56 protein-coding genes and 1 tRNA gene (1 of these 57 cut by a window edge) are annotated in these 48,162 nt (G+C 67.7%); 32 read left to right on the forward strand and 25 right to left on the reverse strand.

Annotated features, from left to right (window positions below; all coding sequences use genetic code 11):
• The 3 genes in view from QMA07_RS13600 to QMA07_RS13610 are tightly spaced (each overlapping or abutting the next) and all read left to right on the forward strand, a layout consistent with a single transcriptional unit that may run on beyond the window.
• Window positions 1–399: the 3' portion of a biotin transporter BioY gene (locus tag QMA07_RS13600; protein ID WP_290162721.1), read on the forward strand. It extends 189 nt beyond the left edge of the window; the window shows 399 of its 588 coding nt (coding positions 190–588); the start codon falls outside the window, past its left edge; the stop codon is at window positions 397–399.
• On the forward strand, window positions 389–1,081 hold the full coding sequence (locus QMA07_RS13605) for an energy-coupling factor ABC transporter ATP-binding protein (RefSeq protein ID WP_290162723.1): 693 nt from the start codon (window positions 389–391) through the stop codon (window positions 1,079–1,081). Before QMA07_RS13600 ends, QMA07_RS13605 begins: the two co-directional genes overlap by 11 nt.
• On the forward strand, window positions 1,078–1,671 hold the full coding sequence (locus QMA07_RS13610) for an energy-coupling factor transporter transmembrane component T (RefSeq protein ID WP_290162725.1): 594 nt from the start codon (window positions 1,078–1,080) through the stop codon (window positions 1,669–1,671). The genes QMA07_RS13605 and QMA07_RS13610 overlap by 4 nt, the downstream gene beginning before the upstream one ends.
• On the opposite strand, the gene QMA07_RS13615 is transcribed toward QMA07_RS13610, so the two are convergent.
• The 4 genes from QMA07_RS13615 to QMA07_RS13630 form a co-directional block, all read right to left on the reverse strand.
• Entirely contained in the window at window positions 1,618–2,934 is a 1,317-nt protein-coding gene (locus QMA07_RS13615) for an acyltransferase (RefSeq protein ID WP_290162727.1), read from the reverse strand. The genes QMA07_RS13610 and QMA07_RS13615 overlap by 54 nt on opposite strands.
• A 109-nt stretch (window positions 2,935–3,043) precedes the next feature.
• The gene (locus QMA07_RS13620) at window positions 3,044–3,715 is read right to left on the reverse strand and encodes a response regulator transcription factor (RefSeq protein WP_290162729.1); all 672 of its coding nucleotides are present in this window, start codon (window positions 3,713–3,715) and stop codon (window positions 3,044–3,046) included.
• Window positions 3,712–4,968 carry a sensor histidine kinase gene (locus QMA07_RS13625; RefSeq protein ID WP_290162731.1) on the reverse strand — a complete coding sequence of 419 codons (1,257 nt, stop codon included), beginning with the start codon at window positions 4,966–4,968 and terminating at the stop codon, window positions 3,712–3,714. The genes QMA07_RS13620 and QMA07_RS13625 overlap by 4 nt, the downstream gene beginning before the upstream one ends.
• 5 nt (window positions 4,969–4,973) lie before the next feature.
• Entirely contained in the window at window positions 4,974–5,594 is a 621-nt protein-coding gene (locus QMA07_RS13630; protein ID WP_290162733.1) for a VTT domain-containing protein, read from the reverse strand.
• Between the two features lie 111 nt (window positions 5,595–5,705).
• On the opposite strand from QMA07_RS13630, the gene QMA07_RS13635 reads away from it, so the two are divergent.
• From QMA07_RS13635 to QMA07_RS13645, 3 genes are all read left to right on the forward strand, one after another.
• Window positions 5,706–6,008: a CHY zinc finger protein gene (locus QMA07_RS13635; RefSeq protein ID WP_290162735.1), complete on the forward strand. Its 303-nt coding sequence runs from the start codon at window positions 5,706–5,708 to the stop codon at window positions 6,006–6,008.
• Window positions 6,009–6,084: 76 nt separating this feature from the next.
• On the forward strand, window positions 6,085–7,683 hold the full coding sequence (locus QMA07_RS13640) for an ABC-F family ATP-binding cassette domain-containing protein (protein WP_042537558.1): 1,599 nt from the start codon (window positions 6,085–6,087) through the stop codon (window positions 7,681–7,683).
• A 30-nt stretch (window positions 7,684–7,713) separates the two neighbouring features.
• A complete protein-coding gene (locus QMA07_RS13645; protein ID WP_290162738.1) occupies window positions 7,714–8,331 on the forward strand; it encodes a pyridoxamine 5'-phosphate oxidase family protein in 618 nt (205 codons plus the stop codon).
• 47 nt (window positions 8,332–8,378) lie between these two features.
• Here the strand turns inward: QMA07_RS13645 and QMA07_RS13650 are convergent, their stop codons facing one another.
• From QMA07_RS13650 to QMA07_RS13670, 5 genes are all read right to left on the reverse strand, one after another.
• Window positions 8,379–9,179 (reverse strand): SURF1 family protein, encoded by an 801-nt coding sequence (locus QMA07_RS13650; RefSeq protein WP_290162740.1) that lies wholly within the window; start codon window positions 9,177–9,179, stop codon window positions 8,379–8,381.
• An 8-nt stretch (window positions 9,180–9,187) separates the two neighbouring features.
• A complete protein-coding gene (locus QMA07_RS13655; RefSeq protein WP_290162742.1) occupies window positions 9,188–9,382 on the reverse strand; it encodes a hypothetical protein in 195 nt (64 codons plus the stop codon).
• Window positions 9,379–9,735: a DUF3099 domain-containing protein gene (locus QMA07_RS13660; protein ID WP_290162744.1), complete on the reverse strand. Its 357-nt coding sequence runs from the start codon at window positions 9,733–9,735 to the stop codon at window positions 9,379–9,381. The genes QMA07_RS13655 and QMA07_RS13660 overlap by 4 nt, the downstream gene beginning before the upstream one ends.
• A 51-nt stretch (window positions 9,736–9,786) precedes the next feature.
• Window positions 9,787–10,053 carry a DUF4190 domain-containing protein gene (locus tag QMA07_RS13665; RefSeq protein ID WP_290162840.1) on the reverse strand — a complete coding sequence of 89 codons (267 nt, stop codon included), beginning with the start codon at window positions 10,051–10,053 and terminating at the stop codon, window positions 9,787–9,789.
• Window positions 10,054–10,143: 90 nt separating this feature from the next.
• Window positions 10,144–10,374: a hypothetical protein gene (locus tag QMA07_RS13670; protein ID WP_290162745.1), complete on the reverse strand. Its 231-nt coding sequence runs from the start codon at window positions 10,372–10,374 to the stop codon at window positions 10,144–10,146.
• A gap of 139 nt (window positions 10,375–10,513) precedes the next feature.
• Between QMA07_RS13670 and QMA07_RS13675 the strand changes: the two genes are divergently transcribed.
• Window positions 10,514–11,221 carry a beta-ketoacyl-ACP reductase gene (locus QMA07_RS13675; protein ID WP_042537549.1) on the forward strand — a complete coding sequence of 236 codons (708 nt, stop codon included), beginning with the start codon at window positions 10,514–10,516 and terminating at the stop codon, window positions 11,219–11,221.
• A gap of 24 nt (window positions 11,222–11,245) precedes the next feature.
• Here QMA07_RS13675 and QMA07_RS13680 read toward each other — a convergent pair whose 3' ends face one another.
• The 3 genes from QMA07_RS13680 to glgC form a co-directional block, all read right to left on the reverse strand.
• The gene (locus QMA07_RS13680; RefSeq protein ID WP_290162749.1) at window positions 11,246–11,941 is read right to left on the reverse strand and encodes an alpha/beta fold hydrolase; all 696 of its coding nucleotides are present in this window, start codon (window positions 11,939–11,941) and stop codon (window positions 11,246–11,248) included.
• Window positions 11,942–11,974: 33 nt separating this feature from the next.
• Complete coding sequence (serB, locus tag QMA07_RS13685) at window positions 11,975–12,610, reverse strand: phosphoserine phosphatase SerB (protein ID WP_290162750.1); 636 nt, start codon at window positions 12,608–12,610, stop codon at window positions 11,975–11,977.
• 61 nt (window positions 12,611–12,671) lie between these two features.
• Window positions 12,672–13,913: a glucose-1-phosphate adenylyltransferase gene (glgC, locus tag QMA07_RS13690; protein WP_140037274.1), complete on the reverse strand. Its 1,242-nt coding sequence runs from the start codon at window positions 13,911–13,913 to the stop codon at window positions 12,672–12,674.
• Between the two features lie 69 nt (window positions 13,914–13,982).
• Between glgC and glgA the strand changes: the two genes are divergently transcribed.
• The 3 genes from glgA to QMA07_RS13705 all read left to right on the forward strand — a co-directional run bounded on the left by glgA (window position 13,983) and on the right by QMA07_RS13705 (window position 16,319).
• The gene (gene glgA / locus QMA07_RS13695; RefSeq protein WP_290162753.1) at window positions 13,983–15,167 is read left to right on the forward strand and encodes a glycogen synthase; all 1,185 of its coding nucleotides are present in this window, start codon (window positions 13,983–13,985) and stop codon (window positions 15,165–15,167) included.
• Between the two features lie 17 nt (window positions 15,168–15,184).
• Window positions 15,185–15,970, forward strand: coding sequence for an ABC transporter ATP-binding protein (locus QMA07_RS13700; protein ID WP_290162755.1), 786 nt, complete (start codon window positions 15,185–15,187; stop codon window positions 15,968–15,970).
• Window positions 15,971–16,061: 91 nt separating this feature from the next.
• The gene (locus QMA07_RS13705) at window positions 16,062–16,319 is read left to right on the forward strand and encodes a type B 50S ribosomal protein L31 (protein ID WP_042537536.1); all 258 of its coding nucleotides are present in this window, start codon (window positions 16,062–16,064) and stop codon (window positions 16,317–16,319) included.
• 75 nt (window positions 16,320–16,394) lie between these two features.
• Here the strand turns inward: QMA07_RS13705 and QMA07_RS13710 are convergent, their stop codons facing one another.
• From QMA07_RS13710 to QMA07_RS13720, 3 genes are all read right to left on the reverse strand, one after another.
• Entirely contained in the window at window positions 16,395–16,676 is a 282-nt protein-coding gene (locus QMA07_RS13710; protein ID WP_290162758.1) for a hypothetical protein, read from the reverse strand.
• A 65-nt stretch (window positions 16,677–16,741) separates the two neighbouring features.
• Complete coding sequence (locus tag QMA07_RS13715; RefSeq protein ID WP_290162760.1) at window positions 16,742–17,989, reverse strand: alpha/beta fold hydrolase; 1,248 nt, start codon at window positions 17,987–17,989, stop codon at window positions 16,742–16,744.
• A gap of 1 nt (window position 17,990) precedes the next feature.
• Window positions 17,991–19,994 carry a DUF262 domain-containing protein gene (locus tag QMA07_RS13720; RefSeq protein WP_290162762.1) on the reverse strand — a complete coding sequence of 668 codons (2,004 nt, stop codon included), beginning with the start codon at window positions 19,992–19,994 and terminating at the stop codon, window positions 17,991–17,993.
• A gap of 176 nt (window positions 19,995–20,170) precedes the next feature.
• On the opposite strand from QMA07_RS13720, the gene QMA07_RS13725 reads away from it, so the two are divergent.
• Together QMA07_RS13725 and QMA07_RS13730 are read left to right on the forward strand one after the other, a co-directional pair.
• The gene (locus tag QMA07_RS13725) at window positions 20,171–20,944 is read left to right on the forward strand and encodes a hypothetical protein (RefSeq protein WP_290162764.1); all 774 of its coding nucleotides are present in this window, start codon (window positions 20,171–20,173) and stop codon (window positions 20,942–20,944) included.
• A 188-nt stretch (window positions 20,945–21,132) separates the two neighbouring features.
• Window positions 21,133–21,636 carry a DUF3145 domain-containing protein gene (locus QMA07_RS13730; RefSeq protein ID WP_053096393.1) on the forward strand — a complete coding sequence of 168 codons (504 nt, stop codon included), beginning with the start codon at window positions 21,133–21,135 and terminating at the stop codon, window positions 21,634–21,636.
• A 136-nt stretch (window positions 21,637–21,772) separates the two neighbouring features.
• Here QMA07_RS13730 and QMA07_RS13735 read toward each other — a convergent pair whose 3' ends face one another.
• On the reverse strand, window positions 21,773–23,176 hold the full coding sequence (locus QMA07_RS13735; RefSeq protein WP_290162768.1) for a PLP-dependent aminotransferase family protein: 1,404 nt from the start codon (window positions 23,174–23,176) through the stop codon (window positions 21,773–21,775).
• Between the two features lie 95 nt (window positions 23,177–23,271).
• On the opposite strand from QMA07_RS13735, the gene QMA07_RS13740 reads away from it, so the two are divergent.
• Window positions 23,272–23,937 (forward strand): hypothetical protein, encoded by a 666-nt coding sequence (locus tag QMA07_RS13740; RefSeq protein ID WP_290162769.1) that lies wholly within the window; start codon window positions 23,272–23,274, stop codon window positions 23,935–23,937.
• Window positions 23,938–24,007: 70 nt separating this feature from the next.
• Here QMA07_RS13740 and QMA07_RS13745 read toward each other — a convergent pair whose 3' ends face one another.
• From QMA07_RS13745 to aceE, 6 genes are all read right to left on the reverse strand, one after another.
• On the reverse strand, window positions 24,008–25,246 hold the full coding sequence (locus QMA07_RS13745; protein WP_290162771.1) for a beta-ketoacyl-[acyl-carrier-protein] synthase family protein: 1,239 nt from the start codon (window positions 25,244–25,246) through the stop codon (window positions 24,008–24,010).
• A 90-nt stretch (window positions 25,247–25,336) separates the two neighbouring features.
• Complete coding sequence (locus QMA07_RS13750; RefSeq protein ID WP_017202249.1) at window positions 25,337–25,585, reverse strand: acyl carrier protein; 249 nt, start codon at window positions 25,583–25,585, stop codon at window positions 25,337–25,339.
• A 68-nt stretch (window positions 25,586–25,653) separates the two neighbouring features.
• A complete protein-coding gene (locus QMA07_RS13755) occupies window positions 25,654–26,655 on the reverse strand; it encodes a beta-ketoacyl-ACP synthase III (protein WP_290162782.1) in 1,002 nt (333 codons plus the stop codon).
• On the reverse strand, window positions 26,652–27,572 hold the full coding sequence (locus QMA07_RS13760; protein WP_290162784.1) for an ACP S-malonyltransferase: 921 nt from the start codon (window positions 27,570–27,572) through the stop codon (window positions 26,652–26,654). Before QMA07_RS13760 ends, QMA07_RS13755 begins: the two co-directional genes overlap by 4 nt.
• Window positions 27,573–27,684: 112 nt before the next feature.
• The gene (locus tag QMA07_RS13765) at window positions 27,685–28,890 is read right to left on the reverse strand and encodes a PucR family transcriptional regulator (RefSeq protein WP_290162786.1); all 1,206 of its coding nucleotides are present in this window, start codon (window positions 28,888–28,890) and stop codon (window positions 27,685–27,687) included.
• A 31-nt stretch (window positions 28,891–28,921) separates the two neighbouring features.
• Window positions 28,922–31,648, reverse strand: a complete 2,727-nt coding sequence (gene aceE, locus QMA07_RS13770) for a pyruvate dehydrogenase (acetyl-transferring), homodimeric type (RefSeq protein ID WP_290162788.1) — start codon at window positions 31,646–31,648, stop codon at window positions 28,922–28,924.
• A 154-nt stretch (window positions 31,649–31,802) separates the two neighbouring features.
• Between aceE and QMA07_RS13775 the strand changes: the two genes are divergently transcribed.
• The 3 genes from QMA07_RS13775 (at window position 31,803) to QMA07_RS13785 (ending at window position 33,695) form a co-directional block, all read left to right on the forward strand.
• Window positions 31,803–31,875, forward strand: a tRNA-Val gene (locus QMA07_RS13775).
• A gap of 51 nt (window positions 31,876–31,926) precedes the next feature.
• Window positions 31,927–33,564, forward strand: coding sequence for a sodium-dependent transporter (locus QMA07_RS13780; RefSeq protein ID WP_290162790.1), 1,638 nt, complete (start codon window positions 31,927–31,929; stop codon window positions 33,562–33,564).
• A complete protein-coding gene (locus QMA07_RS13785) occupies window positions 33,561–33,695 on the forward strand; it encodes a methionine/alanine import family NSS transporter small subunit (protein WP_290162792.1) in 135 nt (44 codons plus the stop codon). The genes QMA07_RS13780 and QMA07_RS13785 overlap by 4 nt, the downstream gene beginning before the upstream one ends.
• 33 nt (window positions 33,696–33,728) lie before the next feature.
• Here QMA07_RS13785 and QMA07_RS13790 read toward each other — a convergent pair whose 3' ends face one another.
• From QMA07_RS13790 to QMA07_RS13800, 3 genes are read right to left on the reverse strand one after another with little or no spacing between them, the layout of a single operon-like run.
• A complete protein-coding gene (locus tag QMA07_RS13790) occupies window positions 33,729–34,019 on the reverse strand; it encodes a DUF6510 family protein (protein ID WP_290162794.1) in 291 nt (96 codons plus the stop codon).
• Complete coding sequence (locus QMA07_RS13795; protein ID WP_290162796.1) at window positions 34,016–34,741, reverse strand: ferredoxin reductase; 726 nt, start codon at window positions 34,739–34,741, stop codon at window positions 34,016–34,018. The genes QMA07_RS13790 and QMA07_RS13795 overlap by 4 nt, the downstream gene beginning before the upstream one ends.
• Complete coding sequence (locus QMA07_RS13800; RefSeq protein ID WP_290162798.1) at window positions 34,738–35,328, reverse strand: sulfite oxidase-like oxidoreductase; 591 nt, start codon at window positions 35,326–35,328, stop codon at window positions 34,738–34,740. The genes QMA07_RS13795 and QMA07_RS13800 overlap by 4 nt, the downstream gene beginning before the upstream one ends.
• A gap of 262 nt (window positions 35,329–35,590) precedes the next feature.
• On the opposite strand from QMA07_RS13800, the gene QMA07_RS13805 reads away from it, so the two are divergent.
• From QMA07_RS13805 to QMA07_RS13880, 16 genes are all read left to right on the forward strand, one after another.
• Window positions 35,591–36,364, forward strand: coding sequence for a sigma-70 family RNA polymerase sigma factor (locus QMA07_RS13805; RefSeq protein ID WP_290162800.1), 774 nt, complete (start codon window positions 35,591–35,593; stop codon window positions 36,362–36,364).
• Between the two features lie 117 nt (window positions 36,365–36,481).
• Window positions 36,482–37,309 carry a flagellin gene (locus QMA07_RS13810; RefSeq protein WP_290162802.1) on the forward strand — a complete coding sequence of 276 codons (828 nt, stop codon included), beginning with the start codon at window positions 36,482–36,484 and terminating at the stop codon, window positions 37,307–37,309.
• Between the two features lie 102 nt (window positions 37,310–37,411).
• Complete coding sequence (gene fliD, locus QMA07_RS13815) at window positions 37,412–38,776, forward strand: flagellar filament capping protein FliD (protein ID WP_290162805.1); 1,365 nt, start codon at window positions 37,412–37,414, stop codon at window positions 38,774–38,776.
• 40 nt (window positions 38,777–38,816) lie between these two features.
• Window positions 38,817–39,230: a flagellar export chaperone FliS gene (gene fliS, locus QMA07_RS13820; RefSeq protein ID WP_356763125.1), complete on the forward strand. Its 414-nt coding sequence runs from the start codon at window positions 38,817–38,819 to the stop codon at window positions 39,228–39,230.
• 6 nt (window positions 39,231–39,236) lie between these two features.
• Complete coding sequence (locus QMA07_RS13825; RefSeq protein ID WP_290162807.1) at window positions 39,237–39,515, forward strand: hypothetical protein; 279 nt, start codon at window positions 39,237–39,239, stop codon at window positions 39,513–39,515.
• 108 nt (window positions 39,516–39,623) lie between these two features.
• A complete protein-coding gene (flgB, locus tag QMA07_RS13830) occupies window positions 39,624–39,971 on the forward strand; it encodes a flagellar basal body rod protein FlgB (protein ID WP_290162809.1) in 348 nt (115 codons plus the stop codon).
• Complete coding sequence (flgC, locus tag QMA07_RS13835) at window positions 39,968–40,360, forward strand: flagellar basal body rod protein FlgC (RefSeq protein WP_290162812.1); 393 nt, start codon at window positions 39,968–39,970, stop codon at window positions 40,358–40,360. Before flgB ends, flgC begins: the two co-directional genes overlap by 4 nt.
• Window positions 40,360–40,677: a flagellar hook-basal body complex protein FliE gene (gene fliE, locus QMA07_RS13840; RefSeq protein ID WP_290162815.1), complete on the forward strand. Its 318-nt coding sequence runs from the start codon at window positions 40,360–40,362 to the stop codon at window positions 40,675–40,677. Before flgC ends, fliE begins: the two co-directional genes overlap by 1 nt.
• Window positions 40,678–40,679: 2 nt before the next feature.
• The gene (fliF, locus tag QMA07_RS13845) at window positions 40,680–42,320 is read left to right on the forward strand and encodes a flagellar basal-body MS-ring/collar protein FliF (protein ID WP_290162817.1); all 1,641 of its coding nucleotides are present in this window, start codon (window positions 40,680–40,682) and stop codon (window positions 42,318–42,320) included.
• Window positions 42,317–43,396: a flagellar motor switch protein FliG gene (fliG, locus tag QMA07_RS13850; protein WP_290162819.1), complete on the forward strand. Its 1,080-nt coding sequence runs from the start codon at window positions 42,317–42,319 to the stop codon at window positions 43,394–43,396. The genes fliF and fliG overlap by 4 nt, the downstream gene beginning before the upstream one ends.
• A gap of 134 nt (window positions 43,397–43,530) precedes the next feature.
• On the forward strand, window positions 43,531–44,169 hold the full coding sequence (locus tag QMA07_RS13855; protein ID WP_290162821.1) for a FliH/SctL family protein: 639 nt from the start codon (window positions 43,531–43,533) through the stop codon (window positions 44,167–44,169).
• The gene (locus QMA07_RS13860; RefSeq protein ID WP_290162823.1) at window positions 44,166–45,494 is read left to right on the forward strand and encodes a FliI/YscN family ATPase; all 1,329 of its coding nucleotides are present in this window, start codon (window positions 44,166–44,168) and stop codon (window positions 45,492–45,494) included. Before QMA07_RS13855 ends, QMA07_RS13860 begins: the two co-directional genes overlap by 4 nt.
• On the forward strand, window positions 45,491–45,916 hold the full coding sequence (locus tag QMA07_RS13865; RefSeq protein ID WP_290162825.1) for a hypothetical protein: 426 nt from the start codon (window positions 45,491–45,493) through the stop codon (window positions 45,914–45,916). Before QMA07_RS13860 ends, QMA07_RS13865 begins: the two co-directional genes overlap by 4 nt.
• On the forward strand, window positions 45,913–46,275 hold the full coding sequence (locus QMA07_RS13870; protein WP_290162826.1) for a hypothetical protein: 363 nt from the start codon (window positions 45,913–45,915) through the stop codon (window positions 46,273–46,275). The genes QMA07_RS13865 and QMA07_RS13870 overlap by 4 nt, the downstream gene beginning before the upstream one ends.
• A complete protein-coding gene (locus tag QMA07_RS13875) occupies window positions 46,272–47,729 on the forward strand; it encodes a hypothetical protein (protein ID WP_290162828.1) in 1,458 nt (485 codons plus the stop codon). The genes QMA07_RS13870 and QMA07_RS13875 overlap by 4 nt, the downstream gene beginning before the upstream one ends.
• A gap of 12 nt (window positions 47,730–47,741) precedes the next feature.
• Window positions 47,742–48,162 (forward strand): flagellar hook capping FlgD N-terminal domain-containing protein (locus QMA07_RS13880; protein WP_290162830.1); only part of this gene is annotated, 421 nt, incomplete at its 3' end.

Raw genomic sequence — 48,162 nt, forward strand, 5'->3', positions numbered from 1 at the left:
GTGCTCGTTCTCGCCGCGATCGGACTTCCCGTCCTCGCCGGCGGGCGGGGCGGCCTCGGCGTCTTCGTCGGTCCGACCGCCGGATACCTGCTCGGGTGGGTGGCGGGCGTCGTCGTGATCGGTCTGGTGGTGGGGAGCGGTCGGCGCAGCTGGTGGCGGATCGCCCTCGGTGTCGTCGTCGGCGGCATCCTGGTCGTGTATCTGTGCGGGATCCCTGTGACTGCACTGGTACTCGGGCTCGACCTCGGCCCGACGGCGCTCGCGAGTCTGGTGTTCCTGCCGGGCGATCTGCTGAAGGCGGCCGCAGCGACGGCGCTGGTTCTCGCGCTGCGGCGCGCGTACCCCCGGGCGTTCGGCGGCCGACACGCGGCAGCGCCCGCGTCCGTCCATGCGGCCTGAGACTGCGGTCGGATCGATCTCGCTCGACGGTGTCACCGTCGAGCGGGAGGGGCGGTCGATCCTGCGCGATGTGACTGTCGAGCTCACCGAGCCGAGGATCGCGGTGATCGGCGCGAACGGTTCGGGAAAGTCGACCTTCGCGCGCCTGCTGAACGGCCTCGTGCTGCCGGATGCGGGGCGCGTCACGGTTCATGGTCTCGACTCGCGGCGCGACACGAAGGCCCTTCGGCGCCGTGTCGGATTCGTCTTCTCCGACCCGCAGTCGCAGATCCTGATGCCGACGCCAGCGGAGGACCTCGCGCTCTCGCTGCGCGGCGCTCCTCGGACCGAGGTCGCCGGTCGGGTGGCCGCCGCACTCGCCGACCACGGCCTGACCGACAGGGCGGACATCCCCGCGTCTGAGCTGTCGGGCGGTCAGACGCAGCTGCTCGCTCTCGCCTCGGTTCTGATCACTGAACCGCGGCTCATCGTGGCCGACGAGCCGACGACGCTGCTGGACCTGCGCAACTCGCGAAAGATCTCCGAGCTGCTGCTGGCGCTGCCGTCGCAGGTCGTCATCGTCACCCATGACCTCGATCTTGCAGCGAGATGCGACCGTGCGGTGCTCTTCGAGGCAGGGTCGGTCATCGCAGCCGGCAACCCGCGCGACGTGGTCGCCGAGTATCGCGGGCTGTGCGGATGATCCAGTCATATCGGTCGGGAGCGAGCATCGTCCACAGGATGCCGGCCGGGCTCAAGCTCGCCCTCTTCGCAGCGCTCGCACTCGTGTCGTCGGCGTACCCGCATGACGGATGGAGCGTCACGGTCTCTCTCCTCGTCGTGTGCATGCTGTATCTCGTCGCCGGGCTGCCGGTGAAGGTCGTGTCCGTCGAGATGTGGCGGCTGCGCTGGCTCGTGCTGGTGCTCGGCTCGGCGCTGTGGATCTTCGTGTCACCGCTCACCGCATGGATCAGCACGGCCAGGGTGGTGTCGCTGCTTCTGCTCGCTGCGCTCCTCACGATCACCACCCGGATGGGTGATCTGCTCGCGGTGCTTCATCGGATGCTGCGTCCGCTGCGTCGGCTGGGTGTCGACGCCGATGCGATCGCGATGACGATCTCGCTGACGCTCACGATGGTTCCGGTGGTAGCCGGATTCGCGCAGGCGGTAGGCGACGCCCAACGGGCACGCGGCATCCGTCTCGGGCCCCGAACCGCCGTGCCGCTCATGGTCAGGACGTTACGCCACGCGGACGAGGTCGGCGACGCTCTCGCCGCGCGCGGTCTGGTGTGATCGGCGGGCCAGACGCAGTGCGGACAGCATTCCGCCGACGACGAGCGCGGCCGTCAAAACCGTCGTACCCGCGACGAGAAGCACGACGACCGAGGTGATGCCGAGTGCCGCTGCGGTCGCGACCCGGGGAGCCGAGTCAGCAGATTGCGGGGACGACTGCGTCTCGATGCGCGTGAGCGCGACCGCGATCAGCGCGGTGAGGGTCAGCGCGGTCGCGAGCCAGAGCGGTCGAGACACCCACCATGCGAAGGTGCTCCGCTCCGGCAGCGCGATCCCGCTGCTGAGCGAGGCCACCGCGCAGACCCCTGCCATGGTGAGCAGCGCCGGCATGTGCCACAGGTAGATCGTCATGGTGCGTCTGTTGATGAACGCCGCGAAGGCGGCCGGGAGCGGGCGGCGACTGAACGCGCTGATGCGATCGCGGAGCAGCGAGACGGCGCTCAGGTGCACGACCCCGACGAGAAGCAGGGCTGCGGTGGGTGGGTTGATGTTGGCGATGAGATCGGGGGAGTAGACGCCGCCCGTGAAAGCGACGATGAGTGTGGTCAAGGCCGCAGCTCCTGCGATCGCCCGTGCTCGTCGGCTCAGTCGGTCGATCGTGCCATCGGCGAGGAAGAAGCCGATCTGCTGTAGCGCGAGCCAGACGAACGCGAGATTCAGGAAGCCCACTCCCTCGAGCCCGGTGATCGCCCGGACCATATCGACGGAGATCGATGCCGCGACCAGCGCGGCCACTGTGATCAGCGGTCTCCGCGCGTGAGCCTTCGCGAGGGCAGGAAGAAGCGCCTGGCATCCCAGGAAGACCGCGAGGAACCAGAGCGGCTGGCTGTAGCGGAAGTCGGCGACGGCGATGATGTCCGCCGGGATGCCGACGGCGCTCAGCGTCGCTAGTGCCGCGCCGACGATCCCGATCGCGAACAGCGCCGGCCGCAGCAGCCGGTGCACCCGGGCCGCGATGAAGGCGGTCGGTGTGCCGCCGCGCGCGTGCGTGCGCCGGAAGGAGATGTAACCCGCGAAGCCGCCGATGACGAAGAAGAGCGGCATCACCTGGAGAACCCAGCTGATGGGCACTATCCACCACGTTCCTTCGCTGGCATTCGCGAACACCGGGCCACCGTCGACGACCGTGACCCCGACCATGATGGCGTGGAGCAGTACGACTCCCGCGACGCAGATCGCCCGCAGGAGGTCGATCGCGGTGTCGCGACCGGCCGACAGCGGATCTCGGAGAGCGGGGCGGCGTGTTGCCTCGACGGTGGCCATGGAGTCCTCCTCGGATGGGGTGTCCGAGGATCGTATGGACGCGGTGTCGTCCGAGGGATCACTCCCAGGAGCGGTTCGCACCCCTACCAGGGTGTGATCCTGGCGCGGCTCAGGACGCGGGTTCGACCAGGCCGGTGTCGTACGCGAGAATCACGGCGTGCACGCGGTCGCGGAGTCGGAGTTTTGCCAGGACCTTGCCGACGTGGGTCTTCACGGTCTGCTCTGCGATGAACAGATCGGCAGCGATCTCGCTGTTCGACCGGCCTCGCCCGATGAGCACCAGCACCTCTCGCTCTCGGTCGGTCAGCTCTGCCAGCGAGGTCGCGGCTCGCGGCGTGTGCGGTCGCCGACCGGCGAACTGCTCGATCATCCGCCTGGTCACGCTGGGAGCGAGCAGCGCGTCGCCGCCGGCGACCACGCGCACGGCGTGGACGAGCTCTTCAGGAAGAGCGTCTTTCAGCAGGAACCCGCTCGCGCCCGCCTCGAGCGCGTCATAGACGTAGTCATCGATGTCGAAGGTCGTGAGCATGAGGATCCTTGGCACATGGGCGGCAGGATAGCCGGGGCCGAGGATGCGACGGGTCGCCTCGATGCCGTCCACCTCAGGCATCCGCACGTCCATCAGGATCACGTCCGGATCGAGGCGGGTGGCGAGAGCGACCGCCTCGGCGCCGTTCGCGGCCTGACCGGCCACCCGGATCCCTTCGTGAGCATCGAGCAGGGCGGCGAATCCGGCGCGCACCATGGCCTGATCGTCGGCGATGAGGACGCTGATCGTCACGGGGTCTCCTGGGTGATCGGGGCGATGGGCGGGGTCGACGGACTCTCGTGCAGGGGGAGCGAAGCCGCGACCTCCCACCCGCCGTCCGCGGTCGGGCTCGCGGTGAACGATCCGCCGAGCAGCTCGATGCGTTCGCGCATTCCGCGCAGACCGTATCCGCCGCCGATGGACGTGGTCGGGGTCGTGGCGGGGCTGTTGCGGACGCGGATGCCGATGATGTCGGCATCCGCCTGGACACGTACGGTGACGGCGGCGCCTGACGCATGCCTCACTGCGTTGCTGAGCGCCTCCTGCGCGATACGGAAGGCGGCGATCTGCACGGCCTGCGGAGCGTCCGCGACTGCACCGGTGATCTCCAGGCCGACGGTCACACCCGCTCGACGGATGGTGTCGACAAGAGCGGGGATGTCGTCGATGCCCTGCTGGGGTGCGAGCTCGGCTGTCTGGTCTTCGGTGCGCAGCACTCCGAGCATTCGTCGCATCTCGGTCAGCGAGGTCCGCGCTGTGGCCGCGATGCTGTCGAACTCCACGGACGCGGCATCGCCGATCTCGGGGAGTCGGTAGCGTGCGGTCGACGCCTGCACCTGGATCACGGACATGCTGTGCGCGATCACGTCGTGCAGCTCGCGGGCGATGCGGGTGCGCTCCTCGACGAGGGCCCGTCGCGACTCCTCGAGTGCGGAGTGCGCGCGCTCCCGAGTGAGCTCGGCAGACACCCTCACCCGTCCGGCGACCAGGATGGAAACCAGGAACATCGCCGCAGCCAGCGACGTCGTGACGATGAGGTCGGCGGTGACGCTGCCGGCCGTCGCGGGAGTCGCGACGATCTCGGGGCGCAGCAGCGGCGCGGTGAGGGAGAGCAGTGCTCCGATGGCCAGGGGGAAGACGCCCGCTCTCGCCCCGTGGATGAAGGTCACGATGCCGACCAGGAGCACGAAGCTCAGCAGGGCGGGCACCGACCACGGCCAGGGCGCCTCGGTCGCGAGAGTCGGGACGACGAGCAGCGGAAGCGTGAACGCCGCAGCGCAGAACATCGCGACCGCCCACCGCGGGTGACGCAACGACAGCAGAGGCGCAGCGCAGAGCGCGCCACCGAGGATGAAGGAGAGCGGCAGCGATGTGCCGTACAGCACGGTGTGAATCGGCACGAGCACCGAGAACAGCGCGAGGCTCGCAGCGCCGAGCGCCGTGAGCGCGGCGGTGCGACGGCTGATGCGGGGAGCACGCTCGATGCGCGGCCGACGACGTGCCATGTCTGTCATCCTGCCAGTTGCACCACACGGGCGCGTCTCCGGCCGGATGCCGTGACGCGATCGATCACCACGCCGATGATGAGCGCCACGGCGATGCCGATGCCAGCGCTCACGAGCGGCTGCTCCTTGATCCACGACCCCGCGAGCAATCCGATGGCGAGGCTCAGAGCACTCCAGCTGATGCCGGCCACGATGCTCAGTGGGAAGAACCTCCGCCACGGAAAGCGCAGAGCACCGGCGGACATGTTGACCGCGACGCGGCCGACGGGGATATAGCGGGCGCCCAGGATGAGCGCCGCACTGCGGTGCCTGAGCGCTTTCTGTGCGTGGACGAATGCCGAGGTGACTCGCGGACGACGCATCCACGCCCACCGGGTCGTGCCCAGCCGGCGACCGAGGGTGAATGCGATGTTGTCGCCGGTCGTCGCGCCCACAGCGGCGATGAGACCGAGAGGCAGCAGCGCCCAGAACTCACCCGTCGACACGAGTACAGCCGCCGCTGCCACGAGCACGGTCTCGCTCGGAACCGGCGGGAAGAAGCCGTCGATGATCGTCACCGCAAGCAGCACGGCGTACAACCAGGGCGACGCGACGGTCTGCAGAATGAGCTCGTTGATAACATCCACCTCAGAAGGCTAGGAAGCAGGTGGCAGGTGGGGCATCACCCTGAGGTATCGACCGCATCCCCCCGGAGAGGTAGATCCGCCGACCGTCCGACCGAGGTCGGGGCGACCACCGTGCACGGCCTGCTGGTCGACGACCAGACCCGGTGCGAGCACTATCAGGGGCCGCTCGATGTGATCGCGCTCAAGTTCGCCTGCTGCGGCGAGTGGTACCCGTGCCATCTGTGTCACGCGGAGCGGGCTGATCACGAGACGCGGCAGTGGTCGACGAAAGACCGTGCGACGCAGGCGGTGCTCTGCGGCGTCTGCGGTTCGCTGCTGCGCATCGACGCATACCTCGAGAAATCCGAGTGTCCGACGTGTGCGGCAGGCTTCAATCCGGGCTGCCGGCTGCATCACGATCTGTACTTCGACTGAACACTCAGTAGGGCGATCTATACTGGGAGTTTGGCCCCTCGGCCTGAATCCCCTTGAAAGAACGGACATCCCGCCTGTGCTTGCCGTGCACGAACTCGAGATCCGCGTGGGCGCACGCCTCCTGATGGAGAACGTGTCGTTCCGTGTGAGCGACGGAGACAAGATCGGTCTCGTCGGCCGCAACGGTGCAGGCAAGACCACGCTCACCAAGGTGCTCGCCGGTGACGTCCTGCCGTCCGGCGGAAGCGTGACCCGTTCCGGTCAACTCGGCTATCTGCCGCAGGATCCGCGGTCGGGCAATCCCGAAGACCTCGCTCGCACGCGCATCCTCGACGCCCGGGGACTCGGCCAGCTCAACCTCGGCATGAGCGAAGCGGCACTCGCGATGGGGTCCGACGACCCCGCGGTCGCCGACAAGGCGATGAAGCGCTACGCGCGCCTCACCGAGGAGTTCGAGGGACAGGGCGGCTACGCGGCCGAGGCCGAGGCCGCCTCCATCGCGAACAACCTCTCGCTGCCCGACCGCATCCTCGACCAGCCGCTCTCGACGCTGTCGGGTGGTCAGCGCCGTCGTATCGAGTTGGCTCGCATCCTCTTCTCGGATGCTGAGACGATGATCCTCGACGAGCCGACCAACCACCTCGACGCCGACAGTGTCGTGTGGCTGCGCGAGTTCCTCAAGAACTACAAGGGCGGGCTGATCGTGATCAGCCACGACGTCGAGCTGGTCGGCGAGACCGTCAACCGGGTGTTCTACCTCGACGCGAACCGTCAGATCATCGACACCTACAACATGAACTGGAAGAACTACCTGCGTCAGCGCGTGGCTGACGAGGAGCGCCGCAAGAAGGAGCGCGCGAACGCCGAGAAGAAGGCGACGACCCTGCAGCTGCAGGCAGCCCGCTTCGGCGCGAAGGCCTCGAAGGCCGCCGCGGCCCATCAGATGATCGCGCGTGCCGACAAGCTGCTCGCCGGACTCGACGACGTCCGCCAGGAAGAGCGCGTCGCGAAGCTGCGCTTCCCGAAACCCGCCCCCTGCGGCAAGACCCCGATGATGGCGACCGGACTGTCGAAGTCCTACGGCTCACTCGAGATCTTCACCGACGTCGACCTCGCGATCGACCGCGGCTCCAAGGTCGTCGTGCTCGGACTCAACGGTGCAGGAAAGACGACCCTGTTGCGCATGCTCGCGGGGGTAGACCAGCCCGACACCGGTCAGCTCGAGCCCGGACACGGTCTCAAGGTCGGGTACTACGCGCAGGAGCACGAGAACCTCGATGTGAATCGATCGGTGCTCGAGAACATGGTGTCGGCCGCTCCGCACATCACCGAGATGGAAGCGCGCAGAGTGCTCGGCTCGTTCCTGTTCACGGGAGATGATGTGCTCAAGCCCGCCGGGGTGCTCTCCGGCGGTGAGAAGACGCGTCTCTCGCTGGCGACGCTCGTGGTCTCGTCCGCGAACCTGCTGCTGCTCGACGAGCCCACCAACAACCTCGACCCCGCCTCGCGCGAAGAGATCCTCGGTGCGCTCGCGCACTACGAGGGGGCAGTCGTGCTCGTCTCGCACGACCCGGGTGCGGTGCAGTCTCTCAACCCCGAGCGCGTGCTGATCCTCCCGGACGGCGTCGAGGACCTCTGGAGCCAGGAGTACCAAGACCTCATCGAGCTCGCCTGATCCTTCGCCCCTCGTGGCATAGTCGGATGTGTGACGCATGACGAACAGCACCTCGACACCACCCCGCTCAACGAGTGGCTGAAGGGCCGGCACGCTCTCACCGGGCTCGCCCCCGACTGGGATCTCGGCGCGATTCCCGACGATCCGCGCACACTCTTCGCCACGTGGTTGCGCGCGGCGGCTGCGGACCGAGTGCCTGAGCCGCACACGGTGACGCTCGCGACGGTCGATGCCGACGGACTGCCCGATGCTCGGACACTCATCCTGAAGCGGATCGATGAGCGAGGGTGGGCGTTCGCCAGCACGAGGTCGTCCCGCAAGGGAGCGCAGCTGGCTGCATCGCCGGCCGCTGCGCTGAACTTCTGGTGGCAGCCGCAGGTGCGTGCTGTGCGGGTGCGCGGACGGGTGGAGGAAGCGACTCGCGAAGAGAGCGCCGCCGATCTCGCCGCGCGATCCCCGGCTGCGCGCGCGGAGGTCGCGGACGGCGACTGGGTGCTGTGGCGGATCGTCCCCACCCGGATCGAGTTCTGGCAGGGGTCGAGAGACCGCCGTCACACGCGGGTGATCTTCGACGCCGCCGCCGGCGGATGGTCTCGAACGATCGTCGGCGGTCGTGCTGATCTGACGTCGGAGGACGGGGCGACATGAGCGTTCTGACGGGCCTGCGCTAGGGCGCCCTGGCGTCACGAGGTGGGTCAGCGTGCGTCGAGGAGCTCGTCTTCGACGTCGGCATCCCTGTCGCGCCGTCGGGACTTCTTCACCGGTGCCGGCATGCCCTCGACCTCTTCACGGTGCTTCACTATCTCGGTGCGGATGATGTACCCGATGAAGATGAAGCCCATCAGCGCGAACAGGATCCACTGGATCGCGTACGACAGGTGCGGGCCGGGGTCGTCTGTGGGTGAGCCGAAGCCGCCGAGGGTCCCTTCGCCGGGCGGGTCTTCGCTGACGATCTGTCCGTACGCGCTCGTGATGACGTCTCCGTCGACCAACTCGGCGATAGACGGGAGGTTGATCGTGGGCACCTGCCCCTCGGGAGCCCCACGACCAGAGGCCGGAAGCTGCTCGCCCGGACGCAGACGCACGATGACCTCGACCTCACCGGTCGGAGGTGCCGGAACGGAGTCCGGGGAGTCGCCGTCGCCCGGCGGCACCCATCCGCGATCGACGATGAACACACGACCGTCGACGTCGCGAAACGGCACCAGGACTTCGAATGCGGCGGTCCCGCCGTGCGGCCGATTTCGCACCAACAGCTGTTCTTCGACGATGTACTCGCCGTTCAGCACCACGGGATGCCAGACGTCACCGGGATCGAGCGTTCCGTCGGGGCCGATGAGGTCGGAGAGCGGCACGGGATCCGCATCGTAGTTCTTCTCGACGAGTGCGATCTGCTCGGATCGCGTCTCGTTGCGCTCGAACTGCCAGTTCGACAGGAACGCGCACGCGATCGCGAATCCGATCGCGACCAGCACGTATACGGTCCATCTACCCATCCGCGCACTCACGAGGGCACACCAGCTCTCACTGTCACGGGGAAGTCCCTGGCCGCCAGATAGTCGTGGAGGAAGCCGACGTGCTCATCGCATGCGAGCCAGACCTTCTCACGGTCAGCGGCGTGGATACGCGGATTGCGCCACACCACCTGCGTGGTCGCCGCGTTCCGGCATCCGGCACGCGAGCACTCCAGTCCACTCACTCGCGATCCTGGCGGCTCTCGTGGATGGTGATGACGCCAGGAGCGGAGTCCTGTTCGACCGGCAGAGTCGGGGCCGGAGTCGAGGCCTCCAGCTGCTGCACGGGAGACTCAGCCGTCGTCTCGGTGCTGTCGCTCCCCGCGTTCGCGAACACGACCGCGATGTAGGGCAGGAGCGCGGCGGCGAGCGCGAACACCCAGGTGTACCAGCCGTACGGCTGGACGAACATCATCAGCCCGAAGCAGACGATGCGGATGGTCATGGTAAGTGCATATCGGCGCACGCGGTGGTCTGCCTCGTCCTTCGGCGACTGCGGAAGCGAGGTGACAGCAGGGACCAGGGGCTTGCTCTTCACGATGAGTCCAGCCTACGCCGGTGCGGGCACGACGGCGCGCTCGTCTGCAGCTCAGACCGAGAAGAGGAACGGCAGCGTGAAGGCGCCGAAGAACACGGCACTGATCACCGTCACGACGATGCCGACGACCAGGAAGCCGACCATGATGTAGCCCATGATCAGCCCGGCGAAGGCCATCCCGCGGCCGCCGATCGCCGGGTTCTGCTTCGTCTGCCGCAGCGCCATGTGACCCGTGATGACGGCGACGATCGAGGCGAGCAGGGGCACGACCGCCCAGAAGAGCACGACCCCGGCGATTCCGCAGATCAGCGACGTGATCGCGAGTCCGCTGGCGGGGCGGGGCGCGGGATAGGGCGTCGCCCCGTAACTCGCATAGCCGGCAACGGGCTGACCCGGTGCGGACGCGGCCTAGTAGGGCGGTTGTGCCGCGGAGCCGTAGGGCTGAGCTGCAGCAGCGCCGTAGGGCTGCTGCGGGGCGTACTGCGGCGGTTGCGGCGACGGCGTCGCGTACCCCTGCGAGGGGGCGACCGACGGGGCCGCGCCGGGATACGCCTGGTACGGCTGCGCGGGGGGAGCCGGGGGCGCCGGCGGAGGAGTCGAGTGTGCGTCAGGCGGAGTGGGGATGCTGTCGTCGCTCACGGTGAAGCCTTTCGTCGGGTTCAGCGTTCCAGTCGCGGCGCTGTTCTGTCAAACGTCGCCCCGATCGAGTCACGACATCATCGGTAGGATCGATGACGACCCGGCCGCCACACCCGCACCGGCCAGATCAGGAGTGGAAATGAGTTCTCGCGTCGTCCTCGTCACCGGCGGAAACCGCGGCATCGGTCGCGCGATCGCCGAACGATTCGTCAGGGACGGCTACCGCGTCGCCGTCACGGCTCGCAGCGGCGAAGGCCCCGAGGGCACTCTCACCGTGCGTGCAGACGTCACGGATGCCGCAGCGCTCGATGCGGCCTTCACCGAGGTCGAGCAGCAGCTCGGACCCGTCGAGGTCGTCGTGGCGAATGCCGGAATCACCAAGGACACCCTGCTGCTGAGAATGAGCGAGGACGACTTCGACAGCGTGGTCGCGACGAACCTCGGCGGCACCTTCCGAGTGGTGAAGCGCGCGTCGAAGGGCATGCTGAGGGCCCGGTTCGGCCGGGTCATCCTCATCTCCAGCGTGGTGGGCCTCTACGGCTCGGCCGGGCAGGTGAACTACTCCGCATCGAAGAGCGCGCTCGTCGGCTTCGCACGTTCGCTGACCCGTGAGCTCGGCGGGCGCGGTATCACCGCGAACGTCGTCGCGCCGGGGTTCATCGAGACCGACATGACGGCTGAGCTCCCCGAAGAGACTCAGAAGCAGTACAAGGCGAACATCCCGGCCGGACGCTTCGCGACGCCCGACGAGGTGGCGGGCGTCGTCACGTGGCTCGCCGGGGATGACGCCGGGTACATCTCGGGCGCAGTCATCCCTGTCGACGGCGGCCTCGGCATGGGCCACTGACGCTCGGGCGTCAACGCACCGTCATCAGCGGGTGATCGCGGCGTCGAGCAGCATGGCGAGCCTGCTCGGCATCGAGAACTGAGGCCAGTGGCCTGAGCCGATACGCACCACCTCGGCATCGTCGATCGCGCGGAACTCCTCGGCGTACGGCCCCCACTGCTCGAGTTCGGACTCGAGCGTCTCGCTATCGAGACCGCCCATCAGCAGCGTCACCGGCACCCGGTGGCGTGCCTCCGAGCCGAGCTCTATCGGATCAGTGGGCACGCGCGCGGGCACGCTGCGCATGAGCGGCGCGGTGCGCGCACGAGTCGCGTCGTCGAGGTCGTCGACGTCTTCAGCCGGGAAGAAGTCCCACCCCGGGAAGGGGATGACGCCATCGACGATCTCGAACTCGCTGATGCCGAAACCGGGCGGTGGTGGCGCGGTGTCGACGAAGACGACCCGCGATATGCGGTCGGGCCGGGCATCGGCGACACCCCAGGCGACGTTGCCGCCGCCGCTGTGACCGACGACGACCACTCGCCCGTCGACGGCGTCCACCGCGTCGACGGCAGCGTCGACCCACTCGGCGATCCCGATGTCAGCGGACTCGGCGGCGGGACGACCCACCCCCGGCAAGGTCAGCGGGTGCACCGTGTGCCCTGCACGTTCGAGATCAGTGGTCACGTCGCTCCAGCTGGACGCATCGAGCCAGAGACCGGGGATGAGGATGATGTCCATGCGCCCGAGGTTAGACGGAGCCTCGGACATCCGCTAGGGCAACAGTGCGATGACCTCGGAGAGGTCCTGCGGTCCGATGACCAGGCTCGCGGCAGCGCGCACGGCGGGCTTCGCGTTGAACGCCAGACCGAGCCCGGCGACCGCCATCATCTGCAGATCGTTGGCGCCGTCTCCGATGGCGATCGTGGCGTGACGGGGCACACCGAGTTCGTCCGCCCACTCGCACAGCGAGGTCGCTTTGGCCGCCGCGTCGACGATCTCGCCGTCCACGCGGCCGGAGAGCGCTCCGTCGACGACATCGAGCCGGTTCGCACGCCACCGGTCCACGCCGAGTCCGGGAGCCACGTCGTCGAGGATCTCGTGGAACCCTCCGGACACCACCCCGACCACGCCGCCGCGCTCATGCACAGCTGCAGTGAGCTCTCGCACGCCGGGGGTCGGCTCGATCCGGGCGAGCACGCGTTCGAACGCGGACACGGGAACGCCTTCGAGCTCGGCCACTCGCGACCGCAGACTGGTCGCGAAGTCGATCTCGCCCCGCATCGCCGCCTCGGTCGCCGCCTGCACCTCGTCGCGGCGGCCGGCCTCATCGGCGATCAACTCGATCACCTCGTTGCGGATGAGGGTGGAATCGGCATCGAGGACGACAAGGAAGCGCGCGGCGGTCACGCCTCCGAGCCTATCGATCGGAGACCGTCTGTCCGTGCATCGCGGTCTTCGGTCGGCATCCTCAACGCTCGATGAAGAGACCCTTGCCCACCACGGTGATGCCCGATTCGGTCACGGTGAAGCCCCGGGCGAGATCGCGTTCGCGGTCGACGCCGACGGTCGCACCATCTGCGAGGACGACGTTCTTGTCGAGGATGGCTCGATGCACGCGGGAACCGGCCCCGATTCTCACGCCGTCGAAGACGACGGAGTCGGTGATGGTCGAACCACCGCCGGCGAGCGTCCACGGGCCCACGACACTGCGCTCGAGATGGGTGCCCGAGAGCACGGAGCCGAGGGACACGATCGAGTCGATCGCGTTGCCGATGCGCCCGACGGAGTCTCGCACGAACTTGGCGGGAGGCGAGTTCACGGCCTGCGAGTGGATGGGCCACTCCATGTTGTAGAGGTTGAAGATGGGGAGCGTGGAGATCAGATCCATGTGCGCGTCGAAGAAGGAGTCGATCGTACCCACGTCACGCCAGTACGAACGGTCGCGCGGGGAGGAACCCGGCACGTCGTTGCGCTTCATGTCGTAGTAGCCGGCCTCGCCCCGATCGACGAAGTACGGCACGATGTCTCCGCCCATGTCATGCCCGGAGGTGGGGGATTCGCCGTCTGCCTCGACGGCGGCGATCAGCGCATCGGCGTCGAAGATGTAGTTGCCCATCGAGGCGAGCACCTCGTGAGGGGAGTCCTCGAGACCGGCGATGTCAGTGGGCTTCTCGAGGAACTGCTTGATGCGACCCGACTCGGTGTCGGCGTCGATCACGCCGAACTGGGACGCCATCGCGAGCGGCTGACGGATTCCTGCGACGGTGGCCTTCGCACCCGACTCGATGTGCGCGTCGAGCATCTGCCGGAAGTCCATGCGATAGACGTGATCGGCACCGATCACGACGACGATGTCGGGCTTCTCGTCGTTGATGAGGTTGAGGCTCTGCAGGATCGCGTCGGCCGAGCCCGAGAACCAGCGCTTTCCGAGACGCTGCTGCGCGGGCACGGAGGTGACGTACGAGTCGAGCAGCGCCGACATGCGCCACGTCTGCGAGATGTGGCGGTCGAGGCTGTGAGACTTGTACTGCGTGAGGACGACGATCTGGCGTAGGCCCGAGTTGATGAGGTTCGAGATCGCGAAATCGATCAGGCGATACTGTCCGCCGAAAGGCACTGCAGGTTTTGCTCGGTCGGCCGTGAGGGGCATGAGACGCTTTCCCTCGCCGCCGGCGAGGATGATGCCGAAGATCTTCTTTGGTGCGGACATGCACCCACCATAGATGTGATTCGGCCCGGCTAACTAGCATCTGGACAAGTGAGTCACTACCGTCTAGACATGCGCGTCGAGATGATCACGAAGGAATACCCGCCGGAGATCTACGGAGGTGCCGGTGTGCACGTCGCAGAGCTCGTCACAGCCCTGCGGCAGAATATCGATGTACGGGTGAGAGCCTTCGGGTCCCCGCGGGAGGAGGCCGGTACTTTCTCGTACCAGGCGCCCTCAGAACTCGCCTCCGCCAATGCCGCTCTGCAGACGCTCGGCACCGATCTCGAGATCGTGGCGGCGATCTCCGACGCCGATCTCGTGCACAGCCACACCTGGTACGCGAACTTCGCGGGACACCTCGCCTCGCAGCTGCACGGCATCCCGCACGTGCTCACCGCGCACAGTCTCGAGCCCCTGCGTCCGTGGAAGGCCGAGCAGCTCGGCGGCGGGTACGCGGTGTCGAGCGGCATCGAGAAGCTCGCATACGAGAATGCGGCGGCGGTGATCGCGGTCAGTGCCGGCATGCGCGAGGACATCCTGCGCAGCTATCCCTCCGTCGACCCCGCTCGGGTGCGTGTGATCCACAACGGCATCGACGTCGAGCGGTGGCGACCGGTGCAGAACCCCGCGTTCCTCGAGTCGGTCGGCATGGACCCTGCTCGACCGTCTGTCGTGTTCGTCGGCCGGATCACGCGCCAGAAGGGGCTGCCGTACCTGCTGCAGGCCGCTCGTCTGCTGCCTCCGGACGTTCAGCTCATCCTCTGCGCCGGGGCCCCCGACACTCCGGAGATCATGGCGGAGGTGCAGGAGGGCGTGCGACTTCTCCAGCAGACCCGCGAAGGTGTCATCTGGATCGATCGGATGCTGCCGCGCGACGAGCTCTCCGCGATCCTCACGGCGGCCACGACGTTCGTATGCCCGTCGGTGTATGAACCGCTGGGCATCGTGAACCTCGAGGCGATGGCGTGCGGTGCCGCCGTCGTCGGCACGGCCACCGGCGGCATCCCCGAGGTCGTCGACGACGGCGTGACAGGGCGTCTCGTGCCGATCGAGCAGCTGCAGGACGGCACAGGGACGCCGGTCGACCCCGAGCGCTATGTCGCCGACCTCGCGAGCGTGCTCACCGAGGTGACATCCGATCCGGAGCAGGCTCGCGCCTACGGTGCGGCCGGTCGGGAGCGCGCGCGCGACGAGTTCAGCTGGGATGCGATCGCCGACACCACGCGCGCGCTCTACGCGGAGCTGACCGCCTGAGCCGATAGGCTGGAGGCATGTCGATCGCCTTGGAATTCACCGACGTCGTCGTGCGCCGCGAGGGGCGCGACATCATCGATCACGTGACCTGGCAGGTCGATGATGATCAGCGGTGGGTGATCCTCGGACCCAACGGCGCCGGCAAGACCACACTGCTCCAGCTGGCGGACACGCTGATGCACCCGACCTCCGGAGCCGTCACCGTGCTGGGGGAGACCCTCGGTCGCACCGACGTGTTCGAACTGCGGCCCCGCATCGGATTCGCCTCCTCCGCCATGGCGAAGCGCGTGCCGCGCGACGAGACCGTCCTGAACACGGTGCTCACGGCGGCGTACTCCGTTCTGGGGCGCTGGAACGAGAGCTACGAGGACATCGACGAGCGCCGCGCGCTGCGTGTGCTCGGCGACTGGCGTCTCGACCACCTGGCTGATCGCACGTTCGGGACTCTGAGCGACGGCGAGCAGAAGCGCGTCCAGATCGCCCGGGCCGTGATGACCGACCCCGAGCTGCTGCTGCTCGACGAGCCGACGGCCTCGCTCGACCTCGGTTCGCGCGAGGAGCTGCTCGCGCTCCTGAGCGGCTATGCCTCGTCGCCGACGACACCCGCGATGCTGATGGTCACGCATCACGTCGAGGAGATCCCGGTCGGTTTCACGCACGTACTGCTCATGCGCGAGGGGCGCATCGTGGCAGCCGGGCCCATCGCCGAGACCCTGACCGAAGACTCGCTGTCGGACACGTTCGGCATGCCGATCGTCCTGAGCAGCGAAGAGGGACGCTACGCGGCCCGCGCGGCATCCTGACGCGGATCTGATAGAATCGATCCTTGGTGCACTCTGCACCGCAGACTTCCCTCGTCCCTGGCACAATCCAGGGCAGCAACTAAGGAATCCCATGAAGACTGACATTCACCCCGTGTACAAGGCAGTCGTGTTCCGCGACCTCGGCTCGGGCGAGACGTTCCTCACCCGTTCGACTGTCTCGAGCGACAAGACGATCGAGCTCGACGGCGTCGAGTACCCCGTCATCGACGTCGAGATCTCGTCGGCATCGCACCCGTTCTACACGGGCAAGCAGCGCATCATGGACTCGGCCGGCCGCGTCGAGAAGTTCAACCAGCGCTTCAAGGGCTTCGGCGGATCGAGCAAGTAACGACCACCGCCTTCGAAGGCCCCGTGTTCCTCGGAACACGGGGCCTTCGTCGTCTCATCCCGGTGGATCGCGGGGTCAGATGTCGATGATGATGCGTTCCCCGTCGATCCTGCTGGGCGGGTCGCCGGGAGCGGGCGCCGGTGCGGTGCGCTTCGTCTGGCGATCGCGCTCCATCCCGGCCTCGTGCGCCGACGGCATCCAGACCGCGTCGAAGGAACCACCCAGTCCGCCGCCTGCGCTCTCGTATTTCCGCTCGAGCGGCGCCTTCGCGTAGACGGCCACGATCACCACGACGATCGCGATCACGACGACGAGGAGGATCGCGATCGTGAGGAGCATTCCGAGTGTGTCGGCCATGGAACCAGGCTATGCGGCTCCTGCCGCCTCGGCATCCGTCTGCAGGAGGATTCCGGCGGCGATCCTCAGCGGATGCGCCGCCCGTGCGCGAGGTCGATCAGGTGCGTCAGGACGGGGCCGGATCGCACGCCGTTGTGCTCGTGCTCGCTCGTGACCCACAGCTCGACGCCAGGAATCAGTCGAGCGGTCTCGAGCGAGAACTCCATCGGGACGTAGACGTCGTTCACATAGACGGCCGCGGCACCTGTCGCACCAGACGCGGCGATGGCGACCTCGTTGTAGATCTGGGGCCATTCGAAGTCTGCCAGCGCGAGTGCGACGTCACGCCACGGCCGGAAGGCGGGCACCGTCTCGGTCCATTCGCGGCGGATGTGCTCACCTGTGAACAGGGTGACGTCATCGCGGAAGTCCTGAGGCTCTGTACGCTCTGCCGACCACCGAGTGGCGTGCCCGTTCGCATAGCTCGACTCGTGGAACGCGAAGTAGAGCGGGTTGCGGCCGCCGTACGGCATCGCGTGCATCAGATCGTGACGGAAGGCGTTCGACGCAGGGTCGCGCTCGAGCAGCGACCACACGGTCTGCCACCCGTCGTTCGTGCCGAGCGCCGAGCCTACGGACCGCAGTCGCGACGGCGAGACCACTTCGCCGTCCGGCAGCACGATGTCGCCCGCCGCGGCCCGATCGACCAGGCGGCGCATCACCACGCGGTGCTCGGGGAACCTGCGGTAGTACTTCTCGGACGCGGCGCGCATCTTGTCGTAGCAGAGGGCGTAGACCTCGTCGGGGTGCCGGTTCACGGTGCTGAGCCCGCCCGTGATGAAGACATCGGCGAGCGAGTCCGCATCGGTCGACAGGTAGGCCAGGGTCGTGAATCCACCGAAGGACTGACCGAGGACGCTCCACGTCTCTGCGCTGAGGTGCTCACGCATGGCCTCGCAGTCGCGGACGATCGAGTCGGCGCGCAGATGCGTCAGGTGCTCGGCGACCTCGTCGGAGCCGCGCTCGAGATCGGCATCGCCGACCGGTGTCGAGAGTCCGGTGCCTCGCTGGTCGAGCATCACGACCCGATAGTGCGCGAGCGCCTCGTCGAGCCACGCGGGGGAGGACGAGGCATGGAACGGCCGAGGCGCCTCGTGTCCGGGACCGCCCTGCAGGAAGACCAGATAGGGGAGACGTTCACCCCCTTCGCGTGTCACGACGCGCGCGAAGATGTCGATTGTGCGGCTGTCGGCCGCATCTCCCCAGACGAGCGGGACGGTCAGCGTGTGCTCTTCGACGGTCAGATCGAGGAGGCGGCGGATGGTCGTCGTCATGTCACATCACATTCCCGATGTAGGAGTACTTGACGAAGACCTCCGAGGCGATGTCCGCCTCCTGGAGCACGCCCTGCACTGCGTTCATCATGTAGTTCGAATCCCAGCCCATGTAGAGATGGTGTGTCGCGTCGAGCTGATCCCATTGACCCTTCCAGGCCATCGATCGGTAGATCGGGCCGCCGTGGGCGGCGCAGTACGACACGGCGGCGTCGCGGGTGTCCGTCCACGCGCGACGGAAGACGCGGTTGAAGAGATGCTTGACATCGAAGACCTCCCAGCGCTCTCCGCGGTACTCGACGTACTCGAACTCGCGCTCCCACCCGGCGGGCCAGCCGCGCCGGCGTACCGCATCGAGGATGGGGGTGAGCCCGTCGTCGTCGATCTCGGGCAGCGCGGGGCGTGCCCAGATGCTCAACAGATCGGATGTGAGTCGGATCGTGCGCTGAGAGATGGCCGCTGTTCCCCACACCTCCGTGTCTGCGAGAGCCCTGGTCTCGGCGACGGTGCTGCGTGCGTACGCAGCGTCGCGTTTCACGGGGTAGGACTCTCCGAAGACGCGCTCTGCGAGCGTCTGCTCGAGCAGGGTGAGATTGCCGAGCGTCGGGGCGAGTGCGCGATGTGCGTTGCGCTCGTCGTCCGAGTAGTCGATCCACGGCCGCCGGCCGTCGCCCGACCAGCTGTCGCTGGGGACGGTGGGCACGATGTGCTCCACATCGAACTCGTCCGGGTCGTCGACGCCCTCGAGTCGCCCGAGGACATAAGCCGGATGCGGTAGCTCGCTGTACTTCAGGACGGCGCTGACACGCTCGTCCGACGGCGTGATCCGGGCGAACGCGCGCGCCAGAGCCTCTCGACCGTTCACCCTGGCGCGACAGAGTCTCGCGACCAGTCGCTCGTTGGGCAGGTTCACGAGCGTGCGGCGGAGGTACATCGTCTGGATCCACTCGAGCGTCTCGATGAGCTCGTCGCGACCGATGATCCCGCGGGAGTGATCGCTGCAGACGCTGAGGACCAGCGGGTACGAGGCGCGACCGAAGGTGTTCACGTAGCGCAGCTGCCGCGCGATCTCGGGGTCCTTCTCGAGCGAGGGATCGAGCAGGATGCCGTAGATCTCGGCGTAGTGTCGCCAGACCTCGGCATCCGCCTGCAGATGATCGATGTCGACGCGAGGGAAGGAGTGGCGGAACGCGCTGTAGACGCCGTGCTCGCCGTTGGCTGCCACCTCGCGGCCCGTCGTCATCACGAGATAGTGCCGCCAGAACGCGCCGATGGCCTCGCCGGTGTGCTGTTCGATCGGCAGCCAGAACCGCGCCTCGACGTCGAGCTGCTCTGCGTGGGTCAGCCCCATCAGCATGTAGTTGTGGATGAGCTCGTGATCGCGCAGCGGCTCGCCCGTGGAGTTGAGACTCTCGAAGATCTGCTGCGCGTTGGCGGCGGCGCCGAGGGTGATCGAGACGTGCTCGAGCTTCTTCAGCCCGGCCCAGATCTGCGGCGCCTCGTCGGCGTGCACCTGGCTGCGGAAGAACGCGTAGTTGTCATCGAATCGCGACTCACGTTCGGCGCGGACGTCGCGCTCGAGCACCACGGATTCATACAGCTCAGCCCACGCGTCGTGAGGGCGCAGCTTGGTGCGCATGGGGTCTTCCGGTCGCACGAGCACTCGATCGAGGTCGGCGGCGAGCAGGGGATCGGAGTCCTGAACCGCATGCCGGAGCGCTGCGACCAGCAGCATCAAGGTCGTGATGCGCTGCTGACCGTCGATCAGCACGAGGTCGGTGTCGGCCTCGCTGTCGTCGGCAGCCGAGAGGATTGACCCGATGAAGTGACGGTGCGACGAGTCTTCGCGGGCGACCGCACGGACGTCGGAGAGCAGCTGCTCGCAGCCGCCGATGTCCCACCGGTACTGACGCTGATACACCGGGACGACGATGGTCGTGGAGTCCTCTGCGAGCCACTCGATCGTGTTGACAGCTGTCGCCTCGACGTTGGTCGCAGTGCTCATGCTGGTGTCTCGTCCTCCCGTAACGCCCGGCGCCGAGGAGTCGCCAGGCGCCCGGTTCAGTCTATTCGCTTATTCACGGCGCCCCGCGGCGGCGCTCCAGAGGTGCCCTGTTAGGCTTGCCTTATCAGGGCCTGTTAAAACGTGCTGGCCCCCGATGAAAGGATCTGGTTCAGATCATGGGATACATCAAGTCCGCCGCGCTCGAAGACAAGGGCTTCGTCGTTCTCGACAGCTACAACCAGGAGCTCGACCCCAAAGAGTGGCTCGACATCGAGTACAACGACTGGAAGTCGTCGGGTGACACCCGCTTCGCGCCGCTCGCCAGCGCCAAGGGTGAGATCGAGTGCAACGGCTTCTGGAACCACAAGCCGCCGCGCACCGACAAGGACGGCGTCTGGATCGACTCGCAGACCGCGAAGGCTCCGAACCTGACGCGTCGTGCGCAGGAGCCCGGCGCCAATGTCGGTCGCTGCCGCGTGATCGAGCTGCAGCCGACCCCGTACGGCGAGTGCCTCTACAACCTCCACCAGGACGACAACAACCGTCTGAACCCCGACGGCACCGGCTGGGTCGTACGTGGCTTCTTCAACCTCAGCGACGACAAGGACAGCTTCTTCGTCCTGCGCGAGAACCGCACCGACCCCAGCATCGAGTACCGCATCGCGCTGCCGGCAGGCGCTCAGCTCATCGTCGACACGCAGCGTCTCTGGCACGCGGCGACCCACGTGGGCACCGAGCCGCGCTACTGCCTCATCACGTCCTGGACGTCCGGCCCGGAGCTCGACGCCTACATCGAGAAGTACAACGGCACGCAGGATGTCCCCAACGTCGACGTGCCTCAGGACGTTCTCGAGGCGGGTTACGCCGAGCAGGCGCGCCGCGACGCCGCTCGCGCCGCCTACTACGCCGCGAAGGGTCAGCAGGTCAAGCAGGCCATGAGCGAGGCGTGATCCTCGCCTGATCCACGGCCGTTCACGGTCTGAAGGCCCCGGTCCTGTGACCGGGGCCTTCATCGTGTGAATCACATGCTTGTTATTTCGCCTGGTCTGGGCGAGAATAGCCCCACAACCGCATATTCACGCCAGTTCTCGTTGTTTCAGGTCGTTGGGGAAGACGCACCTGATGAAACGGAGAGATCATGGCGACGGCTTACGCACGCGGAGTGGTGTTCATCCACTCTGCACCTCGCGCGCTCTGCCCGCACCTCGAATGGGCGGTAGGACGCGCTATCGGTCGTGCAGTGAACTTCGACTGGAGCGACCAGCCGGTGCTCGACGGTGCTCGTCGCGCCGAGTTCTACTGGGACGGCCCGGTCGGCACGGGCGCGGCTCTCGCGACCGCCATCCGGGGCTGGGAGCATCTCCGCTTCGAGGTGACCGAGGACCCGACACCGCGCAGCGACGGCGGTCGCTGGCTTCACACACCCGACCTCGGCATCCACTATGCGCAGACGGATGCTGCGGGCAACATCGTCATCGGCGAGGATCGCATCCGCTACGCCATGGAGATCGCCGCCGGCAGTGCGACCGAGTTGCAGCGCGAGCTCGACATCGCCCTGGGCTCCGCCTGGGACGAGGAGCTGGAGCCGTTCCGGCATGCGAGCGACGACGCTCGTGTGGTCTGGCTGCACAAGGTCGGCTAGGCGGCCACACAGACCTGGAGCGGGAAGGCGCGAGTATCGGATGCCGGTGAGCGATCCCGGACGCTGAGAAGGCGTATTCCCGTTCCACACATGACGAAGACCCCGTTCCGCACTTCAGGGACGGGGTCTTCGTCTGTCAGATGACGGCCGAACGGGGCATCTCGGCACGGGCCGCGGTGCCCCCGGACATGACGTCGTCCCAGGCGAGCCGCAGTCGATCCATCGCCTCGGCCGTGCGCTCCGGTGGCAGGGCGATCGGGATCCGCAGGCGCCTCTCGAGCACGCCACCCGTCGAAAACCGTGGCCCCGGCGGGAGGATCAGCCCGTGATCGCGCGCGGCCAGCGACAGCGCGGTCGATACCGGGGCGCCCAGGTCGAGCCAGGCGGAGAGGCCGCCGCTCGTCTGAGGCATGGAGATCGCCTCGAACGATCTCAGCCCCGACGCCACGGCGTCACGACCGGTCTGCAGACGTGCCGCGACGTGCGCGGTCAGCGCCGGCATCTCCGTCAGCAGTTCGACGGCGATGCACTGTTCGAGCAGTGCCGTGCCCAGTTCGAACGACGGACGGGTGGCGAGCAGGCGGGCCATCACCGAGCGGTCGGCCCGGATCCAGCCGATGCGCATGCCTCCCCAGGCGATCTTCGACATCGAGCCCAGGGTGATGATCTGCGGGCTGAACGCCGAGAACGGAAGCGGGGCCCAGCCTCGATCGATGTCGAGCTCCGCGGTCGTCTCATCGACGATCAGATGCGTGCCGACGCTGCGCGCCGTCGCGGCGATGCGTGACCGCTCTGGGTCCGAGAGCGTGGCCCCTGTGGGATTGTGGAAGTCGGGGATGAGGTACGCCAGATGAGGGCGCCCGCGCAGCAGTGTCTCGGTGAGATGACGCTCATCCCATCCGGTCACGTCCACCGGACTCGGCAGCAGCCGATAGCCGTGGCGGTGGAGCGCCTCGAGCGCGTGGGGGAAGGTCGGCTGCTCGACGAGTGCGCGCTCTCCTCGGCGGCCGATGGTGGCGAGTACCAGGTTCAACGCGTTGAGGGCGCCGGAGGTGATCATGATCTCGTCGGCATCCGTCGGCACTCCCCGCTCCCTGAAGCGCTGCGCGACGGACTCTCGCAGCTCGGGAAGGCCGCGCAGTGAATAGCCACTGGTGCCGCGCATGGCCGCGAGCCGGGGGAGCGAACGCACTGTCGCGTCGTACAGCCCCGGCGTCGAGTCCATCGACGCGATCGACAGGTCGATCGCCGACTCGTCTGGTGAGCCGTCCGTTGCGGTGGCCGCGTGCGGCAGAGTCACGCGGGTGCCGCCCCCGTGCAGGCGCGAGACGTAACCGTCGGCCTCGAGGAGGTCGTAGACGCGGGTGGTCGTGGAGCGTGAGCGTCGCAGCTCGAGTGCGAGTGCTCGCTCGCTCGGCAGCCGTTCGCCCACGGTGAGTCGACCGTCGAGGATCAACGCGCGGACATGCTCTGCGAGGGCCTTGGCTGTGGCGCCCGCGGCGTTGTGGGCACCGAGCTGTTGGACGAGCCGTGAGGTCATGTCTCCAGCATGCCGCAAAGTGGCCTGAAGAAAGCAGGCCACTTCTCGCCGAGTGGTCTCGTCGACTGGACGCATGACTGGGCCAGCATGGAGAGATGCAGCTTCGTTCCCTCTTCCTCCCGATCAGTGCCACCAGTCGACGCGACGTCGTCGAGCGTGTCGCGCAGCTGCTGGTCGGGCTCTTCCTCTACGGCGTCGCTCTCGGTCTGATGGTGCGTGGCGGCATCGGCGTCGCGCCGTGGGACGTCCTCGCGCTCGGCGTCTCCGGGCAGACGGGGATCGGATACGGCGTCGTCACCGTGCTGGTCTCGGTGCTCGTGCTGCTGCTGTGGATCCCGCTGCGGCAGCGTGTCGGTCTCGGCACCGTGCTCAATGCACTGCTCGTCGGACCCAGCGCCGACCTGGCTCTCGCCGTCATTCCCGCGCCGCCGTCGATCTGGGTCGGCGCTCCGATGCTCGTGGCCGGGCTCGTGCTGCTCGCGTTCGCCACCGGGCTCTACATCGCAGCGGACTTCGGCCCCGGCCCGAGGGACGGCCTGATGACCGGGCTCGTCGGCCGTACCGGCTGGCCGGTATGGCTCGTTCGCACACTGATCGAGGGGAGTGTCCTGCTGGTCGGCTTCCTGCTCGGCGGGCCGGTGGGCGTCGGAACCGTGCTCTTCGCCTTCGGCGTGGGTCCGCTGATCGGCTGGTTCCTGCCGTGGACCACCCGCGTCCGCGCGGCGAGGTCACGGCAGCTCTCGCAGGTGACCGCACACTAGACCTAGACCGGCAGAGACGAGAGCGGCCCCCGGGTAGTACCCGGGGGCCGCTCTCTGTCGTCGCTGCGTCTCAGTCAGCGCTCGCGAAGACGGCGACGGCGTTGTGGCCGCCGAAACCGAAGGAGTTGCTGATCGCGTAGAGCTGGCCGTCGCCGAGGGGCTGCGCCTCGCCGGAGAGGCGGAACGGCACCGCCGGGTCAGGCTCCGTCATGTTGATCGTCGGCGGGGCGATCCGGTCGCGCAGCGCGAGCAGCGCGAAGATGGCCTCGAGCGCGCCCGTGCCGCCGAGCAGATGGCCGGTCGACGCCTTGGTGGCCGAGACGGGGATCTCATCGATCCGCTCGCCGAAGACCTTCTTGAGCGCGACGTATTCGTTGGGGTCTCCCACGGGCGTCGACGTCGCGTGCGCGTTGATGTGGGCGATCTGGTCGGCGGTGATGCCGGCCTCATCGAGCGCCTGCGTGACGGCGCGTGCGGCGCCGGTGCCCTCGGGGTCGTTGCCCGTGATGTGATACGCGTCGGCGGTGACGCCACCGCCGAGCACGTAGCCGTAGATCTTGGCACCGCGTGCCTTGGCGTGCTCCTCGGTCTCGAGGATGAGAGCGGCTGCACCCTCGCCCATGACGAAGCCGTCACGGTCGATCGCGCCGGGACGCGACGCGGTGGCCGGGTCGTCATTGCGGCGGGACAGAGCCTGGGCCGAAGCGAACGATGCCATCGTGATCGGGTGGATGGCAGATTCGGTGCCACCGGCGATCACGACGTCGGCAAGACCGTCCTGCAGGTGGTGGAAGGCATGGATGATCGACTCGGTGCTGGACGCGCAGGCGCTGACGACGGTCTGCGCGTATGCGCGAGCCTGGAACTGCAGCGACAGGTTGCCGGCCGCGGCGTTCGGCATCAGCATCGGGACGGTCAGTGGCATCACACGGCGGGGGCCCTTCTCACGCAGGGTGTCCCACGCGTCGAGCAGGGTCCAGAGGCCGCCGATGCCGGTGGCGAAGTCGACTCCGAGGCGCTCGGGAGCGACCTCGGGAGAACCGGCATCCGCCCAGGCCTCGCGTGCCGCGATGAGCGCGAACTGGGAGGAGGGGTCGAGCCGCTTCGCCTCGTGGCGGGGCAGGACCTCTTCGGGGCGGACGATCGCCTCGGCGGCGAAGGTGACGGGCAGTTCGTACTGCTGCACCCAGTCGTGCTCGAGGGTACGGGTGCCGGACTTTCCTGCGAGCAGGTTCGTCCAGTTCTCGGGAGCTGTCCCGCCGATGGCGGACGTGGCGCCGATGCCGGTGACGACGATGCGCTTGGTCATGTGTGGTTCCTTGTCAGGCGGGTCGAGCAGAGAGCGGGCAAGGCGGAGGATGCCACCCCCCGACGGTGCGGGGGTGGCATCCTTCGAGGATTACTCCTGGCCTGCGACGATGAAGTTGACAGCGTCGCCGACGGTCTTGAGGTTCTTGACCTCGTCGTCGGGGATGGTGACGCCGAACTTCTCTTCTGCGTTGACGACGATCGTCATCATCGAGATCGAGTCGATGTCGAGGTCGTCGGTGAACGACTTCTCGAGGGCGACCTCGGATGCGTTGATGCCGGTCTCGTCGGTGATGAGCTCTGCGAGGCCTGCGAGGACCTCATCGTTGGTGAAAGCCATGTGGTCTTCCTCTTTCTTGCGGGTTGTATTCGGAACCGTGGAACAGTCTAGGGAAAGTCGGCGCGTTCTCAGGGGAGGACGACGACCTGAGCGGCGAACACGAGTCCGGCGCCGAAGCCGATCTGCAGGGCGAGACCGCCCGAGAGCTCGGGGTGCTCGGCCATCAGACGGTGGCTAGCGAGCGGGATGGACGCCGCCGATGTGTTGCCGGTGGTCTCGATGTCGCGCGCGATCACAGTGGACTCCGGCAGCTTCAGCTGCTTGGCGAACTCGTCGATGATGCGCATGTTCGCCTGGTGCGGGATGAACGCGGCGATGTCACCCGGCTCGACGCCTGCCTTGTCGAGTGCCTCGCGGGCGACCTTCGCCATCTCCCAGACAGCCCAGCGGAAGACCGTCTGTCCTTCCTGGCGCAGGGTCGGCCACGGCACCTCGCCGTCGCGGAACTCGGTGAGGGTCGCGTTCATGCCGACCGCGTCGGCCTTCGACCCGTCGGATCCCCACACCGCAGGGGCGATGCCCGGCGTGTCGCTCGGTCCGATGAGGGCTGCTCCCGCGCCGTCGCCGAGCAGGAACGAGATGCTCCGGTCGGCCGGGTCGACGACGTCCGACAGCTTCTCGGTGCCGATCACGAGTGCGTAGCGTGCCGCTCCCGACCTGATCAGCGCGTCTGCCTGCGTGATCGCATAGGCGTAGCCGGCGCAGGCCGCGTTGACGTCATAGGCGGCAGCGGGGTTGGCACCGACGCGGTCGGCCACGATCGCCGAGACCGACGGCGACTGCTTCGGGTTGCTGATGGTGGCGACGATCACGAGATCGACCTGGTCGGCGGGGATGCCGGACTTCGCGATGGCCTCCGCGCCGGCGATCGCGGCGAGGTCGATCGCATCCGTTCCCTTGTCTGCCCGCACGCGGGTGACGATGCCGGTGCGCTGACGGATCCACTCGTCGCTCGAGTCGATCGGCCCGATCAGGTCGTCGTTCGGCACGGCGTTCTCGCCGCGGGCTGCACCGAAGGAGTAGATCCGCGTGTAGGCGGGACCGGTGATCTGGTTCAGGATGGGGCTCATGCGGCTTCTCCGTTCAGCAGCGCGACGGCCGCATCGAGATCTTCGGGGGTCTTCACGGCCACGGACGGGATTCCGCGCAGTCCGCGCTTGGCGAGACCCGTGAGAGCGCCGGCGGGCGCGAGTTCGATCAGACCGGTGATGCCGTGGTCGGCGAACGAGGTCATGCAGAGGTCCCACCGCACGGGCGATGACACCTGGTCGACGAGGTAGCTCAGGGCCTGTGCTCCGTCGGTGACGACGGATCCGTCGCGGTTGGACCACAGCGTGATCTCGGGGTCGGCCGGAGCCACCGTCGCGACCGCGTCGCGCAGGGCGGCGACGGCTGGCGCCATGTACGACGTGTGGAACGCGCCGGCCACCTGCAGCGGGATCACGCGCGTGCCCTTGACGGGTTCGGAGGAGAGGGCGTCGAGCCCTGCGAGCTCACCGGCGACGACGAGCTGGCCGCCGCCGTTGTAGTTGGCGGGGGAGAGGCCGAGCTCGGTGAGACGTGTGAGGACCGTCTCCTCATCGCCCCCCAACACAGCGCTCATGCCTGTGGGGGTCTGTGCCGCCGCGTCGGCCATGGCGCGACCTCGGATTCCCACGAGTCGCATGCCGGTCTCGGCGTCGATCACGCCGCTGCCGACGAGTGCGGCGATCTCGCCGACCGAGTGTCCGGCGATTCCGTCGGCTCGACGACCGGCACGTCCGCTGAGGGCGTCGGCCGCGATCAGGGATGCGGCGACGATCAGAGGCTGAGCGATGCGCGTGTCGCGGATCGTGTCTGCATCCGACACCGTGCCGTGCTGCTGGAGGTCGACCTCTGCCGCCTCGGAGAACGCGGCGAGGGTGTCTGCCACACCGTCGAGCTCGAGCCAGGGGGAGAGGAAACCGGGGGTCTGCGAGCCCTGTCCAGGGCATACGACGACAATCACAACCCCAGTCTGCCAACGATCTGCCCTGAGTGGTGGATGATCCATCACAAGATTCGAGAAAACCCTTGTGTGTGGCGTACAGCTGATCGGTGCACGGAGTGTCGAGGGCTGATCAGCGCGACGGACGTCGCAGGGGAGCCCGACGGCGGACCTGCTCTGCTGCGCCGATCGAGCCGAGGATGAGCGCGGTCTGAAGGATCAGAGCCTCGCGAGGACCCGTGGCGTCCCAGCCGATGACCTCGCTGACGCGCTTCAGGCGATAGCGCACCGTGTTCGGGTGCACGAACAGCTCGCGGGCGGTCGCCTCGAGGGAACGGCCGTTGTCGAGGTAGCTCCAGAGGGTGGTCACGAGATCGGTGGAGTGCGCCTGCAGCGGTCGGTAGATGCGCTCGATCAGTGTCTGCTTGGCGAGCGGGTCGCCCGCGAGCGCGCGCTCGGGAAGGAGATCGTCTGCGTCGACCGGGCGAGGAGCACTGCGCCAGGCACGGGCGACGGCGAACCCCGCAAGGGCCGCGCGAGCACTCTGGCTCGCGTCGACGAGCGCGGCGACCGCAGGGCCGAGCACGACGTAGCCGGGGCCGAACGACGGCTCGAGACGCGTGGCGATCTCTTCGAAGCCGAGTTCTTCCTCTTCACCTTCGACGGGCTCCTGGCCTGCGACACGCGCACGGCCGATCACGAGCACGAGTCGGGATCCCTGCACGCCGATGAGCACATCGACCGCGAGCTTGCGCGCTGTGCGACGTACGAGATCGACGTCGAACTGAGGGGGTGTCGTGCCGACCAGCACAGCGACCTCTCCATGACCGTGCCAGCCCAGGGCGGCGATCCGGCTCGGCAGCTCTTCGTCCGCTTCGCCGGTGAGGATGGAGTCGACGACGAGTGCTTCGAGCCTGGCATCCCACAGGCCGCGCGCTTCAGCGGCTCTGGCGTAGACGTCGGCCGCGGCGAAGGCCACGTCGCGTGAGTAGAGCAGGATCGCCTCTCGGAGATCCGCGCCCCGTCCGGCGACGCGCTCTTCGGTCACCTCGACGGTGACCCGGATGAGCTGCAAGGTCTGCTGCAGACTGACGCTGCGCAGCAGCTCTCTGGGTGCGGCCGCGAAGATGTCGGCGGCGATCCATGGCGTCGACGTCGGATCCTCGTACCACTGGATGAACGACGTGATGCCCGCCTGAGCCACCAGCCCGACCGCAGAGCGGCGGGCTGGTGGCATGTCGGCGTACCACGGGAGGGTGTCCTCGAGCCGCTTGATGGTCACCGAGGCGATGTCGCCCGAGATCCTGCGCAGCCAGGTGAGCGTGGCGGACTTGTCCATGCCGCGCGAAGAGGAACCCGTCACCGATGGCTCAGCTTTCGCCGCCCGCATTGCCGCTGGTGCCGGCGTTCACGTCGTGCAGGCTGTACTTCTGGATGGCCTGCGCGGCGAGCGAACGGTCGACGACCCCGTCTTCGGCGAGCGACTGCAGCGTGCGGACGACGATCGACGGGCCGTCGATCTTGAAGAAGCGACGAGCGGCTGCACGCGTGTCGGAGAAGCCGAAGCCGTCGGCGCCCAGCGTGGCGAAACGCTGCGGGACCCACGGACGGATCTGGTCCTGCACGGCGTGCATGAAATCACTCACGGCGACGACCGGACCCTCGGCGCCCTGCAGCTTCTGCGTGAGGTACGCGGTGCGGGGCTCCTCTTCGGGGTGGAGGAAGTTGTGCTCGTCGGCGGCGAGGCCGTCGCGGCGCAGCTCGGTCCAGGATGTGACCGACCAGACATCGGCGATCACGCCCCAGTCGTTCTTCAGCAGCTCCTGTGCCTCGAGTGCCCAGGCGAGTCCGACACCCGACGCGAAGAGCTGTGCGCGGGGGCCGTCTCCTTCGCCGACCGACACGCGGTGGATGCCGCGCACGATGCCGTCGACGTCGACATTCTCCGGCTCCGCGGGCATCACCATCGGCTCGTTGTAGAGCGTGATGTAGTACATGACGTTCGGGTCTTCGTGGTTGCCGCCGTACATGCGCTCGAGACCGGAGCGCATGATGTGCGCGATCTCGTAGCCGTAGGCAGGGTCGTACGAGACCGTCGCCGGGTTGGTGGCCGCGAGCAGGTGCGAGTGGCCGTCGGCGTGCTGCAGGCCCTCACCCGTGAGGGTGGTGCGGCCGGCCGTGGCTCCCATGATGAACCCGCGGGCCATCTGGTCGCCGGCGGCCCACTGGGCGTCACCCGTGCGCTGGAATCCGAACATCGAGTAGAAGAGGTAGACCGGGATCAGCGGCTCGCCGTGCGTGGCATACGAGGTGCCCGCCGCGGTGAACGCCGCGAGTGCGCCGGCCTCGTTGATGCCGACGTGCACGATCTGACCCTGCGGGCTCTCCTTGTAGGCCAGGAGGAGCTCACGGTCGACCGACGTGTAGTGCTGGCCGTTCGGGTTGTAGATCTTCGCCGAGGGGAAGTACGCGTCCATGCCGAACGTGCGGGCCTCGTCGGGGATGATCGGCACGATGCGGTGGCCGAAGTCCTTCGAGCGCAGCAGATCCTTGAGCAGACGGACGAAAGCCATCGTCGTCGCGATCTCCTGGGTGCCCGAGCCCTTCTTGGGCAGCGCGTACGCCGCGTCGTCGGGGAGCGACAGGCCGACGTGCGTCGAGCGACGCTCCGGCAGGAAGCCACCGAGGGCGTTGCGACGTTCGAGCATGTACTGGATCGTCTCGTCCTGGGGACCCGGGTTGTAGTACGGGGGCAGGTACGGGTTCTCCTCTAGCTGCGCATCCGTGATCGGGATGTGCATCGCGTCACGGAACGTCTTGAGGTTGTCGAGCGTCATCTTCTTCATCTGGTGGGTCGCATTGCGGCCCTCGAAGTGCGGACCCAGGCCGTAGCCCTTGACGGTCTTGGCGAGGATGACGGTGGGCTTGCCCTTGTGCTCGGTCGCGGCCTTGAACGCGGCGTAGACCTTGCGGTAGTCGTGTCCACCGCGCTTGAGGTTCCAGATGTCGTCGTCGGAGTAGTCCTTGACCAGGGCAGCTGCGCGCTCGTCGCGGCCGAAGAAGTGCTCGCGGACGTAGGCGCCGGACTCGGCCTTGTAGGTCTGGTAGTCACCGTCAGGGGTGACGTTCATCAGGTTGAGCAGAGCGCCCTCGGTGTCGCGGGCGAGCAGGTCGTCCCACTCGCGGCCCCAGACGACCTTGATGACGTTCCAGCCGGCGCCGCGGAAGAACGACTCGAGCTCCTGGACGATCTTGCCGTTGCCTCGCACCGGTCCGTCGAGACGCTGCAGGTTGCAGTTGACGATGAAGGTGAGGTTGTCGAGGCCCTCGTTGGCTGCGACCTGCAGCTGACCGCGGCTCTCGACCTCGTCCATCTCGCCGTCGCCGAGGAACGCCCAGACGTGGGATTCGGAGGTGTCCTTGATGCCGCGGTTCTCGAGGTACTTGTTCGACATCGCCTGGTAGATGGCGTTGATCGGACCGAGGCCCATCGAGACGGTCGGGAACTGCCAGTACTCCGGCATCAGACGCGGGTGCGGGTACGAGGGGATGCCGTACGGCGCGTGCGACTTCTCCTGGCGGAATCCGTCGAGCTGGTCTTCGCTCAGGCGGCCCTCGAGGTAGGAACGGGCGTACGTGCCGGGGGAGGCGTGGCCCTGCACGAAGATCTGGTCTCCGCCGCCCGGGTTGTCGAGACCCTTGAAGAAGTGGTTGAAGCCCACCTCGTAGAGGGCGGCCGACGACGCGTAGGTCGAGATGTGTCCGCCGACGCCGATGCCGGGGCGCTGTGCGCGGTGCACCGTGACGGCCGCATTCCAGCGGATCCACGCGCGGTAGCGGCGCTCGACCTCTTCGTCGCCCGGGAACTCGGGCTCGTTCTCGGGAGCGATCGTGTTGATGTAGTCCGTGGTCGGGACCATCGGCACGCCCAGGTGCAGCTCCTTCGAGCGCTTGAGCAGGCTGAGCATGATCTCGCGGCCACGGCCGTGACCCTTCGCGTCGACGAGCTCGTCGAGCGACTGCTGCCACTCGCCCGTCTCCTCCGGATCGCTGTCGAGGGGGCCCTGGGAATACGGATCCTGGTCGTGCACAGTCACGGGGGAGCCTTTCGTCAAGCTGGCAGGTCATGCCATTGAAACGGGAAGCGACGCGGGCAACCTTGTCGGTTGTACACAACGCGTGCCGCCCTCAGCCTATCCCCCTTCAACGACATCGGTGCGCATCGGGTCATCTGTAGACTGGAGGGCACCAGGGCCTTTAGCTCAGCTGGTAGAGCGCCACGTTTACACCGTGGATGTCGTCGGTTCGATCCCGGCAGGGCCCACCCCCCAAGAGTCGCGATGTCAACTCATCGCGACTCCGGTACTCTCGGCGCATGGCCACCGCAACGACGCAGACCCCGAAACGCGAGGCCTTCGGCTCGCGCAATGTCTTCATCCTCTCTGCGATCGGCTCTGCCGTCGGACTGGGAAACATCTGGCGATTCCCCTACGTGGCGTACGAGGGCGGTGGCGGAGCGTTCCTCATCCCGTATCTCTGCGCGCTGCTGACCGCCGGCATCCCGCTGCTGTTCTTCGACTACGCGATCGGTCACCGGTTCCGTGGCTCGGCGCCGCTGGCCTTCCGTCGGATGCACCGGCGGGCGGAGCCGCTCGGCTGGTGGCAGGTTCTCATCTGCGTGATCATCGCGGTCTACTATGCGGTCATCATCGCGTGGGCCGCGATGTACACCTGGTTCTCCGCTCAGCTGACCTGGGGGCCGGGCAACGAGAACGACTTCTTCTTCATCGACTTCCTGCGCTCGGCCGACGTCGCCGAGGTCGGAGTCTCGACCGAGTTCGTGCCTCAGGTCGGGCTGCCCCTCGTCGCGGTCTGGCTGATCGTCATCGTGATCATGGCCCTGGGCGTCAAGCGGGGCATCGGCCGGGCCAACATGATCCTGATGCCGCTGCTGACGGTGATGTTCGCGATCCTCGTGGTGCAGTCGCTGTTCCTGCCGGGCGCCATGGACGGCCTGAACGCGTTCTTCACCCCGAACTGGGAGGCCCTCGGTGATCCCGCGGTATGGGCCTCGGCCTACGGGCACATCTTCTTCTCGCTCTCGGTCGCCTTCGGCATCATGGTGACGTACTCGTCGTACCTGAAGCGCAAGACCGACCTCACCGGCTCCGGCCTGGTGGTCGCCTTCGCGAACTCGGGCTTCGAGATCCTCGCGGGAATCGGCGTGTTCGCCGCACTCGGCTTCATGGCACAGGCGCAGGGCACCGAGGTCGCCGGCGTCGCGTCGTCGGGTATCGGCCTGGCGTTCATCGCGTTCCCGACGATCGTCTCGCAGGCGGCCGGCGGATCGATCATCGGCGTCCTGTTCTTCGGAGCGCTGGTGTTCGCAGGCATCACCTCGCTCATCTCGATCCTCGAGGTCATCGTCGCAGCCCTCCAGGACAAGCTCGGCTGGGCGCGCATCCGCACGACCCTCACGGTGTCGATCCCCCTGGCGATCGTCTCGATGGCGCTCTTCTCGACGACCACCGCGCTGTCGGTGCTCGATACGGCGGATGCGTTCGTCAACGCCTTCGGCATCATGGCGGTCGCCCTCGTGGCCGTGATCGTCGTCGCCTGGCTGCTGCACAAGCTGCCGGCGCTCGTCGATCACCTCGATCGCCGGTCGAGCTTCCGCGTCGGCCGAGTATGGATGCTGCTCGTCGGGGCGCTCGCACCGCTTGTGCTCGGCTACCTGCTCGTCACCGAACTGATCTCGAAGATCTCCGAGCCGTACGGCGGTTACCCGGGATGGTTCCTCGCCGTCTTCGGATGGGGCATGGTGATCGCGCTCGTCGCGCTCGCACTGCTGCTGTCGGCGCTGCCCTGGAGCGGTCGCTCGCACGCCAAGGATGATCCCGAATACGACGAGTTCCTCACCGAGGAAGACTACGAACCGGATGCCGAGACGTCGTCGATCCCGATGATCACGACTCCGGAATCGGGTGCGACGGAGAAGGGAGCGGGCGCATGACCACGACAGCGATCGTCATGATGATCATCGCGATGGTCACGATCTGGGGTGGACTCGTCACCGCGATCGTGAACCTCGCTCGTCACCCCGAGGCCGCGGACTCGGAGCCCTCTCCGCCCGTCGAGCTCTGACCGGCGCGGGGGACACTGCCCCGTGCATCGTGTCTATTCATCGCCGGCCGCCCATCGAAGGCGAGCCAGGGCGCCGATGGCGAGGGTGATCCTCCCGTCGTCGCGCAGACAGGTCAGCAGCGTGCGACCGCATCCGCGGCAGAGGAGGATGACTCCGGTCGGGTCGAGCTCGGCGATCGCATCGGCGAGCTCGGCTTCCCGGTCGCAGTGCGCGCATGCCGCTCGCGCCGTGGTCATGTCCCTGCCGAAGAGTTCGAGCAGCATTCCGCCGGCGGCATTGCCGTCGACTCTCGTGCGATGACCGGGATGGGCAGCGTTCATCATGCACCTCCGAAGCGCTCTGTGCGGATCCGTTCGGGCGGATGCCCTGCCGCGACGAGCAGGTCTGCGACCGCCTCGACGAAGCCCGTCGGCCCGCAGACGTAGACCGAAGGGCTCTCCGTGGCGGGGATGGTGGAGGCCGCTATCGTCGCCGCATCCACTCTGCCCGCCGGTCGGGCGGAGCCGACCGGAGCCGACCGGCTGTAGGCCCAGTCGACGAGGAACGCGTCGTCCGAGAGACCGTCGAGTTCATCTGCGTAGAACGCGTCGTCGGCCGAACGCACGGCATACAGCAACCGCATCTGAGCCGAGCTGCGTGCGCGCGCATGCTGCCTCGCCATCGCGACGAGCGGAACGATCCCGGACCCTCCGGCGATCAGCTGCGCAGGCTCTGCTTGAGTGGGAGTCCACACGAAGTAGGCGCCGATCGGACCGCGAACCTCCAGCTCGTCTCCCGCGCGCACATCCTCGACGAGATACGGAGAGACCTCTCCTTCCGGCACTTCGTCGACGGCGAGCTCGATGATGTCGGTGTCTCCGGAGGATGCGAGTGAGTACGATCTGACCGCCTGATATCCGTCTTCTGCGGTCAAGCGCACATCGACGTGCTGACCCGCCAGATTCCCCGGCCACCCGTCGACCCGCAGCCGAAGCACGCGACCGTGGGGCGTGGGGTTTCGGGTCTCGATGACTCTGGCGACCAGCCACAGCGGTGCGGTGGTCACCAGTAGCGCTCCTCTTTCCACGGGTCTCCGTACATGTTGTAGCCGTTCTGCTCCCAGAATCCGGGTTCGTCGTTCTCGAGCAGATCCAGCCCATGCACCCACTTCGCGGATTTCCAGAAGTAGAGGTGGGGAACGAGCAGCCGCGCGGGTCCGCCGTGCTCTGCCTCGAGCGGCTGGCCGTCGAACTCGAACGCGATCCATGCCTTGCCGCCGGTGAGATCGGCGCGGGGGACGTTGGTGGTGTACCCGCCGTAGGAGAAGACCCGCGTGAAATCGCCGTCACCGGCGTCCTCGAGCAGATGGTCGAGCGAGACCCCGCGCCAGCGGGTGCCGAGCTTCGACCAACGGGTCACGCAGTGGATGTCTGTGGTGATCGTGTCGACAGGGAGCGCCTGCAGGTCGGCCCACGACCAGGTGCGACGGATGCCGTCGAGACCGACGACGGCGAACTCCCACGTGTCGGTGGACACGCGCGGCGTCGGCCCTGCCGAGAGCACAGGGAAGTCCTCGGTGAGGTACTGGCCCGGGGGGAGACGGACGTCCGATTCGCGCCGCCGTGCTCCGAAACCGCGGGAGATCACGCCCATGATCGTCTTCTTTCGTTCGATCGGAGCGGGGCCACCGATGCTCTCGCGGGAGGCTCCTGCCGTGTGGACCGATTCTAAGGCGCGTCTGCTGCGACGCGCCCTGATCATTTTTTACTCATAAACGTGCGCTTCGTGCTAGCTTCACTCGTAAAACAGTCGTTCAAGCCACGGAGTCACATTGCTGAGTAGTTTCGCTGTTTCTGCTGATTCCCCTCAGCCTGATGACCCCCCTGCCTCGCCGGAGAGACTCGCGCGCGACAACATGCCGCTCGCCACCTTCCTGGCTGTGGAGAAGGCGCGGTCGGCGACGCACGTGGACCTCGACGATCTGCTCTCCGCGGCACGTCTGGGGCTCGCCCGCGCCGCGCTGTCGTACGACCCCGCGCGCGGCATCCCTTTCGGCGCCTTCGCGAGCAGTCAGATCAACTGGGCGATGCTGTCGGAGATGCGTCGAGCAGACCCGGCCGGCGAACGCAGTCGCGACAAGATCGAACGCGTGCGAGTCGCCGCCGAGACGGTGCTCGCTCGCACCGGCCGCGTCGCGACCACCGCGGAGCTCGCGCGGGAGTCGGGACTCACCGTCGAGGTGGTGGCCGAGATGATGAAGCTCGATGAGATGGTGCGGACCGCGACCAGCTTCGAGGAGCACTTCGACGTCGAGACCGGGCGTCAGGCAGTCGATCTCACCGACAGCGTCATCCTGCCCGAGCATGCGGTCGAGCAGTCGGAGATGCGCGCGATGGTGAACCGCGTCATCGACGCGCTGCCGGCGGCGATGCGGCAGGTCGTCCGCGGGATCTACCTCGAGGACAGGATGGTGAAGGACATCGCCGAAGAGCTCGAGGTCAGCCACGCGTATGTGTCGAAGGTCCGCTCGCGCGGTCTCGCGTTGATGCGCGAAGCCATGGAGGCCTGGGAGAACGGCACGACAGGCGACCGATCGACCAAGGCGCGCGCGGAGTTCTTCGAGGCCCTGTTCGGTCCGATCCGCGTCGAGACGCGCGACCGGTCGAGCGAACTCCTCGCCGCCGTCTGACCCGACCGATGGATTCTTCCGGCTGCGTGGTTACGTCGGCGGCGCATGTCGCGAATATCGGTTGTGCAGGCCCACGGATGGGCCCGCGTCCAGCCCCATAACCACGGAGGAATTCTCATGGGTCTTCAGATCGCAACCAACGTCGGTGCACTCAACGCGTACCGCAACCTCTCTGTCAACCAGAACGACGTCTCGAAGTCGCTCGAGAAGCTCTCGAGCGGTCTGCGCATCAACCGCGCAGCCGATGACGCCGCCGGCCTCGCCATCTCCGAGGGCCTGCGCTCGCAGGTCAACGGTCTGAACGTCGCAGCCCGCAACGCTCAGGACGGCATCTCGGTCATCCAGACCGCAGAAGGCGCCCTCACCGAGGTGCACTCGATCCTGCAGCGTGTGCGCGACCTGGCCGTCCAGGCCGGCAACGACTCGAACAACACCGACTCGCGCGACGCCATCAAGACCGAGATCGACTCGCTGGGCGAGGAGCTGACGCGTGTCGCGGCCAGCACCAACTTCAACGGCATCAAGCTGCTCGACGGCACGTCGGCCTCGCTGACCTTCCAGGTCGGTGCAGGCTCCGAGGCACTCGAGGACCAGATCGCGGTCACGCTGACCGACTTCTCGGGCCTGGGTGCGACGATCGGCGCGCTGACCGTCGACACCGCAGCCAACGCGCTGACGTCGATCGCCTCGATCGACGACGAGATCACCGCTGTCTCGACCGCTCGTGCCGGTCTCGGTGCCTCGCAGAACCGCTTCGAGTCGACGATCAACTCGCTGCAGGTCTCGGCCGAGAACCTGGCCGCTGCCAAGAGCCGCATCGCCGACACCGACATGGCGGCCGAGATGGTCAAGTACACCGCCTCGAACATCCTGCAGCAGGCCGGAACCGCCATGCTCGCTCAGGCGAACCAGTCGGGCCAGGGCGTCCTGCAGCTTCTCCGTTGAGTCGCTGCGCCTGAGGCGCATCGGGCGCCCGGGCGGAGTCACCTCCGTTCGGGCGCCTTCCTGTAGGACACACCCGACCACACCGCACGGAAGACGACCGGGATGAAACTCGACGGACTCGTATCAGGGCTCAAGACACAAGAGCTCATCAAGGCGCTCATGGACGTCTCGGCCATTCCGAAGACGCTCATCACGAACAAGATCACGGACCGCAACTCGATCATCACGAACCTGCAGTCGCTGAACACCACGCTGCAGGAGCTCGTCACCAAGGCCAAGACGGCTGCGGCGCCCTCCTCCCTCGCCTCGTTCACTGCGACGTCGTCATCCGAGACCGTCACCGTCACCGCCGGCGCGAAAGCGTCGGCGTTCTCGACCGACATCGTCGTCGACGCCGTCGCCACAGCGCACTCGATCGTCACGGCGTCCGCTGGGGCGACGGAGTGGGGCGGCGCGTTCACCCTCGTCGGCTCGGACGGGGAATCGATCGAGGTGACACCGCTCGGCACCGGGCCGCAGGATCTCGCGAAAGCGATCAACGCTTCGAAGGCCGGTGTGAGTGCGACGGTCGTCCCTGCGGGCACGGATGCCGACGGCAAGCCCCTCTCACGTATTCAGCTGACGTCGATCGAGACCGGCGCAGCCGGCGAGTTCGCCGTGCACCGGGGTACGGCAGCGGATGTCGCAGGGGGAACCTCGACGGATCTCGGTGCCGAACCCGGAGCCGCCGTCATCATGCAGGGCGCGGACGCCCGAATCCGCCTGTTCGCCGGAACCAGCGCCGAGCAGACGCTGAACAGTGCCAGCAACACGATCAGCGTGGGGGAGGGCATCGACGTCACGGTCACGAAGCCCAGTGCTGATCCCGTGACGGTGACTGTGGCCAGGGATGACAAGAAGCAGACGACGACGGCCGAGACGTACGTCAAGGAGATCGCCGCACTGCTGACCCGTATCGACAACGGATCGAAGGCGACGGTCGGAGAAGTGGGTGAGTCGACCACGCTCGGTGTCTTCACCGGCGACAGCACCGTTCGCAACCTCCGCGGGGCTCTCGCGAACGCGATGCAGCATCCCGTCGACGGAGTGTCGCCGTCGACGATCGGAATCTCGATCAGCGACAAGGGTGTGCTCTCGTTCGACGCGGAGAAGTTCGCGAAGGCCCTCGCCGAGGATCCGCAGAAGACTCAGGAGCTCTTCTCATCGATCGCCGGCCGTGTCGAGGGCGTCACCGACCAGTACTCCGACAAGTACGACGGGTTGCTCACTCAGCGCATCACGGGTCAGGAGTCCGAGGTCAAGACGCTCAAGACCCAGGTCGAGCGCTGGGATGTCCGGCTGGAGCAGAGACAGGCGACGCTCGAGCGCACCTATGCGCAGCTCGAGGTCCAGCTCTCCAAGCTGCAGTCGCAGTCGTCGTGGCTCACCTCGCAGCTCGCAGGCCTCAACGGCACGACGACGTCGTGACCTGAGCACCGTCACCACCACCGCATCGGAGACCAGAACCATGCCCATCACCTCCCTCGACCGCGCCAAGCAGCAGTACCTCGAGCAGCAGGTCGCTTCGGCCACGCCCGAACGCCTTCTCGTGCTGCTCTACGACCGCCTGCTGGTCGACATCGAGCGTGCGGGTGCCGCGCAGGAGTCCGGAGATTGGCCGGCGGCGGGCAACCACCTCGTGCACGCTCAGCAGATCGTCGCCGAGCTGAACGGCTCACTCACGGATGAATGGGATGGGTCCGCAGAGCTGCGTGGTGTGTACACCTACCTCACGGGCCGTCTGATCACTGCGAACATCGCTCGGGATCGCGTCGCCACCGCGGAATGCCGCGACCTCGTCGTTCCGCTGCGCGAGGCCTGGCACGCGGCGGCCGCGGCGATCGTGTCCGGCACGCACGCGCCCGTCACGGCACTGGCCTGAGCGCCCGTGGCTGACAACCTCACGGCCTGGCTCACGGTGCTCGACCAGTTCGAGCGGGCTCTCGACGCTGCCGACGAGCAGCTCGATGATCAGTCCTTCGAGGCGCCTTCCGGCCCGGTGCCCGAGGAGCTGCGCGAGCGCGCAGAAGCGGTGCTCGCGCGCCAGCAGCTCATGATCGGTGGACTCGTCGCCTCCCGCGCCCATGTCGCCCGCGAGATCGCGGCTCTGCGGCGGGTGCCGACCTCCCACACCGGCGTGCCCGCGTACCTCGACGTCGAGGGTTGAGCATCACGGTTACGTGAGCGGTCGACTGTCGCGATAGTCCACACAGAGCACGGATCGCTCGACGATTGGCCAGGGATCGGCCTCTCCACCAACGTCCGGAGTGCCCCCGTGCTCGAATCCGTCACATCCTCCGCGCTGATCAGCGCCCTCGATGGGCTGGCCTTGCGCCAGCGCTCGATCGCCGAGAACATCGCCAACGTCAACACGCCCGGCTACCAGGCCCAGCGCGTCCGGTTCGAGGACGAGCTGCGATCCGCCGTCGACAGCGGTTCCGGCACCGTCGGTGCGACGGTCGAGCGGTCTCTCGAGCCGACCAGGGTGAACGGCAACAACGTCAACCTCGACACCGAGACCCTGTCGAACATCGACACGGTGCTGCGGTTCCAGTTCGCGAGTCAGGCGATCGGCGGCCAGGCGTCGTCGATCACCAAGGCGATCGGCCAGGCCTCCGCATGACCTTCGACGCGATCGGAATCGCCGGTACCGGCCTGACCGCGCACCGCAAGTGGCTCGACGCGCTCAGCGACAACATCGCGAACGTGAACACGGCCACCCCTGCGGGCCAGGAGGCTTTTCGGGAGAAGTTCGTCACCGTGCAGGCCGGCACCGAGAGCCCGGGCGTGTATGTCGCAGGCGTCGTCGAATCCGACGCCGACGCCAAGCTCGTGTACGACCCCGAGCACCCCTACGCGAACGAGGACGGCTACGTGCAGTACCCGAACGTCGAGCTCGGCGACCAGATGAGCATGCTGATCCTCGCTCAGCGCGGGTACGAGGCGAACGCGGCGGTCGTCGATCGCGCGAAGACGACCTATGAGGCCGCGCTGCAGATCGGCCGCAACTGATGTCGGGCATCGAGGCCGTCACCGCGGCGGGCGTCACGCCACTCGCACCGCTCAGCTTCGAGACGGGTCCGGAGGCAGCAGGTGCCTCCGCCTCGGGGAACTCCTTCGCGACCTCGCTCTCGGGTGCCGTGGAGAACCTCCAGCAGCTGCAGTCGTCATCGAACGAGCTGGCCGTGCAGGCTGTGACCGGCGATCTGCAGGACATCCATCAGGCCATGATCGCCTCGACACGCGCCTCCGTGACGCTCGACCTGGTGGTCGCCGTGCGTGACCGCAGCGTCTCGGCGTTCAACGAGATCATGAGGATGCAGGCCTGACGATGCCCAAGATGCTCACGAGCTACTACGACCGCGCGAAGCTGGTCGTCTCAGGATTCACGCTCGCACAGCGCACGATCGCCATCATCGGCGTCGCGCTGCTCGTGATGGGAGCCATCGCGCTCGGCGCGTGGCTCACCAAGCCGCAGATGAGTCCGCTGTTCACCGGCCTGAGCGCGGGCGACGCGTCGGCCGTGGTCGAGCAGCTGAAGTCGGCGGGCGTGGGCTACGAGCTCACGGAAGGCGGCGCGACCATCCTGGTGCCCGACGATCAGGTGTACCCGCAGCGTCTCGCAGCGGCGTCCGCAGGTCTTCCCGGCGATACGAGCGAGGGCTACACGCTGCTCGACGACATGGGTGTGACCGCGAGCGAGTTCCAGCAGTCGGTCACCTACAAGCGCGCCATCGAGGGCGAGCTGGCCGGCACGATCGGCGCCATGGAGGGCATCTCCACCGCGTCGGTACAGCTCGCGATCCCCGAGGAGAGCGTGTTCGTGTCGGAGCGGCAGAGTCCGACCGCGTCCGTGTTCGTGAAGACCCGCAACGGATCCGCCCTCAGCGACGAGAAGATCCAGGCCATCGTGCACCTGACGAGCGCCGCCGTGCCGGGGATGACCCCCGAAGACGTCGCTGTCACCGATCAGGACGGCCGAGTGCTCTCGGCCGTCGGCGCCGGCCTCACCGGCAACTCGTCGAAGCAGGCGACGGAGCATGAGTCGAAAGTCGCCGCATCGGTCAGCAAGATGCTCGAGACGATCGTCGGGCCCGGCAACGCCACTGTGTCGGTGTCGGCCGACGTCGCGAATTCCACGTCAGAGCGCATGGACGAGACGTACTCTGCACCCGAAGGCGAACTGAGCGCGTCGGAGGAGACCAAGACGGAGACCTACAACGGCGGTCAGGCCGGCGGCACCGGCGTGCTCGGCCCCGACAACATCGCCGTTCCGAACAACGCAGCAGGCACGGGCGCCTACGAGTTCGAGGAGACGTCGCGCAACAACGCGGTGAACAAGTCGACGGAAAAGACCATCACTCCGGCTGGAGATGTGACGAGGCAGACTGTCAGCATCGCGCTGAACCGGGGAACCGTCACAGGGGTGACGGCGAACCAGATCGAATCGCTCGTGGCATCGGCGGCGGGCATCGATCTCGAGCGCGGCGACGAGATCGCCGTCGAGTTCGTCGAGTTCAACGAGGCGGGTGCGACGGCTGCGGCGACCGCCCTCGCGGCGGCGGAGGCCGAGCGCGAGGCGCAGCTGCAGCAGGAGCTGCTGCGTTCGGCGATCATCGGCGGATCGATCCTGCTGGCCGTGATCATCCTGATCGTCTTCCTCGTCGTGCGCCGCAAGATGAAGCGCCGCGTGCTCTACACCGAGGACGGCCCGATCGAGTATTTCGCCACGGTCACCGAGAACGAGGAGCAGAAGCTCCGCTCGCTCAGAGGGTTGAAGGAATCGGAGGCGATCGTCGCGCCGGCGCCCACCACGCTGCTGCCGTCGGCATCGGTGGACCTCGACGACGAGCCGGAGCCCGACAAGGTCCTCGTCGAGCGCAGACGGCGCGAGATCGATGATCTGGCGAAGCGCGAACCCGACACCATCGCCAGCGCGCTGGCCGATCTCATGGACGAGGCGACTGTATGAGCGCACTGACCGAGCTGCTGGATGCGCAGGCGGACACCGTCGAGGTCTCGACGGCCGTCTCGCCCGCTGTTCCCACGCCGGAGATGAGCGGCCTCCGCAAGGCCGCGATCGTGCTGATGAACATGGACCGCGCTGCCAGCGCAGAGGTGTTGCGTCATCTCGGTGAGGAGCGCTCGGAGATGCTCGCGGCCGAGCTGACGCAGCTCGGGGGAGTGGATGTCGCGTCGACCGCCCGCGCTCTCGCGGAGTTCCGGCGCATCGCCACGGGCGGCTCGGTGCCGTCGCGCGGGGGCCAGGAACTCGCCACCGGACTGCTCGAGACGGCATTCGGACGCGAGAAGGCCGTAGGGATGGTCGGCCGGGTGATGTCGCAGGGTTCGGTGTCGTTCGACTTCCTCAACGCTGCCGACCCGGCTCAGCTCGCGACGATCATCGAGGGCGAGCTCCCGACCACGGTCGCCGTGGTGCTGGCGAACCTGCGTGCCGATCGTGCGGCGGCGGTGCTCGCGGCTCTGCAGGACCCGTTGCGCACGGATGTCGCGCAGGCGATCGCGACGATGGGCACCGCGACCCAGGAGGCGATCTCGATCGTCGCCGAGTCCCTGCGCTCTCGCACCGGCGTCTTCGCGATGCGCGAGAACCACGAATCGATCGGAGGCGTGCAGCCTCTCGTCGAGATCATCAACAGGTCGGACACCGCCCTCGAGAAGTCGCTGCTCGCGAGCCTCGAGGGGCGCGACCTGGCACTGGCCGAGGACATCCGCAGCCGCATGGTCACGTTCGCCGACATCGCTCGTCTCGAGGACCGCGATGCGCAGCGTGTGCTGCGCGGAATCGACCTTCGCATGCTCGCGCTGGCGCTGAAGGGCGCCGACGAGCAGATCACCGACAAGGTCAAGAGCAACATGACCGAGCGCAACCAGGAGAACCTCGCTGAGGAGACCCGGGTTCTGGGCCCCGTGCGCATGCGTCAGGTCGACGAGGCCCGTGCCGAGATCGTGCGCATCATCCGCGACCTGGAGGCCGCGGAGGAGATCACGATCTCGCGCGAAGACGAGGATGAGCTCATCGAGTGATCCCTCTCACGGCAGGTGATTCAGCCGCGGCGGTTACGGCTGCAGACGAGCGTCGCGATAGTGAGCGAGGAGCACGGATCGCTCGACCTACGGGCCACGGACAGGCCTCGCCCTTCGATTCCGAGGTGTCCGCCGTGCTCGATTCCGCCTTCACGCCGCTGGTCGTGCCGCGTGTCGGCGAGACTCCGATCGACCTCCGAGGCGAGGCCGATCGTGCTCGCACCCGGGGATACGCCGACGGCTTCGCCGAGGGGCGCAGACTCGCGCTCGACGAGGCCGAGGCGCAGCGTGCGGCGCAGCAGCAGCGGATGCAGGAGCTCCAGGAGCTCTATCTGCACGAACGAGGCTCCGGCCTGCGCGCGTTGGAGGCCGCGCAGGCGGCACTCGACAGGCGCATCGACGAGCTGAGTACGCTCGCTGCCGATCGAGTCGAAGAGCTCGCGGTCGTGCTCGCCACGACGATCCTCGGAGCGGAGCTGTCGGATCCTGCGCGATCCGCCGCTCACGCGCTTCGACGCGCCCTGCACGAGATGCCCGCCGACCGGTGGACCGGCGTCGCGTTCAGCGTGCACGATGCCGATGTCCTGCAGGAGGAGGCATCGATGCTCGACGTGCTCCGCGGCATCCGGATCTCGGCCTCTCCTGCTGTGGACAACGGCGGCGCGATCGTGGAGATCGAGAACGGTGCGGTCGACACGCGCATCTCCACAGCGCTCACCCGCGCGGCTGCAGCACTCGCCGGCGATGACCAGGACGCCGGGGGGACACTGTGATCACCGGGACGCGGTCGTGGCAGCGCGCACTCGCGGCAGCGCGCCCTGAGCGCTCCGGCACGGTGAAGGCGGTGCGTGGACTCGGCGTGGAGGTGCTCGGCATCGACGGCGCGGTCGGCGACCGCGTCCGCATCGACGCCGCGGACGGCCGCCCGGTCGACGCCGAGATCGTCGCCGTCGACGGAGCCTCTGCGCGCTGCATGCCGCTCGGCAGGCTCGACGGGATCACCGCCCGTGCGCGGGTGCGACACGGCGGAGCGCCGCTGCAGGTGCCGACCGGACGCGCGCTGCTCGGACGCGTGCTCGACGGGCTCGGACGGCCGATCGACGGCAAGGGCCCGCTCGGCGGACGCACAGCGCTTGTCGCACTCGACCACGATGCGCCGAGCGTGATGGACCGACAGCGCATCGACAGGCAGCTCGGACTCGGCGTGCGCGTGCTCGACACGATGACACCCGTGGGCTTGGGGCAGCGCCTCGGCCTCTTCGCGGGGTCGGGCGTGGGCAAATCGTCGCTGATGTCGATGATCGCTCGTGGGTCGACGGCTGATGTGAACGTCATCGCGCTCGTCGGCGAGCGCGGTCGCGAGGTGCGGGAGTTCCTCGAAGACGACCTGGGGCCCGAGGGTCTTGCACGGTCGGTGGTGATCGTCGCCACCTCGGACCAGCCTGCCATGGCACGGCTGCGCTCGGCCTTCGTCGCCACACGGATCGCAGAGGGCTTCCGCGATGACGGCCTCGACGTGGTGCTGATGATGGACTCGTTGACACGCGTGGCCATGGCGCAGCGTGAGATCGGGTTGAGCGCCGGCGAACCGCCGGCCACTCGGGGATATCCGCCATCGACCTTCTCGGTGCTGGCCCGGCTGCTCGAGCGAGCCGGAACCGGACCCGTCGGTTCGATCACCGGTCTCTACACGGTTCTCGTCGACGGCGACGATCACAACGAGCCGATCGCGGATGCCGCCAGAGGAATCCTCGACGGGCATGTGGTGCTCGACAGGGCGCTCGCGATCCGCGGGCATTTCCCTGCGGTCGACGTGCTCGGGTCGGTGTCTCGCGTCGTGTCGAAGATCACCACGCCGGAGCAGCGTCGGGACGCAGTCGTACTGCGCAGCGTGCTGGCGGCCCGGCGCAGCGCGAACGACCTGATCGAGATCGGCGCCTATCGACAGGGGGCCAACCCCATGGTCGACGCCGCGCTCGCTCATGAGGGCGCCATCTCTCGCTTCCTCACCCAGAGCATGGACGACTTCGCGTCGTCCGACGAGTCCTGGAAACAGCTCGCCACCCTCACCACCGATTTCGGAGGACTCACCCCATGACCTTCCCACTGGCTGGTCTGCTGCGCGTGCGCGGCGCCCAGGAGCGTGTCGCCGCCGAACATCTCTCGCGTGCGAGCGCAGAACGGGTGCAGGCCGAGAGTGCCGAGCAGACGGCGATCACGAGCCTCGCCGACATCAGCGCGCAGATCGATGATCCGCGGGCGCTGATGGCGATGGCCGCGGCCCGAGCGGCGGGGCGCAGCACGCTCAGCGATCTGCAGGCGCTGGTCGAGATGAGGCGTAGCGCAGAGTCCGAGGCACGATCAGCGCACATCGAAGCGCGACGCGATCTGAAGGGGCTCGAACGTCTCGAGACCACCCATCGTGTCGAGACCGCGAAGGCCGAGCTCGCGGCCGAGCAGAACGCGCTCGACGAGATCGCCGTCGTGCGCACCTCACGACGTGAGGGAAGCGCCGCATGACCGGGCTTGCAGCGGTGATCGCCCGCGTCGATGCGATCGAGACCCAGATCGTGTCGCTGGATCCGGCGGGGCGTGCGGCTGCAGCGGCTGCCACGGAGGCGACGGCTGAGACATCGGCGGCCAGTTCCGCGACGTTCGCCGGAGTGCTGGAGGCGGCCAAGGCCGCCTCGACCGCCGATGCCGCGTCGAGCACTGCAGCGGCCGAGGCGACATCGGCGCCGGCTGCTGTGGGCACCGGTGCGTCCGGCGGAGAGGACGCCGACGTCATCGCGGCGCTCCAGACCCTGTTCTCGGCGAACGCCTCGGGCGCCGGCGGATCGGTTCCGTCGATGCAGAAGATCATGGAGATGCTCGGATGACCGCGGTGGGACTGCTCGCGACCGTTCCCGGCGTCGGCGCGGGATCCGGCTCCGGCGAGGCTGACACGGGTGGTCGAGCGTCGGCGGACTCCGGTTCACTGTTCGGCGATGCCCTCACCGCAGCGGGTCGGACGCTCGACGGCACGTCGGGGTCGGGCCCGGCGATGCCCGACGCGGCTTCGCAGGGTTGGCCGACGGTGGAGGCGTCGGTGGCACCCGACCGCACAATCGACCCACAGGCCGCGATCGCGGCCATGACTCACCTGGTCGCGTGGTCTGCTCCGGTGACGCCGGAACCCTCCGCGATGACGCCCCAGGCGGCGGCACCGCTGGCGACGGCGTCCGAGACGACGGCTCCGAGTGCGCCGCATCCGGAGGCGACGCCGGAGACGACACCGGGGGCGGCCGAGGCGACTCCTGCTTATCCGGTGGATGCGGTCGCCGAAGCGGATGCCGCAGATGCGGTTCCGGCTGATGCCGAGGCGGCGCCGCAGACGACTCGGGCTTCAGAGACTGCCGCAGCGTCGGCCCCGGCCCCGACACCCGCGTCTGCGCCCGCGTCTGCATCGGCTGCTGCGTCGGCGAGCGCGACAGACGTCGTCGGTGAGCGTGGCGAAGTCCGGACGCAGCAGGGAGGACCCACGGGCGACGTCCGCGAGGGCGGCGTCCGCGAGGGCGGCGTCCACACGGCGGCGATCCCACGAGAGCCCGACAGCGGCGGTACCGATCCCGTGCGCTCCGATGCTGCCGCGGCCGTGCTTCGGCCCGAGCCGCTCTCTCGGCAGCCCCTGAATGCGATCCCGTCGGTGGTCGGCGCCCCTGCGCCCGGGGTCGGGGGTTCTTTCGAGCAGCATCCGGCGAGCGATGTGGGGGACCACCCGCAGGGGGCACAGCCTGTGACGGCGACGGCCCCCCTCGCCCCGGTCGCTCCCTCGGTCGCCACGATCGCCCCCGCTCCGTCGCCCGACGCAGCCACTGCCGCGAATCGTGCGGTGGCCGCCCAGGTCGCTCCGGTGGTCGTGAGCATCGCCCAGCGCCCGACGGGCACCCACCAGCTCACGATGACGGTGAACCCCGACAGTCTCGGCCCCGTCACGGTGCGCGCGCACATCACGGCATCCGGAGAGGTGCAGGTCGAGCTCAGCGGTGCGACCGATGCCGGGCGCGACGTGCTGCGCACCATGCTCGTCGAGCTGCGCCGCGACCTCGCCGCGGTGATGCCGCACGCCACTCTGAGCGTCAACCACGGCACGTCCGCGGATCCCTCAGCCTCCGGTGAGCGAGGCCAGCAGGCTGCGGGCGATGCACCGACAGGACAGGGTGCAGGCGATCGCGAAGCGAACCGCGGCCGACCCGACCACCGCCGCGGAGTCGAGCAGGTCTCCGATCTTCCCCGCACCATCCAGACCACGCCCTCTGCCGCCTCCGGTGCGGGGCTCGACATCTTCGCCTGAGAGGACGACCGAATGACTGTCGACGCCGTGAGCGCCCCGAGCTCGATCCACACGGGAGGCACCACCGACCCCGCTGCCCGCAAGCAGGTGCTCGACGGAGAGGTGTTCCTCAAACTCCTGGTTACCCAGCTGACGCACCAGGATCCGTCGAGTCCGATGGACACCAACGAGATGATCTCGCAGACCACTCAGCTCGCCATGATGGAGCAGCTGACGGCACTCGCCGACAGCGGCGCCGAGACCTTCGCGCTGAACATGCGTCAGGCGGCGAGCGCGCTCATCGGCCAGGAGGCGAGCTACAAGGATGCCGAGGGCAAGACCGTCTCGGGCATCGTGACGAAGGTCTCGTTCGACGGCCCCATCCCGCAGGTGACGATCGGCGACAAGACCGTCGCGCTCGACGTCATCACGGGCGTCACCACCGCAACGAGCA

This window comes from Microbacterium sp. APC 3901 (assembly GCF_030407765.1).
Classification (GTDB): Bacteria; Actinomycetota; Actinomycetes; order Actinomycetales; family Microbacteriaceae; genus Microbacterium.

Bases quoted from the DNA above. Each gene is read 5' to 3' on its own strand.
- fliE (WP_290162815.1), top strand. From the start codon at position 40,360: ATGTCGGGCATCGAGGCCGTCACCGCGGCGGGCGTCACGCCACTCGCA.
- QMA07_RS13675 (WP_042537549.1), top strand. From the start codon at position 10,514: ATGAGTTCTCGCGTCGTCCTCGTCACCGGCGGAAACCGCGGCATCGGT.
- fliF (WP_290162817.1), top strand. From the start codon at position 40,680: ATGCCCAAGATGCTCACGAGCTACTACGACCGCGCGAAGCTGGTCGTC.
- QMA07_RS13810 (WP_290162802.1), top strand. From the start codon at position 36,482: ATGGGTCTTCAGATCGCAACCAACGTCGGTGCACTCAACGCGTACCGC.
- QMA07_RS13805 (WP_290162800.1), top strand. From the start codon at position 35,591: ATGCCGCTCGCCACCTTCCTGGCTGTGGAGAAGGCGCGGTCGGCGACG.
- fliG (WP_290162819.1), top strand. From the start codon at position 42,317: ATGAGCGCACTGACCGAGCTGCTGGATGCGCAGGCGGACACCGTCGAG.
- QMA07_RS13700 (WP_290162755.1), top strand. From the start codon at position 15,185: ATGTCGATCGCCTTGGAATTCACCGACGTCGTCGTGCGCCGCGAGGGG.
- QMA07_RS13605 (WP_290162723.1), top strand. From the start codon at position 389: ATGCGGCCTGAGACTGCGGTCGGATCGATCTCGCTCGACGGTGTCACC.
- QMA07_RS13765 (WP_290162786.1), bottom strand. From the start codon at position 28,890: ATGGACAAGTCCGCCACGCTCACCTGGCTGCGCAGGATCTCGGGCGAC.
- QMA07_RS13790 (WP_290162794.1), bottom strand. From the start codon at position 34,019: ATGATGAACGCTGCCCATCCCGGTCATCGCACGAGAGTCGACGGCAAT.
- QMA07_RS13745 (WP_290162771.1), bottom strand. From the start codon at position 25,246: ATGACCAAGCGCATCGTCGTCACCGGCATCGGCGCCACGTCCGCCATC.
- glgA (WP_290162753.1), top strand. From the start codon at position 13,983: ATGCGCGTCGAGATGATCACGAAGGAATACCCGCCGGAGATCTACGGA.
- QMA07_RS13720 (WP_290162762.1), bottom strand. From the start codon at position 19,994: ATGAGCACTGCGACCAACGTCGAGGCGACAGCTGTCAACACGATCGAG.
- QMA07_RS13875 (WP_290162828.1), top strand. From the start codon at position 46,272: ATGACCGCGGTGGGACTGCTCGCGACCGTTCCCGGCGTCGGCGCGGGA.
- QMA07_RS13750 (WP_017202249.1), bottom strand. From the start codon at position 25,585: ATGGCTTTCACCAACGATGAGGTCCTCGCAGGCCTCGCAGAGCTCATC.
- QMA07_RS13755 (WP_290162782.1), bottom strand. From the start codon at position 26,655: ATGAGCCCCATCCTGAACCAGATCACCGGTCCCGCCTACACGCGGATC.
- fliD (WP_290162805.1), top strand. From the start codon at position 37,412: ATGAAACTCGACGGACTCGTATCAGGGCTCAAGACACAAGAGCTCATC.
- QMA07_RS13865 (WP_290162825.1), top strand. From the start codon at position 45,491: ATGACCTTCCCACTGGCTGGTCTGCTGCGCGTGCGCGGCGCCCAGGAG.
- flgC (WP_290162812.1), top strand. From the start codon at position 39,968: ATGACCTTCGACGCGATCGGAATCGCCGGTACCGGCCTGACCGCGCAC.
- QMA07_RS13735 (WP_290162768.1), bottom strand. From the start codon at position 23,176: ATGACCTCACGGCTCGTCCAACAGCTCGGTGCCCACAACGCCGCGGGC.
- QMA07_RS13800 (WP_290162798.1), bottom strand. From the start codon at position 35,328: ATGGGCGTGATCTCCCGCGGTTTCGGAGCACGGCGGCGCGAATCGGAC.
- QMA07_RS13725 (WP_290162764.1), top strand. From the start codon at position 20,171: ATGGGATACATCAAGTCCGCCGCGCTCGAAGACAAGGGCTTCGTCGTT.
- QMA07_RS13705 (WP_042537536.1), top strand. From the start codon at position 16,062: ATGAAGACTGACATTCACCCCGTGTACAAGGCAGTCGTGTTCCGCGAC.
- QMA07_RS13740 (WP_290162769.1), top strand. From the start codon at position 23,272: ATGCAGCTTCGTTCCCTCTTCCTCCCGATCAGTGCCACCAGTCGACGC.
- fliS (WP_356763125.1), top strand. From the start codon at position 38,817: ATGCCCATCACCTCCCTCGACCGCGCCAAGCAGCAGTACCTCGAGCAG.
- QMA07_RS13680 (WP_290162749.1), bottom strand. From the start codon at position 11,941: ATGGACATCATCCTCATCCCCGGTCTCTGGCTCGATGCGTCCAGCTGG.
- QMA07_RS13710 (WP_290162758.1), bottom strand. From the start codon at position 16,676: ATGGCCGACACACTCGGAATGCTCCTCACGATCGCGATCCTCCTCGTC.
- QMA07_RS13730 (WP_053096393.1), top strand. From the start codon at position 21,133: ATGGCGACGGCTTACGCACGCGGAGTGGTGTTCATCCACTCTGCACCT.
- QMA07_RS13615 (WP_290162727.1), bottom strand. From the start codon at position 2,934: ATGGCCACCGTCGAGGCAACACGCCGCCCCGCTCTCCGAGATCCGCTG.
- QMA07_RS13610 (WP_290162725.1), top strand. From the start codon at position 1,078: ATGATCCAGTCATATCGGTCGGGAGCGAGCATCGTCCACAGGATGCCG.
- QMA07_RS13715 (WP_290162760.1), bottom strand. From the start codon at position 17,989: ATGACGACGACCATCCGCCGCCTCCTCGATCTGACCGTCGAAGAGCAC.
- QMA07_RS13625 (WP_290162731.1), bottom strand. From the start codon at position 4,968: ATGGCACGTCGTCGGCCGCGCATCGAGCGTGCTCCCCGCATCAGCCGT.
- QMA07_RS13780 (WP_290162790.1), top strand. From the start codon at position 31,927: ATGGCCACCGCAACGACGCAGACCCCGAAACGCGAGGCCTTCGGCTCG.
- glgC (WP_140037274.1), bottom strand. From the start codon at position 13,913: ATGTCCGCACCAAAGAAGATCTTCGGCATCATCCTCGCCGGCGGCGAG.
- QMA07_RS13785 (WP_290162792.1), top strand. From the start codon at position 33,561: ATGACCACGACAGCGATCGTCATGATGATCATCGCGATGGTCACGATC.
- QMA07_RS13650 (WP_290162740.1), bottom strand. From the start codon at position 9,179: ATGGGTAGATGGACCGTATACGTGCTGGTCGCGATCGGATTCGCGATC.
- QMA07_RS13870 (WP_290162826.1), top strand. From the start codon at position 45,913: ATGACCGGGCTTGCAGCGGTGATCGCCCGCGTCGATGCGATCGAGACC.